This window comes from Okeania sp. SIO2C9 (assembly GCF_010672455.1).
GTDB lineage: Bacteria > Cyanobacteriota > Cyanobacteriia > Cyanobacteriales > Microcoleaceae > Okeania.
The window spans coordinates 1-57,671 of the sequence record NZ_JAAHGO010000021.1 but is presented as its reverse complement, the minus strand read 5'-3'; the positions used below and the strand labels follow the sequence as shown (position 1 = coordinate 57,671).

The 57,671-nt window shown below is 37.5% G+C and carries 36 protein-coding genes (1 of these 36 running past the window's edge); 18 read left to right on the top strand and 18 right to left on the bottom strand.

Annotated features, from left to right (window positions below; genetic code table 11):
- Nucleotides 1–614 carry the 3' portion of a methyltransferase gene (locus tag F6K23_RS18095; protein WP_293158411.1) on the top strand. 424 nt of this gene lie to the left of the window's left edge, so 614 of the gene's 1,038 nt are visible here — the last part of the coding sequence; the start codon falls outside the window, past its left edge; its stop codon occupies nt 612–614.
- 379 nt (nt 615–993) lie between these two features.
- On the opposite strand, the gene F6K23_RS18090 is transcribed toward F6K23_RS18095, so the two are convergent.
- Nucleotides 994–1,875, bottom strand: a complete 882-nt coding sequence (locus F6K23_RS18090) for a shikimate dehydrogenase (RefSeq protein ID WP_293158408.1) — start codon at nt 1,873–1,875, stop codon at nt 994–996.
- A 77-nt stretch (nt 1,876–1,952) separates the two neighbouring features.
- On the opposite strand from F6K23_RS18090, the gene F6K23_RS18085 reads away from it, so the two are divergent.
- A complete protein-coding gene (locus F6K23_RS18085) occupies nt 1,953–2,447 on the top strand; it encodes a hypothetical protein (protein WP_293158405.1) in 495 nt (164 codons plus the stop codon).
- A 922-nt stretch (nt 2,448–3,369) separates the two neighbouring features.
- Here F6K23_RS18085 and F6K23_RS18080 read toward each other — a convergent pair.
- The 9 genes from F6K23_RS18080 to F6K23_RS18040 form a co-directional block, all read right to left on the bottom strand.
- Nucleotides 3,370–4,317: a F0F1 ATP synthase subunit gamma gene (locus F6K23_RS18080; protein WP_293158403.1), complete on the bottom strand. Its 948-nt coding sequence runs from the start codon at nt 4,315–4,317 to the stop codon at nt 3,370–3,372.
- A 602-nt stretch (nt 4,318–4,919) separates the two neighbouring features.
- Nucleotides 4,920–6,437, bottom strand: coding sequence for a F0F1 ATP synthase subunit alpha (gene atpA / locus F6K23_RS18075; RefSeq protein WP_293158401.1), 1,518 nt, complete (start codon nt 6,435–6,437; stop codon nt 4,920–4,922).
- Nucleotides 6,438–6,485: 48 nt separating this feature from the next.
- On the bottom strand, nt 6,486–7,031 hold the full coding sequence (gene atpH / locus F6K23_RS18070; RefSeq protein ID WP_293158399.1) for an ATP synthase F1 subunit delta: 546 nt from the start codon (nt 7,029–7,031) through the stop codon (nt 6,486–6,488).
- Nucleotides 7,028–7,561, bottom strand: a complete 534-nt coding sequence (locus F6K23_RS18065; RefSeq protein ID WP_287522620.1) for a F0F1 ATP synthase subunit B — start codon at nt 7,559–7,561, stop codon at nt 7,028–7,030. Before F6K23_RS18065 ends, atpH begins: the two co-directional genes overlap by 4 nt.
- 91 nt (nt 7,562–7,652) lie before the next feature.
- Nucleotides 7,653–8,138 carry a F0F1 ATP synthase subunit B' gene (locus tag F6K23_RS18060; RefSeq protein ID WP_293158397.1) on the bottom strand — a complete coding sequence of 162 codons (486 nt, stop codon included), beginning with the start codon at nt 8,136–8,138 and terminating at the stop codon, nt 7,653–7,655.
- Nucleotides 8,139–8,447: 309 nt separating this feature from the next.
- Entirely contained in the window at nt 8,448–8,693 is a 246-nt protein-coding gene (gene atpE / locus F6K23_RS18055; RefSeq protein WP_011611801.1) for an ATP synthase F0 subunit C, read from the bottom strand.
- Nucleotides 8,694–9,221: 528 nt separating this feature from the next.
- Complete coding sequence (gene atpB, locus F6K23_RS18050; protein ID WP_375339679.1) at nt 9,222–9,971, bottom strand: F0F1 ATP synthase subunit A; 750 nt, start codon at nt 9,969–9,971, stop codon at nt 9,222–9,224.
- Nucleotides 9,972–10,037: 66 nt separating this feature from the next.
- The gene (locus F6K23_RS18045; protein ID WP_293158395.1) at nt 10,038–10,481 is read right to left on the bottom strand and encodes an ATP synthase subunit I; all 444 of its coding nucleotides are present in this window, start codon (nt 10,479–10,481) and stop codon (nt 10,038–10,040) included.
- Nucleotides 10,482–11,142: 661 nt separating this feature from the next.
- Nucleotides 11,143–12,348 carry a bifunctional 2-polyprenyl-6-hydroxyphenol methylase/3-demethylubiquinol 3-O-methyltransferase UbiG gene (locus F6K23_RS18040; protein WP_293158393.1) on the bottom strand — a complete coding sequence of 402 codons (1,206 nt, stop codon included), beginning with the start codon at nt 12,346–12,348 and terminating at the stop codon, nt 11,143–11,145.
- 986 nt (nt 12,349–13,334) lie between these two features.
- On the opposite strand from F6K23_RS18040, the gene F6K23_RS18035 reads away from it, so the two are divergent.
- Complete coding sequence (locus F6K23_RS18035; RefSeq protein WP_293158391.1) at nt 13,335–13,559, top strand: hypothetical protein; 225 nt, start codon at nt 13,335–13,337, stop codon at nt 13,557–13,559.
- 1,953 nt (nt 13,560–15,512) lie between these two features.
- Nucleotides 15,513–18,254 (top strand): phycobilisome rod-core linker polypeptide, encoded by a 2,742-nt coding sequence (locus F6K23_RS18030; RefSeq protein ID WP_293158389.1) that lies wholly within the window; start codon nt 15,513–15,515, stop codon nt 18,252–18,254.
- 1,821 nt (nt 18,255–20,075) lie between these two features.
- Here the strand turns inward: F6K23_RS18030 and F6K23_RS18025 are convergent.
- On the bottom strand, nt 20,076–20,450 hold the full coding sequence (locus tag F6K23_RS18025) for a hypothetical protein (RefSeq protein WP_293158387.1): 375 nt from the start codon (nt 20,448–20,450) through the stop codon (nt 20,076–20,078).
- Nucleotides 20,451–21,279: 829 nt separating this feature from the next.
- Between F6K23_RS18025 and F6K23_RS18020 the strand changes: the two genes are divergently transcribed.
- From F6K23_RS18020 to F6K23_RS18000, 5 genes are all read left to right on the top strand, one after another.
- The gene (locus tag F6K23_RS18020; protein ID WP_293158385.1) at nt 21,280–21,600 is read left to right on the top strand and encodes a 2Fe-2S iron-sulfur cluster-binding protein; all 321 of its coding nucleotides are present in this window, start codon (nt 21,280–21,282) and stop codon (nt 21,598–21,600) included.
- A 439-nt stretch (nt 21,601–22,039) separates the two neighbouring features.
- Entirely contained in the window at nt 22,040–22,234 is a 195-nt protein-coding gene (locus F6K23_RS18015) for a hypothetical protein (protein ID WP_293158382.1), read from the top strand.
- 393 nt (nt 22,235–22,627) lie between these two features.
- Entirely contained in the window at nt 22,628–23,695 is a 1,068-nt protein-coding gene (locus tag F6K23_RS18010) for a DUF3326 domain-containing protein (protein ID WP_293158379.1), read from the top strand.
- 1,236 nt (nt 23,696–24,931) lie between these two features.
- Nucleotides 24,932–25,510: a CPBP family intramembrane glutamic endopeptidase gene (locus F6K23_RS18005; protein ID WP_293158376.1), complete on the top strand. Its 579-nt coding sequence runs from the start codon at nt 24,932–24,934 to the stop codon at nt 25,508–25,510.
- Nucleotides 25,511–26,123: 613 nt separating this feature from the next.
- A complete protein-coding gene (locus F6K23_RS18000) occupies nt 26,124–27,800 on the top strand; it encodes a M14 family metallopeptidase (protein WP_293158373.1) in 1,677 nt (558 codons plus the stop codon).
- Nucleotides 27,801–29,673: 1,873 nt separating this feature from the next.
- Here F6K23_RS18000 and F6K23_RS17995 read toward each other — a convergent pair.
- From F6K23_RS17995 to F6K23_RS17985, 3 genes are all read right to left on the bottom strand, one after another.
- Nucleotides 29,674–29,916, bottom strand: a complete 243-nt coding sequence (locus F6K23_RS17995; protein ID WP_293158370.1) for a hypothetical protein — start codon at nt 29,914–29,916, stop codon at nt 29,674–29,676.
- A 1,627-nt stretch (nt 29,917–31,543) separates the two neighbouring features.
- On the bottom strand, nt 31,544–31,906 hold the full coding sequence (locus F6K23_RS17990) for a Lin0512 family protein (RefSeq protein WP_293158367.1): 363 nt from the start codon (nt 31,904–31,906) through the stop codon (nt 31,544–31,546).
- 876 nt (nt 31,907–32,782) lie between these two features.
- Entirely contained in the window at nt 32,783–39,598 is a 6,816-nt protein-coding gene (locus F6K23_RS17985; RefSeq protein ID WP_293158364.1) for a calcium-binding protein, read from the bottom strand.
- A gap of 1,347 nt (nt 39,599–40,945) precedes the next feature.
- Here F6K23_RS17985 and F6K23_RS17980 point away from each other — a divergent pair.
- Together F6K23_RS17980 and F6K23_RS17975 are read left to right on the top strand one after the other, a co-directional pair.
- Nucleotides 40,946–41,617 (top strand): type IV pilin-like G/H family protein, encoded by a 672-nt coding sequence (locus tag F6K23_RS17980; RefSeq protein WP_293158361.1) that lies wholly within the window; start codon nt 40,946–40,948, stop codon nt 41,615–41,617.
- A gap of 129 nt (nt 41,618–41,746) precedes the next feature.
- Complete coding sequence (locus F6K23_RS17975; protein WP_293158358.1) at nt 41,747–42,631, top strand: UTP--glucose-1-phosphate uridylyltransferase; 885 nt, start codon at nt 41,747–41,749, stop codon at nt 42,629–42,631.
- 1,300 nt (nt 42,632–43,931) lie between these two features.
- Here the strand turns inward: F6K23_RS17975 and F6K23_RS17970 are convergent.
- The 3 genes from F6K23_RS17970 to F6K23_RS17960 all read right to left on the bottom strand — a co-directional run bounded on the left by F6K23_RS17970 (nt 43,932) and on the right by F6K23_RS17960 (nt 45,612).
- Entirely contained in the window at nt 43,932–44,945 is a 1,014-nt protein-coding gene (locus tag F6K23_RS17970; protein ID WP_293158524.1) for a cytochrome P450, read from the bottom strand.
- Nucleotides 44,946–45,143, bottom strand: coding sequence for a hypothetical protein (locus F6K23_RS17965; RefSeq protein WP_293158355.1), 198 nt, complete (start codon nt 45,141–45,143; stop codon nt 44,946–44,948).
- Between the two features lie 148 nt (nt 45,144–45,291).
- A complete protein-coding gene (locus F6K23_RS17960) occupies nt 45,292–45,612 on the bottom strand; it encodes a hypothetical protein (RefSeq protein ID WP_293158352.1) in 321 nt (106 codons plus the stop codon).
- A 265-nt stretch (nt 45,613–45,877) separates the two neighbouring features.
- Here F6K23_RS17960 and F6K23_RS17955 point away from each other — a divergent pair, with 265 nt between their 5' ends.
- The 5 genes from F6K23_RS17955 to F6K23_RS17935 all read left to right on the top strand — a co-directional run bounded on the left by F6K23_RS17955 (nt 45,878) and on the right by F6K23_RS17935 (nt 52,389).
- Nucleotides 45,878–46,051: a hypothetical protein gene (locus F6K23_RS17955; RefSeq protein WP_293158349.1), complete on the top strand. Its 174-nt coding sequence runs from the start codon at nt 45,878–45,880 to the stop codon at nt 46,049–46,051.
- A gap of 220 nt (nt 46,052–46,271) precedes the next feature.
- A complete protein-coding gene (locus tag F6K23_RS17950; RefSeq protein WP_293158346.1) occupies nt 46,272–46,961 on the top strand; it encodes a hypothetical protein in 690 nt (229 codons plus the stop codon).
- Nucleotides 46,915–47,391, top strand: a complete 477-nt coding sequence (locus F6K23_RS17945; protein ID WP_293158343.1) for an IS200/IS605 family accessory protein TnpB-related protein — start codon at nt 46,915–46,917, stop codon at nt 47,389–47,391. Before F6K23_RS17950 ends, F6K23_RS17945 begins: the two co-directional genes overlap by 47 nt.
- A gap of 160 nt (nt 47,392–47,551) precedes the next feature.
- The gene (locus F6K23_RS17940; protein ID WP_293158340.1) at nt 47,552–48,835 is read left to right on the top strand and encodes a glycosyltransferase; all 1,284 of its coding nucleotides are present in this window, start codon (nt 47,552–47,554) and stop codon (nt 48,833–48,835) included.
- A 593-nt stretch (nt 48,836–49,428) separates the two neighbouring features.
- Entirely contained in the window at nt 49,429–52,389 is a 2,961-nt protein-coding gene (locus F6K23_RS17935; RefSeq protein ID WP_293158337.1) for an alpha/beta fold hydrolase, read from the top strand.
- A 1,008-nt stretch (nt 52,390–53,397) separates the two neighbouring features.
- On the opposite strand, the gene F6K23_RS17930 is transcribed toward F6K23_RS17935, so the two are convergent.
- Nucleotides 53,398–53,946, bottom strand: coding sequence for a TetR/AcrR family transcriptional regulator (locus F6K23_RS17930; RefSeq protein ID WP_293158335.1), 549 nt, complete (start codon nt 53,944–53,946; stop codon nt 53,398–53,400).
- A 617-nt stretch (nt 53,947–54,563) separates the two neighbouring features.
- Here F6K23_RS17930 and F6K23_RS17925 point away from each other — a divergent pair.
- Nucleotides 54,564–55,187 (top strand): glutathione S-transferase family protein, encoded by a 624-nt coding sequence (locus tag F6K23_RS17925; RefSeq protein ID WP_293158332.1) that lies wholly within the window; start codon nt 54,564–54,566, stop codon nt 55,185–55,187.
- Between the two features lie 131 nt (nt 55,188–55,318).
- Nucleotides 55,319–56,389 (top strand): pyridoxamine 5'-phosphate oxidase family protein, encoded by a 1,071-nt coding sequence (locus tag F6K23_RS17920; RefSeq protein WP_293158329.1) that lies wholly within the window; start codon nt 55,319–55,321, stop codon nt 56,387–56,389.
- Nucleotides 56,390–57,671: the final 1,282 nt, after the last annotated feature.

Genomic DNA, 57,671 nt, shown 5'->3' with positions numbered 1-57,671 from the left:
ATCCCAAGAGTAAAAACCTGTTCAACAATGCCATGAGTTATTTAACTGCTGAAGTTGTTGACCCGTTGTTTGCAGTTTATGATTTTGGTCGTTTTCAGACAATAATGGATGTGGGAGGAAATCAAGGTACATTAATTGCCAATATTGTGAAAAGATTCGGCTGTAAAGGTATTTTGTTTGACTTACCCCATGAAGTAGAAACTGCTCCTAATAATCTGGCAAAACATGGAGTTAATGATGCAGTAACAGTTATTGGTGGGAGTGCTTTGGAATCTTTACCAAAAGGTGCCGATGCAATTGTAATGAAATATTTTCTATCAGTATTTAGTAAAGAGGATTCAATCAAGGTACTGACTAACTGTCGAGAAGCTCTCTCGAAAGATGGTCGGGTTATACTTTTACAAACTTTAGTTCCTTCTGTAGGAGCGCCTGTAGAATATCCCGATGGCACAATACCAGCTTTAGCTGCAGTGCAAATGATGATTACTAATCCTGGAGGTTATTGGCGCACCGAACAAGAATACAAAGATTTGTTTGCAGCAAGTGGTTTTCAACTCGAACAAATCGTTCATACTGGCACAAGTGTGACACTTATGGAGTTTAGTTCTCTTTAAGCGATAGGCGCATCATATTACAGTAAATTTGGTGCGCTGTTTCCCAGATCGATCTTCATATTATCTTTTCTGTGATGGGTTTAACACCCACACGCGTCACTAGCGCTATCAATGCAGTTGGTGAGGGAGCAATCCCCATCAAGTGCATTCTCGGTGACTTGTAGGAACGTTGTATGCAACGTCTATATTTCAACAATCTGACGGGTACTCTAGCTGACTACTGATTACTTCTTCAAGTTGGGATGATTTAGTTTGAAAGAAGAAATAAGGAAAAAAGGAAAAGATACAGCTTGGTTCAACTAAACCATAGAGACACAAATATTCAAATAACATTGATAAAATTCCCCACTATATCTTTGATGAGCGTGTCGAGAGTATGTCAATCATTCAAGCCTAAATGTTGGCGTAGAGAATGGCGCATAATATCAACTGGTACAGACTTTTGTAACCATAATTCCAAAGCTGCAGCCCCTTGTTGAACCAACATTTCTAATCCATCAATAGCGATCGCTCCCCTAACCAAGGCTTGCTGAAGAAATTTAGTAGGGTTGGGAATATAGATTAAATCATAGACTATTGCTCCTGGTGATAATAGATCGAACACTTTCTCATCTATTGGAGACTGCTCAATATTAGGATACATTCCAATCGGAGTAGTATTCACTAGCAAATCTGCCTGTGAAACTAATCTTGACATTTCATCCCACTTATGTATTTTTACATTTACTGGTAAAGGAGAATTAATCCAACTTTGCTTAAAAGCAGCTAACTTTTCTTGAGACCGACCAATAACATGAATTTCTGCACAACCCAATTGTGCACAACCAGCCACTACTGCGCGAGATGCACCACCATTACCTAAAATCAACGCTACTTTTTGATGCCAATCCCAATTATAAGTTTTGAGTGGAGAAAGAAATCCTTCCACATCTGTATTTGTTCCCTCCCATCCTTTGTCTGTTTGATAAACAGTATTAACTGCCCCCACTGCTTGAGCAAGATCTGAAACTTTTGACAAAAGTGGTAATATAGTTTGTTTGTGGGGAATAGTAATATTAAAACCCTGAATGCCAATAGCAGAAAACCCAGCAATAGCTGTTTTTAAATTTTCTGGTTTAATTGGAAAAGGCAGATAAACATAATCTATTAAGTTTTGTTGATTATTTATTGCTTTAATTGCAGCATTGTGCATTACTGGAGACAAAGAATGTTCAACCGGATAGCCAATGACTCCTAATAATTTTGTTTTACCTGTAATCATTTGGGAAATATAAGTAAAAATTGCTATAATTTATTTTATAGAAATTAAACAACAAAAACTATAGTGCTATAGTAAAAATGACTATTATCGGAACTAGAGAAGCAGCTTTTTTATTAGGTATCTGTTGTCAACGCGTCAGAGTTTTACTTTCTCAAGGTAGAATCAAAGGCGCTTATAAACACAAGGGATTTTGGCGAATTCCTCTTTATGGCCAAATGCCTGTTGTCATACCAGGGACTAGAGGTCCTAAAGGTATGTGGTATCATCGACAGCGACAGAAGCCAACGATGATCCATGTTAATCAGCAAAAAATTCAAGCAAATCGCAAAAAAATAAATAAAAATCCTCAAATAGCGCTAGACCAATTGAAACCAGTAATCGCTTTGAAGCATGGAAAAGGTAACTATTTAGGTTTTCAGTTAGAAATTCAGGGTCCTTGTCGTATAGTTTATCGACCACTAAATCCAGCAAGTTGTGGCGCTCATTTGTGGATAGATACCTTTGAGCCAGTGCAGTTTGTAGATACTCAATTTAAACCTGTGATGGCAAAACGAGCTTATAAATATGTGTAATAAGTTTTTTCAACATTTAAACTAGATATATTAGACATATCCTTTGATTGGTTAAGTGAAAACATAGACGTATTTGCCCGTCACAAAGAGAGTTTAGGCTATATTAAAGCTCTAAAAATTGTGTAATATTATGTTCAGTTGAATATTTACACTTTGTAGGAAGGAAGGCAGCTATGCTGAGGGCACTTATGCTGAAGGGAATATTGGTTCAAGGCCAGAAGTTTTTTTATAACTGATTATCCGAACATGATATAAATCCCACTAAATAATTGTGTTTTGACAAACAGCCATTTCTACATTTGCTTCCTGTTGCCTGAGCAAATCTCTTCACAGTTTTATACTTATTCTACTGCCACTATCTTTTTTAAAATTGGTATAAGACAGGGAAATATTTTTTCCACTGTTGCTTCAAATCTAATAGTAGGCTACCAGTTCAATAATTAATAATTAATAATTAATAATTAACAATTACCTCTCCTTCAAAAGAGGAGGATTGACTCAAAAGAAAATTTTTTCTTGTTTCTCCTTTAAACAAGAGGCTTTCAACCTTAATTATTCGGTAAATTTGTCGTACCCTGCGGAGTCGCACCGCTGCGGCCTTTTCCCTACTCTCAATAAATAGGGTTTGCGCTTCACTAGTCTTTTAGCAGGGGGAGAAGTCAGGAGTCAGGAGAAATGGCTTGGGAGCGAGGAGGTAGGAGTAAGAATTATCCCTTGATTTTTCTGCCATAGTCAGCCCAAAATACTAGCTTTTTGAGCGTTTTCAACTGAAACACGAGCACTGCAATTCAACCCTCAAAGTGTTCAAACCTTTATATATCAATACTTTTATAATTAATCAGCAAGCCCTAAATAAGAAAAAAAATACGCCTGAGTCATCCCAGACGTATTAACAACATAAATAATTTTCCAAAGTAGCCTATTATTCTAAAGCACTAGCACCACCCACAACTTCCAGAATTTCTTGAGTAATAGCAGCTTGCCGAGCTTTGTTATAGGAAAGAGTTAATGTACCAACTAATTCACTAGCATTATCACTAGCATTACTCATTGCTGTCATCCGAGATGCTAACTCACTAGCAGATGATTCTTGCCACGCCCTCAATAACTGGTTAGTTAAAAATAATGGCAAGAGAGCTTCTAAAATTTGAGTTGGGTCTTGCTCAAAAATCATATCGCGGGGAAAGCTTTTAGTAGGTGATGTTACTTTGTCCCGTGATACTTCTAAGTGACCACCTTGAGTTGTTAAACGAAAAATTTCATCATCTTGAACTTCTAAACCTTGAGGGTCTAGAGGCAAAAGAGTTTGAATAACTGGTTTAGAGCTAATTAGGGAAATAAATTTAGTATAGATTAACTCTACTCTATCTATTGTTCCTGAGAGAAAAGCAGATAGTACTTCATCAGTAACTGCAGAAGCGTCATCAGCTGTAGGAATTTTTTCAGGATTATCGTAAGTGCTTAAAATCGGAGCTTCCCGACGCTGGAAATATTGAATTGCTTTACGTCCGACCAACAAATATTTATAATCTATTCCTTGCTGTGTTAGTTCACTAGCTCTAATTTCTGCACGTTTAATGATACTGCTGTTATAGCTACCACACAGACCACGATTTCCAGAAATCACTAATAACCCTACTGTTTTAACTTCCCTTTGTTTTAGTAGGGGTAAATCTACACTTTCAAATTGTAAACGTTCGGCAAGTCCATATAAAACTTGAGCAAGGCGGTCGGCAAAAGGCCGAGTATTAATAACTTGTTCTTGGGCACGACGTACTTTAGCAGCGGCCACTAAGCGCATTGCTTCTGTAATTTTTTTAGTGTTTTTGACCGAGTTGATGCGATCGCGAATAGCTTTTAAATTAGGCATGATTTTGTGTAGGAAGGAGTAAGAAGTAACAAGGAAGAAAGAAGAAGGGAACTCTCAACCCTTTTTTTCAATAAATCTATAGAGGTTGGCCTATAAATTAAGTGCGAATTAGTCTTAATTACTAAATCTAATTAACTAGCTATCAGCTATCAGCCGAAAAATTTGTGATATAGTTAGGCACCAGTTTGCGGAGCATTCCGGAACGTCCAAGCTTGGGTAAAATATGCCCGAATTCTGGCTTGTCGCTTAATTTTAGGAGGGGTTTAAATTCCCTTCTAAAAAGCTGACCGCTGATTGCTGAACTGCTGTTTGCGGAGCATTCCGTTAGGAAATGCTTTTTAATAATTAGTGGCTAGTTGCTTTTGAGCATTAACAAGTGACATACTCCCACACTAACCATTCGGTATAGTGTAGGCTTCTCGCTTCGCAGTCCTGCTATTGCATCGGACTCCACGAGCTTTAAGAACGGGATGCCCCACCGCCCTTTTTGCAGATCGAAAAACTACGCGCCTAGCTCCGCAATCAGATTTTACGCTTACCGCCGATTCATCTCACACCAAATTGAAAATTATGGTGTGAGGTTTCTCGACAGTTTAACTAATTTAAGCAGATACCAAGAATGTTTGCTTATACTCAGTAATACCTTCTTTTAAGACAGTTTGAGCTTCATCAGTCAGTACTTTTTCAGTACCGATAATTTCACCGAACTTGGGCTTACTGTTGTTCAAGTAATCCAGTAAACCAGAAATAAATTTAGTCACCTTCTCAAGAGGGATATCATCCAAGTAACCATTAATACCAGAATAAATCACTGCTACTTGCTCGGGAAGAGAGCGAGGCGAGTTTTGAGATTGTTTCAAAATCTCCCGCAAGCGCTGACCTCTTGCCAGTTGGTTTTGGGTAGCTTTATCCAAGTCTGAAGCAAATTGAGAGAACGCTTCTAATTCAGCAAACTGTGCTAGCTCTAACTTAATTTTACCAGCAACTTTTTTCATTGCCTTGGTCTGAGCGGCCGAACCCACCCTAGACACAGAAACACCTGCGTTTACTGCTGGGCGGAAACCTGCGTTGAATAAGTCACTGGAGAGGAAGATTTGACCATCCGTAATGGAGATAACGTTGGTAGGAATATAGGCAGAAACGTCACCAGCTTGAGTTTCAATAATTGGTAGAGCAGTCATACTACCTCCACCCAAATTATCATTGAGTTTAGCAGCTCTTTCTAAGAGACGGGAGTGGAGATAGAATACATCTCCTGGATATGCTTCACGACCTGGTGGACGACGCAGTAGCAAAGATACCTGGCGATAAGCTTGAGCTTGCTTGGAAAGGTCATCATAGATTACCAGAGTTGCTTTGCCTTTATACATAAAGTATTCAGCAATAGTAGCACCAGTATAAGGAGCCAAGTATTGGAGAGTTGCAGGGTCACTGGCATTAGCAGCTACTACAACGGTGTAATCCATTGCACCTTTTTCTTCAAGGGTACTTACTACCTGAACTACAGTAGAAGCTTTTTGACCAATAGCCACATATACACAGATAACATCTTCACCTTTTTGGTTAATGATAGTATCGATGGCGATCGCTGTTTTACCTGTTTGTCTGTCACCGATAATCAATTCCCGTTGACCTCTACCTATGGGAATCATCGAGTCTATAGCGGTGATACCTGTTTGCATAGGTTCACAAACAGAACGGCGTTCGATAATTCCTGGAGCAGGAGATTCAATCAGACGACTGTCATCGGTTTGAATATCTCCCTTACCATCAACAGCTCGACCGAGACCATCTACCACCCGGCCAACCATGGCCTCTCCTACTGGCACTTGAGCAATTCTACCTGTGGCAGTTACGGCAGATCCTTCTTGAATTTCCCGGCCTTCACCCATCAATACTGCCGCTACGTTATCTTCTTCTAGGTTTTGGGCAATACCTACTGTGCCATCTGAGAACTCTACCAGTTCTCCTGCCATTACCTTGTCTAGGCCATAAATCCTGGCAATACCGTCACCCACTTGTAGAACAGTACCAACGTTAGATACTTTGACATCTTGGTCGTACTGTTCTATTTGGTCGCGAATAATTTGGCTAATTTCGTCAGGTCTGATTGATACCATTTTCCTTTTTTATTGTCCAGTCTTTTTTATTTACAAAAAATGAGCGAATTATGCTTTGAGGCTGATGCCAATTCGGCGTAGTTGTCCTTGCAGACTAGAGTCAATTATCTGAGAGCCTATTTTGATAATGACACCACCGAGTAAACTTGAATCGATTTTGGTTTCAATATCTACATCTCTTGCATCAGTCATTGATTTGACTCGTTCGCGGACTGTATTTTTTTGGTCTTCGTTTAATTCTACTGCGGAGGTCACTTCTGCTAGAACAGTTTGATTTAGTTCTCGCAATAGTGCTAGGTATTTTTTCCCTATCTCTTCTAGAAAAATAATCCGACCTCTATCAACTAGCAGCATTAAAAAATTACGCATATAGGGATTTACTTCATCGCCCATCATGCGTTGCAGCACTGTTTTTTTGTCTTCTGGTTTAATAATTGGATTTCCCATAAATTGCTTCAATTCTGGGGATTCATCCATAATATTAATCAGGGAACGTATATCTTCCCCAAACCTCTCAGCAAGGTCTTTTGATTTAGCCAAGGACATTAGAGCTGCTGCGTAGGGTTCTACAATTTCACCAGCAATTACAGTCATGATTGACCTCCTAATAACCCCAGACTACGATCTATTAATTGTTGCTGGGCATTCTCATCTAAAGTTTCTTTGAGGCGAGATTCTACTTGTGCCAATGCTTTAGATGCTACAATTGAGCGCAGTTGGGCAATTGCTTTATCTCTTTCCGAGTCCATCTCTTGGCTAGCAGTAGCTTTCATCCGCTCAATATCTTGTTCTGCCTGTTGCTCAATTTTTTGCTTGACTTCCTGTGCTCTTGTTTCAGCAGTGGCTAGAATTTTTTCGGCCTCTACTTGAGCTTGGGTCAACTTTTGTTGTTGAGCTGCTAGAGCTGATGCTGCTTCTTGTTGACGTTTTTCTGCTTCTTTGATTGCTTGTTCAATAGTGGCGCGTCTTTCACTAAGAATTTTCCCAATAAAACCTCGCCCAAAATAAATTAAAACTACAATCAAAATTCCTAAATTAATTAGGTTAGTGTCTAAAAGATCCAGGTTTAAACCGAAACCTTCTTCTGCGCTAGCTTCTGTGGCTAGCCATAAAACATTTACCATGATATCCTGTGATAGTTAGCCTTAAATTATCTTGTTGTATGCTGAGTTTTACGATCAATAGCTCAACTTTTCAACCTGGAATTTTCTTTGGCTATCTGACCAATTCTGGTCCTAATAGTTTTTCTAGAATTTGGCGGCTCAAAGAGTCTACCTGTTCTTCTAACTGTTGCAAAGCTGCTTGCTTTTGCTCTTCTATTTCTTTAGCTGCTTGTTCTCTTTTGGCTTGTGCTTCTTGTTGAGCTTGAGCCACTTTTTCGGCTACTATTTTCTGAGCTGTTGCTTGAGCTTCAGTAATAATTGCTTGAGATTTTTTACGAGTTTCTGCTAGGTCTTGCTCGTATTGTTCAGCTAATTTTTTTGTCTTTGCCAAACCCTCTTGTGCTTTGATTTGATTGTCGCGGATATAATCTGCACGAGAATCTATAGCTTTACCCAGTGGTTTGTAAAAAATTTTATCCAACACAAAAGCCAGAATCAGAAACTGAATTGCCATTAAGGGTAGAGTTGCATTAATGTCAAACAAACCACCCTTTTCTGCTACTTCTTCAACGGCTAGTAATATTGTCCAATTTATCATTTTCTCTAATCTTTAGGTGGTTCCCATAGTTTAAGTAGGGTTTAACTAGCTATCAGCTATTAGCGCTTCAGCTATCAGCCTAAAAATTTGCTTGGGTATCTTAAAGCTTGGGTAAAACATCCCCGACACGCGAGCTTGTCGCTTAATTTTAGGAGGGGTTGATCATCCTCTTTCCGGAACGGAATGATCCGCTTTCCGCACCAAGCTGACTGCTGAACTGCTGAACTGCTGAACGCTTTTTAAAGATTTTAGATTTTCGATCTCCAAAATCAAAAATCTAAAATCCCTATTTTCTATAATTAGGGTTGTTTATGCAAAGGGGTTGGCAAATAGCAACACCAGTGATACCACCAAACCATAAATTGTTAAAGCTTCCATAAATGCCAAACTCAACAATAATGTGCCTCGAATTTTTCCTTCTGCTTCTGGTTGACGGGCAATACCTTCTACAGCTTGACCTGCTGCATTTCCTTGACCAATTCCAGGACCAATCGCACCTAAACCTACAGCTAAGGCAGCAGCAACGACGGAAGCAGCAGCAATCAATGGATCCATAATAATTTTCTTTCCTTTTTTAACCTAAAGTACAAACTTGACGATTAACTAGAACTATATTGATTACACTTTTGCGTAATCAACTACAACATACACAATAGTCACTTTTTTCGATGAACTGATGTGTTGACATCCTCCCGACGCTGCTCTACTAGACAGCGCGGGATTCCTTAACATTACTGTTAGGGGCTTTCTGTTTCCTCCTCCGGAGGAGATCCGCTAACATAGCACCTGCCTTCCGAGATTTACTCCCTTCGGGTCTTACGGTCGCTCTACAGACTGAAACTGCGAGTCCCGCAGCCTAAATAATGAATGCAGTGGAGTCTGAAACTTGAACTTGTTCAAGTTTCATGCTTTTACCTCACATCACTCATCCATTCTAAATTTTACTTGTTTTTTGGTGGGGACTTATTGCTCTACCATTTCCAGTTTCCGTGAATCTGGCGATAATTCATCCCACTAACAGCTTAGAATACCAGACTTTGAGTTATTTTTGAGCAACTTTTTTTTCTACTACTCACCTAACTCTTAATCGTGATGTTCTGCGCCGTGTTCTTCTAACGCTTCTCCGATGTAGTTAGCAGCTAGGGTTGCAAAAATTAGTGCTTGAATAGCACTTAAAAATAGACCCAAAACCATTAGTGGTAGAGGAATAAACAGAGGTACTAACAGAACTAGCACTCCCACAACCAATTCATCGGCAAGAATATTACCAAATAAACGGAAGCTTAGGGACAAAGGCTTGGTAAAATCTTCTATGATCTTAAAGGGGACCATAAATGGTACTGGTTCAGCATAACCCGCAAAATATCCTAAGCCTTTTTTGCTGATACCTGCATAAAAATATGCTATGGAAGTCAGTAGTGCCAATGCCACTGTTGTATTAATGTCACTTGTGGGGGCAGCAAGTTCTCCCGCAGGTAGTTCTATTACCTTCCATGGTACTAGCGCTCCTGACCAATTTGACACAAATATAAATAGGAACAAGGTACCAACAAATGGCACCCAAGGGCGATAATCTTTTTCACCAATCTGGTCTTTTGTTAGGCTGCGTATAAATTCCAGGATGTACTCCATGAAATTTTGCATCCCACTAGGAATTCGCTGCACATTGAGTGTTGCTGTTAAGGCAGCCAAGACTATCAAGGCAATTACAAACCAGGATGTGAGTAAAATTTGCCCATGTATTTTGAGGCTGCCTAGCTCCCAGTAAAAATGCTGGCCAACTTCTAGTTCAGCCAGAGGTAAATAGTTAATAGTATGCAAAATATCTAGCATTTTGATTCTCAGGCTTCCCGATTTATATCAAGTGGATTTTTCAACAATTAGAATTAGCTTGAATTGCTATGAGTTTGGCATCAAGGTGGTTCGCAGTACATGTATTATTAGTGCTGCTTTGTAAGTCAGAAACCCTAGGAAAATCGGCAAAATTTTGAGCTGATTTAACTGAGTTGCTAATATTATTAGCCCGACAAATATTGCTAACCTTGTTTTACCTACACTTCTTTTATCCCCGCCAATACTCTCAACTTCTTTAGCTAACATCCTTAAGTAAACCACACTTGTCGTTGCTCCTATCAAATAATTAAGAGCAATGTTTAGGGAGTAAAAAACCCAGACAAAGATAAATATTATACCTGTAATTGTCAAGGTGATTACATATAATTCCTGCTGCAGTTTGTAATACTCTTGCATTGAAGTATTTGGTTCTGCCCCTGCAGTGCCAACTTCTGGAGTATTACTATCGTCAACAGTTATTGGTTCTGGTGATGTATCAGATAAATTCACAAAATTTAGATACCGATCGCAAGTTGCAGGCTTCTTTTTATAGCAAGCAAAGCATAACGGCTGGACATAATAATAAAAGTTAGCTTTCTTTTTTGTCTTGTGCCCTCTGCCTCCTGCTTTCTAGATATACCAAAAGTAATCATACCATGCTGAAGTTCCCATACCATAAGATATATCAGAAGGAAGAAAGAAGAAGAAAGAAGGAAGAAGGAAAAGTCTTACGTTGTCTGAGTTTTAAACTTTTGAACTGCCTTAACCTTATCCTTCGACTGCTATGTATTTAGTTTTTTGGGCTAAGGTGTTTTTATCTAAAGAATTAAAAATGAAAAATTAATTTATAAAAGAGATTAGAAGGCAAATCTTTAAATAGACTTCTCCGGAAAAAAGGGAGTAGGGAGTAGTAGGAACGTTGCATGCAACGTCCCTACAGAGTAGAGGGAAATAATTGATGATTTATCTACGATAATTGATTTTATTTTTTATTATTGGAGATGTTTAATGTCTTGAATAAAATCATAGGTTATCCTGCTCGCTAACGTGTGAAGATATATATTTTTTAATTTCTGACCACACTCCCGACATTCCCCTCCTGGGAGGGGGAGGGGCGAGGGGTGGGTTACCAAGCTCTCTCTACCATTACTATGCACCACCACCAAATCATTTAACTTGAACCAGGAGTTAGTAGAATCAAAAGTTTGGACTGAAGTGATCGCACAATTTCTAATCCCACTGGTACATTAGCTAATATTTCTCCTACTGTTGATGGAGATTGGCTGTTAGACTCTGTATCACAAGCTTGTAGAAATTCATATTCTTCCCTTGACAAATTTACTAATTTATAGTCACCATCAAATATATTCTCGCTAGGCCATCCCTGAATACAAGGGCTTAATTCAGGTATTGCTGCTAATAGAAGGCGATCGTCAGACCAATCAATTTTTGCTAAAGGTGGCCTACCTAAGAAAAACTCGTAATGACTAATCTGAGAGTCTAATAATTCAATCAAACGATAACGTTCCCGATAGTCCAAATCAACAACTCTTTCCACTAACTCGGAAGATTTTCCGATAAGTCGCTCTATATTCCAGTATTCACGATTAGAAAATCCCAGAAACTTTAAACCAGATGCTTCTATCAACTCAAACAGAGTATCGATATTATAATCAATCTCTTGGGGATGGACATACATATCTGCAAAACACTCATCTCTTTTATTTTCAAAAGCCCATCTTTCCTGTTCATATTTGACAAGACGGTTATTCTCTGGTAGCGAAGCAAAAAGTTGACGTCCGATTTTTACTCCATCTTTGTAATTTCTAGGTTGATTACCTTGAAGGATAGCGATCGCCTGTTGCATGAGTTTAATTTCCCAGCGACCCAACTCTGCATAAACAAAGATGTGCATAATTCCACCAGGAGCTAACTTCAAAGCCAGATTTTGAATACCTCTAATTGGATCGGGTAAATGATGCAGAACTCCTACACAATTAATAAAGTCAAACTCTCCTTCTATTTGGCTTACATCATATATGCTCAGATGATGAAATTCTACTCGTGAAGCTCCCGAACGACTACACCGTTCCTTGGCCACTCGTAAAGCACCACTACTCAAATCAATTCCAACTACAGATGCTTGAGGATTAAGATGAACCAAATAATCTGTACTAGAACCAGTACCACAACCTGCATCTAAAATTCTAATATTTTGTTTTTGGGGTGTTTGACCAGTGCAAAAACTGTAAGCTACTGGCCAACTCCAGCGCCAGTTATATCCAGGTGGTGCTTCATCTACTAAAGGGTCTGGGGGAAATGGAAAAGTATCGTAGAGTCCCTCAACAGCAGAACTAATATCTAATTTATTCTTCATCTTGTGTTAGGTTTAATAGTCACTAAATATATTTGCTAAAAATTATAGTGCTATATATAGCAATCCCAAATGATTTGTCAAAAAATCTAAGGATAGATCAAAATTCTGAGACTTTTACCAGCATTCCCAGATCCGGTATTTCCTATTCTTTAAATTAAAAGATATTTTTACCCGCAACTGAAATAGGATTGCTATATATAATTTCTTAAATTTATAAATTTGCAAATTATTTTTAGCTTTGCCGTTTTCATCTTGAAAGAAGGTTATTACAAAGGGTGCATCTCATAGCAAGCAAAAATACTTTTTTCCTATATATTCCCTTCCGGAGCTGTTGCCTTTCGGAGCTGTTGCCTAAAAGCGATAAGTTTTTGGCTTTATTCACGCATTGAGATGCACCCATTACAAAGATACAATAATTGCGTCAATTCCTAATATAAACTTATAAATAATATGACAAATTATTTCTCGCCTCTAGTACAATACACGACAAAAGCAAAATGAAAGTATAAGAACTATTGTGGGCAAAAATGATATTCAAAATCGCTACTTTCCAGAGTTTGTTAAATGGATGGAGATAATTTTAAGTAGAAAATTACCGAAAAATTGTGGTTTAAAGCCTCTCCTTTTAAGGGGATAATAAAGAAAAAATTTTCTTTGAGTCAATCCTCTTCTTTTCAAGGAGTGGTAATTATTAATTAGGTTTTGCTGAATAAATATCACGCGTATTGACTGATATTGGTTTGAGCAATTTTAGGTATGGGAAAATTACCAGCTTTTCGATGGAAATAGCTGCAAAAAGCTAGTATTTTGGAATAATTATGACATAAAAATTGAGGGACAATTCTTACTTCTACCTCATCGCTCATTCCCCATTTCTCCTGTCTCCTGTCTCCTGTCTCCTACCCTCACCCATGAGACTTTTTCAGCAAACCCTAATTATTCATTGTTGAACAGGGATTAGTGTTAATAGATATAAACAGTTAGCTTTGTTTATTGCTGGAGCAGTTGAGTTAGGCATATTACTAGAAGAATTATCTGAGGAACAATGGAATTTAACTGGGGAGTTTATCAGAAGTTATAGAAAATTTTTTAAAGAATTATTGGGTGGTGATAATTATCCAGAACAAAAGGGGCTATGGGGTCGAAAAAGTTGGCAATTTAAACAGTGCGATACAACGGTTGAAATTGTCATAAATATTTTCAAAAAGTAGAATTTTTATGAGATAAATTCCTGAAGGTCTACGACTATGTAATCTCAAGGTAAGAAATTTTTCTATTAGTTGGAAAGAAGTTTATTTCAGATTATATTTTAATTCAGAGTTAGAAGCATACGTTGACCCGATTGGCAAAAGGTTATTTAGAGGTTCTAAAGGTTTCAAAGAACTTAAGGTTTACCATATTTATCATTTCAGTTAAAATAGTTTAACAACTTTGGATAATCTGCAACTTATTTTGCTTTATTGTAATAGTAAAAAAATAATAATTTAAAGTAGCAAAAATTATTCTTATTTTAATTGTAAGCATCATATAATATCGTGTTTACTGGGGCACGTTTGTGTAAACCCAGACGTGAATATCGACAGGAAATTTAATTTTTTTCAAGTTTTTAAGCCTTTTTTTATCTTCCTTTTTCCTTATTCTTACCTGACAATACTGCGGACTTGATATAACAAGATGAAATGACTCGCGAAAAATATAAAAATACATAAAAACCCTGAAAGTATTACCCCTATTACCTGCTACTTATTAGTTTTTTCACAACCATGCTGAAAACTGCTATATATGTGTAGCGCTATAGTTTTAATAACAAATTCATTTCTAAGTTGCATACTATACAGTGCAAAGTTCTTGGAATAACTATTGCTAGCTAAGGCTTTCAGGGACTCAAGGTAAAAAACTCTCCATTCAGAAAAGTAGGTGCTGTAAGCCTTTTCCAGTAAGACTTTCAGTCTAGAGAGCACACTGTTTTTCAGAAGAACTTTGTATTTTCCAGTTGCATAGAATAATATTTTTATCAGAATTGACTGTAGATCTAGATAGATAAGTTAATAAATTTCATAATTCTGTGGCACTTAACACCTAATACCATTTCTCAAAAACTTTTCTACACTTTCTTAAGTAGGGAAGTAAGGGAGTGGGAGAGTGGGGGAGATATAAAACTTAGAATAATTAGCATTAACTGGCTAATAACTAGGAAATAAGTTATTAAACCTGTGTTAATTACTTAATAACTGAAGTTCATGTCAAGTATAGCATTAATGCATGGGAATTGGTATAAGACCTAAAACCTAAAACCTTATTCTGTGCAGCCTTACATGAAACTGGCATAAAATAGAGCTTTTGTCTAAATCCGATTAAAAAAGAGCGATATAACTTTTGACTGTTAAATATTGACTTTTGACTTAAACCGAGAAGAGTAACAGTTACTTAACAAAAATTATTATTTTTTCTAAGATAAATGACCATAAATCTATAAAATAAAATTCTGTAAGGTTTTTAACAAACGCGGGTGAATTAGCCCAAAATATTTTACCTTGAAACAAAGTAAGGAAAAGCCAGAACATAAAAATAGCAAAAATACCTACTTTCTTTTACCTCAATATTTCTATCCGGTTAGTGTTACACAACTTAAGGTTAAATAACTAAGCCAAGATTAGAAATAAAGCAGGAACATTGGGCCAGGCAATACTTAATATAAATTCAGCCTAGTTTTTAAGGATATTCTGTTAGAATATCTGCAAAAATAAGGTATAAGTTTCTAATGCTGATATGAGAAACATCGGAACGAAAAGTTTTGATGTACAGCTATAGTAGTTTAACTGTAGAAATTCAGCAAATATGGTGTTAATAAAAAGGGAATGTGCTTTCAATAATAATCCAGATGAAACCAGAGAAAGTAGCCTAAATAAGCCATAAACTTTGAGGTGAGGCATCTCCTCAAGTATCAATTAAGTTGCTGATGAAAGTAAACAAACACAGAGAGTAAAAAATATTTTCTACTGTGTGGAAACCAGCTTTTACAGTAGGAAAAATTTTCATTGCAACTTCAGAAAAACCCATACTAACTAACTAAAGTAAAGTATCTGGGGAATGTCATAAAAATTCAAGCTAACAGTCTGAATAGAAGCTGTAAAAACTTCAAAATAGGGAGCAATAATAATCGAATGACTGTCAAAGCAAGTGGTGGAAGCTCAGTTGCACGTCCGCAACTATATCAAACTGTACCAGTATCAACTATTTCTCAAGCGGAACAACAAGACCGCTTTTTAGGAAAAGGTGAACTAAATGAACTGGCAATTTTTTTTAGTTCAGGAGCAAAGCGTTTAGAAATTGCTCAGATACTGACTAATAATTCAGAAAGAATTGTTTCTGTTGCTGCCAATACTATTTTTACTGGTGGTTCGCCTTTAGCTTTTTTAGAAAAGCCAGATGACAAAGAAATGGCCATGAGTGCTGTTCCGGCTGCAACAACAGCAGTTTCTGAAGGCATGAAGCTAGGTACTGTTACTTATGTTGAGAACAAGAGTGGAAACAACCCACTTCAAGGGCTACGCTCGTTGTTCACTAATTTAGGAGCTAGTAGTGCCGGCCCTGTACCTGCTGGTTTTAGGCCAATTAACGTGGCTAGGTATGGTCCATCTAATATGACCAAATCCTTGCGGGATTTATCCTGGTTCTTACGTTATATTACTTACGCTATTGTGGCGGGAGACCCTAATATTATCTCAGTCAACGTTCGTGGTTTAAGAGAAATAATTGAGAATGCCTGTTCCTCTGCAGCTACAATTGTAGCTATCCAACAGATGCGACAAGCTTCGATTAGATATTTTCAAGACCAGGAAGCAAAGGAAATTGTTGCCCAATACTTTGATGTCCTTTTGACTGAGTTCCGTGGCTCAACACCCTCTAATAAGCAACGCCGGGGCCAAAGTTCAGACCAACAAGGTCTAGAACTACCACAAATTTACTTTAATGCTGCTGAAAAGCGACAAAAATTTGTGATGAAGCCTGGTTTGTCTAACTTTGAGAAACAGGATGTCATTAAAGCTGCTTATCGCCAGGTATTTGAGAGGGATATTTTCCGAGCTTATAGTCTGAATATTTCCTACCTGGAATCTCAAGTCAAGAATTGCGAAATCTCCATGAAAGAGTTTATCCGTCGTTTGGGTAAATCTCCTTTGTACCGGAAACAGTTTTATGAAGGTTTTGTCAATAGTCGTGTTGTAGAATTGGCAGCTCGTCACTTTCTGGGTAGGGGTTTGAGTTCGCCCCAAGAGTTCAGCAAATACTTTGACATTGTTACTAAAGGTGGTTTGTCTGCTTTAGTAGATGCTATGGTGGACTCTCAAGAATACTCCGATTATTTTGGCGAAGAGACAGTACCATATCTCCGTGGTTTAGGTCAAGAGGCTCAGGAATGTCGTAACTGGGGACCACAAATCGATCTGTTTAACTACAGTGCCCCTTTCCGAAAAGTACCTCAATTTGTTACCTTATTTGCTGACTACAATCAGCCCTTGCCAGACCAACACGTTTATGGTATGGGTAATGACTCATTAGAAATCCAGTTTGGGGCAATCTTCCCGAAAGAAACCCGTAGTCCGAAAAATCGTCCTGCACCTTTTGGCAAAGATACTCGTCGGATTCTAATTCGTCGGGGTGCTGGTATTGATAATCAGATTAGTAACCCTGCTGCGAGACCAAAAGATCCTGGTTCTCTAGGTCCGAAGGTCTTCAAACTCGATCAACTGCCTGGAGGTTACGTTAGTAGTGGTTTTAGTAACTCTGGTGGCAGCAATGGTGCTAGCATTAAGTTTTCTGAAAGTTCTACTCAAAAAATTATTACAGCTGCTTATCGTCAGGTATTCGGTCGTGATGTTTACGATGGTCAGCGTCTAAAGAGTGCTGAGAACAAACTAGAAAATGGTGATATCACTATTCGCGAGTTCATTCGTGCTTTAGCAAAGTCTGATACTTTCCGTAATATGTACTGGAGTTCTTTGTATGTGTGCAAAGCTATTGAGTACATTCATCGGCGGTTGTTAGGTCGTCCGACTTATGGACGTAAGGAAATTAATTCTTACTTCGATATTTGTGCCAAGAAAGGTTTCTATGCTCTAGTAGATGCAATTATTGATAGCCAAGAGTATAACGAAGCTTTTGGAGAAGATACTATTCCTTATGAACGTTATCTAACTCCTGCTGGTTTGTCATTAAGAAATACAAGAGTTGGCAGTATTGGTGACAAAAATCTACAAGTTGAGAAAGAAGTTACGCCAAGATTTGTGGAGTTGGGCACTCCTGAGGAAGTTCGTAGCGAACCTGATATTGAGTTCCGAGTTCTTCAAGGTGTTAACAAGCAACGGGAGCAGTCTAAGGTATTTAAGTTGACAAGTACCCAAGATAAGCAACAGGTGAAATTGATTATTGCTGCAGCTTATCGTCAGATTTTTGAACGCGATATCGATCCTTACATTGTTAAGAGTGAGTTCTCTTCCTTAGAAAGTAAGTTAGGGAATGATGAAATCAACCTCAAGGAATTTATTGAAGGCTTAGGTTGTTCTAAACTTTATGTTAAGGAGTTTTATACACCCTATCCTAATACTAAGGTAATTGAACTTGGTACTAAACATTTCTTAGGACGTGCTCCTCGCAATCAAGTTGAGATTCGTAAGTATAATCAGATTCTGGCAACTTTGGGTATTAAGGGTTTTATCAACGCTATGGTGAATAGTGCTGAGTATATTGAGATGTTTGGCGAGGATACTGTTCCTTATCGTCGCTTCCCGACTCTTCCTGCTGCTAATTTCCCGAATACTGAAAGACTGTATAACCAGTTAACTAAGCAAAATGATGATTTGGTTATACCGAGTTTTGAACCTGTAGCTATAGCTGACCGCAGTTAAATCAATTATTTTTCTGAGGTTTTAAATTGCGTTTATCCCTTGCTATAGATTTTTATAGCAGGGGATTTTTGATAGCAGAAGGAAGAGGGAAGAGGGAAGAAGGAAGAGGAAAGGGGGAAGGAAAAAAGGGAAATAATACGATTTATCAAAAACTTTTCTACATTTTGTTGAGCAGGAGACCCACCCCTCGCCCCTCCCCCTCCCAGGAGGGGAAGTAGGGGAGTGGGGGAGTGGGGGAGAAGTAAACATAAGAATAATTACAGCAGTTTCGGAGTTAGTGGGTACAAAATTTTAGGACTTTAGGCAACAGCTCCGGAAGGCAACAGGCAACAGAGAATTAATGAACTGTACCTCACGCTTCCTAAAAAGTGCTGTAACATTAACGCGAGCTAAAATTAGCATGCAAAGTGATTTAGCTTGTGCTGATTAGTTGACAACTGAAGTATTGCCAAAGTATAGCACTAATGCGTGGGAATTGGTATAATATTAGACAGGCAGTTCAACAATGAATAATGAATAATGAATAATGAATAATGAATAATGAATAATGAATAATTACCTCTTCTTGAAAAGAAGAGGATTGACACATTCATGAAAATTTTTTTTTCTCTTGGTCGATTGGATATGGCGAGGAGACCTCCCCATCCCATCCTAACGGACTGCTGCGCAAACGACCGCTTATTATCCCCTTAAAAGGGGAGGCGTATACCCACAATTTTTCGGTAATAATGTATAGCAATGAGCACTCAGGTATTGACAACTTAGTAGCTCAAAGTGCTGTAAGGGAAAAGGTTTACAAAAAATAATGTGTAAATGTGCCAGAGCACATTGCTATACTAAGTCAGATAAGTCAGATTTGGTAATACGTTAAATTATTCTCTGCTGCCTACTACTAGCAAGTGCTAAAGTAGGGTATTTATCTCAACGTTGGTTGAAGACTCGCGCTCTCCCGAAGGGGAGCGTCGCATGGGAAAACCAATCAATTTTGCGGTTTTTTCAATAGTGTGTTAAACTTAAAATATGGCTGCTGGGCTAGCAGTGTCAGTCTGTGGAGCGCGCTTTTAGACCGAAAAGAGGCTCGATCGACCTTGGAGGCTGGTGCATTGAAGCAGAAAAGCCTAATAGCGCGATGGTTAGGAATCCCGCGCTGTCACGCAAGTGCAGCGTCGGGAGGATGTCAAATCAAATCCGATTATATAATATCAGGACTTAGGCCAAATATTAAATTATATTCTATCTGTAGGAGCGAATGGCCATTCTCCCCTACAAGTTACGGTGGTTCTGCGTAATATCATGTCCGGTAGCATCGGTCTTGTATAGTAAATAGGCAACAGCTCCGGAAGGCAACAGGCAACAGACAAGAAAAAAACTTAAATTTCCTGCAAATATCCACGCCAACTTTTACACAAACGATTGCCTTCGGACATGATATAAGTCCTGTTGCTTGCTAAGGCTGAAAAACATGGACTATCCAAGACTTATATCTACAAAATGTCTATGTTTTGACACCATTAATCTGTGTTATTATTACATCTGTCTGCTAAGAGCAGAGGATTTTAGCAACAATTATGGAGTGTTTGGCACTCGATTTTCATGTCTAACGAAAACCCCAGAGGGAATCCTAAACTCAATGTGTTTGAGCAGAACATTAACCTTGGCCTGCCAGTAGACTTATGGAAGGGTGAGTCGGAAAATAGCTTAACCTCACCTATGAAGAGCGTGTCTAGAATTGTCTAGATTTTTAGAAGGTCATAATATATGTTGATAATTCTATAATTACTTCAATCTCCCCTACTCCCCCACTCCACAGATTTGATCTTACTAGGTATTAAAAAAACCTGCAATAATACCTACAACAAGTGCGATCGCCATAAAAATTAGAGCAATAATTAATAACCAATATTGTAGTCTATATAGTTTGCGGAGTTCACCTAAAGCACCCATCAGGTTAACAATATCATTACCTTCTGTATCAACAATAAGTTTAAAAGAAGAAGCAGCATTTAGAGTCCAAATACCAATGAGTGTCTGAACAACTCCCTGAATAATAGCACCTGGATTTACACTAAACAACCCAATGATTCCAGCAAGAACTCCAATAGTAATTAAAAAGTAGCTAACAAAGCGCATTTTGTTGGATAAGTCCAAAATCAACTCATTTTGAGACTGCTCGAATTCGTACTGTTGACCTTCCATTTTTTCCCTGAGATTATGAAAATTTAATTGAAGTCAATTATATCAATTGGAGACAATAATTTAAAAAAACTGTGATGCTTGTCACACAGATAACAGACAATAAATATGTCAAAAAAAAGGGGGGGAATTTAAATTTGAACAATTACTATGATGTCTAGTCTCATATAATTGAAACTTTATTTGTAGTAAATGGGCACGAAAATTGTTATTGTTTATATGGTTAACAGTGGTTTAATATTACTTGAAAATTAATTTCAAGAAGGAGATTATAGGTAGATAAGTTGACGGTTTTATAAGCTACATAATAGTTTTTATGAAATTATTTTATGTAGCTTATTTTGTACTGAACGTTTTTTTATAGTATAGCAGAAGGAAGAATGAAGAATGAAGAAGAAAAAATTTTGCTTTGTCTGAGTTTTAACCTTTTAATATGTTCGCGCCCTTTCCTTCCACTGCTGTATATTTCTAGCATGGCTATTTAAGTTTGTCTTGAAGTAAAGCTAAAAAACAAAAAATTATAATAAATAAAATAAAATTTTTAACGTTATTTTCTAGATAAAATTACTTTGATATTTTCTGTAATTAGTAATACCTACTGTTAATAAACATGTCATTTGAATAAAAAATAATTAAAAGAGAAAAATTATTTTGATCTCAGATAAATGATTTTTGAATATTGAAAAATTTTGTAAGTATCAGAATTGTAAAATTTTGTTTCATTTCGTAGAATTAGCGTTGCCCTCAATCTCTAAAAGGGTTAGCATACATAAGATTTCATAAAATCAAGGAGTCTAAATTCCTCTCTGGAATTAAATCTACAAACTAAAATATGTCAAAGACTTATACTATTGAAATTCAGCACCAAGGACAAACTCATACTATTGAGGTGCCAGAGGATAAAAAAATATTAGAGGTTGCTGAGGAGGCTAAACTGGATTTGCCTAATTCTTGTAATGCAGGGGTTTGTACAACCTGTGCGGCAAAAATTATTGGAGAGGGTACTGTAGATCAAGCCGATGGTATGGGAGTTGGTCCAGAACTCCAAGCAGAGGGTTATGTTTTATTATGTGTTGCCTATCCTCGGTCTAATTTAAAGATAGAAACTGGAAAGGAAGATGAGGTTTACGATCGCCAATTTGGTGCTTCATAAATAGCTTCAAAATGAATGAAAAGGAAGACTTCAACAATTAATAATTAATAATTAATAATTACCTCTCCTTGAAAAGAAGAGGATTGACAAAGAGATGAAAATTTTTTCTCTCTTGGTCGATTGGATATGGCGAAGAGACCCGTTCTTGCAGACCCGCTCCGAATTGCGCCATCCCTCGACCGCTTGTTTCTCCTTTAAAGGAGAGGTTGAAAACCTTAATTATTCGGTAAATAAAGTTTATTTTGTATAGTTGCTATCGTCAAAAAAAAATTAAGTAGATAGGAGCAAATAAATCTAACTATGTAACAAAATAGAAATCATACAAAAACATTGAGATTGCTTCCTTCCACTCCGTTTCAGTCGCAATGACATAGTAAAATTTAATTGTGCCAAGCTACTTATTTAAGTTTTCACTCAAACTAAATAACTTAAGATTGTTATGACTACTCATTTTATTAATGCTGAAATTGACTTGCAAGAATCACCAAATAAACTCAATCAAGAAATTGAAAAAGAGTTAGAAAAACGTGGTGAACCTCTACGTTGGGCAGTGACTAAAGTAGATACGGAAAAACAAACAGCTCATGTAGAAGCTGTTGTAATTGAATCAGAAAGTTTAAGCACTAATTCTTAATTAGTTATTCATGCTTTTTGATTGATAATTGGTAAGCATTTCCTGACGGAATGCTGCGCAAACAGCTATCAGCAGTCAGCTATTCCTACGGAATGCTACGCAAACAGCAATTAGTAATGAATGATTACTTCTTAGGTTTTGTCCAGGGACCCATGGCAGTAACTTTTTATTCTTTTTAAATCTCAAAGGTTACTTTTACACAGACCCAAAATTAATAGCTGATAGCTAATAGCTGACGGCTGAATGCTTACGATAATTGTTGAGTGTAGGTTTGGTTTATCTACGATAATACCTAACCTAAAGTTATTTTTGATAGAGTTTAAAAATTAGCTTTCCTGCTGAAATTATTGAATCAAAAACTTGTTAAAACTTTTGAACTTATCTTTTTGACTTTTGACCTTCGACTCAAAACCTTATACAGTAGTCTTAATTATTCCAACTGGTATCGGTGCATCTATTGGTGGTTATGCTGGTGATGCTTTACCAGTGGCACGAGCGATCGCACAAACTTGCGACCTCCTCATTACTCACCCTAATGTTCTGAATGGGGCACAACTTTATTGGCCATTATCTAATGCTCTCTATGTAGAAGGCTATGCTCTTGACAAATTTGCTCAGGGATGGTATGGATTACAACCTGTACATCAAAACCGAGTGGGTTTAATTCTTGACCAAGGCATTGAGCCAGAATTGCAACTGCGCCATTTACAAGCTGCGGATGCGACTAGAGCAACTTTAGGGCTAAATCTGACAGATTATATAATTACAGATGCTCCACTAGAAGTACAATTACAACAATCTGATTCTGGGGCATCCTGGGGCACAATAGCTAATTCTGATAGTTTACTAAGAGCAGCAGAAACTCTAATTCACAAAGCTAAGGCAGAAGCGATCGCTGTTGTTGCCAGATTTCCCGATGATGAAGGTAGTACAGAATTACAATTATATCGCCACGGACAAGGAGTTGACCCTTTAGCTGGTGCAGAAGCAGTTATTAGTCATTTGATTGTCAAAACTTTTCAGGTTCCCTGCGCTCATGCTCCTGCTTTATTACCTCTACCCTTAGACCCTAACTTATCGCCTCGGTCTGCTGCGGAAGAAATTGGTTACACATTTTTGCCTTCTGTATTAGTGGGGTTGAGTCGAGCGCCTCAATTAGTAAATACAAAAGATAGTCCCCTACTCCCTAATACTATTTTGGCAAAACAAGTAGATGCTGTGGTTGTACCTGCTACTGCTTGTGGTGGTAGTGCAGTAATGAGTTTCAGTCAAACTCCAGCGCAAATTATTGCTGTCAGAGAAAATCAAACTCAAATGCAAGTTTCACCAGAAAGTTTGGGGATAAAAGCATTAGAGGTGAATTCATATTTGGAGGCGTTGGGGGTATTGGTTGCTCATCAAGCTGGCATTAATCCAGAAGCTTTGAGGCCAGAAATATTACCAATTGCCAAAATTCAGTAGTATAGCAGTCGAAGCAAAGGTTAGGAAATTTAACGAAGTCAGAAGTCAGAAGTCAGAAGCGGTGCGACCCCGCGACGACGCCAGCTCGCTTGCGCAATGCGCACTCCTGTGAGTCAGAAGTGATTTTTGTACCGGGGATGCGTGAGCAACTCTCCAAAAATATTTCCCCTTAAAAGGCGGGGTTTTAGACCCATATTATTTTGATAAACCCACATTCTGCACCACAAAATGTAGTATAGAAGAAGGAGTCAGGAGTCAGAATTTAGGAGAAAATCATAGCTATCGTGATTGAGTAAATAATCAAGCAAATATTTAGGGTTTGCGCTTCACTAGTGCAGGATGGCGGAAATAACTGACCAGTTACAAAATCCCAAAACAATTACAAATCAAAAATGATTGACTGTCAGATGTGCGTCTTACATTCTGGAGGGGCTGTGTGCGGAATTACTTCCGCACAGTAGGCGCCCCGTAGGACACCTCGCCAATTAGCACTCGATGCATGAATTTTGACTTTTAACTTCCGCGTAGCGGCACTAGTCTTTTAGTAGGGGTAGTAGACAGGAGACAGGAGAAATGGGAGTTTATAGGAGGTAGGAGCAAGAATTGTCAATTTGGGATTTTTCTGCTATGCGCCTAAAATACTAACTTTTTGAGCATGAAGAGCAGAAAAATTTGCACTTTTTTCGAGCAAAAAAATGCTAAAGTCTTTATCTGTCAATGCTTTTAGATTTAATCAGCAAGCCCTATTTATGCTTAATTGTTTACTCGGAATTTGATGAACGAAAAAAGTAATTGAGATTATTTGCATAGTATAAATACTTACCAAGCCACGTTTTTTATACTACTTTTAACGTTACAAATTGAAGTGCGGAATTTGGGATAAAAAGCTTACAGCAGTTTTCTAGTGGATGAGGCACATCTTGAGAGTAGCGGTGCGACCCCGCGGGGTGCGATAGACGCAAGCGGTCGGACGGGGGAGAGGTCTCCTCGCCATGGGAATGCCGACCAAGAGAAGGAATGCTGACCAAGAGAGGGAACGCGCACTCCTGTGAGGGAGTAGGAAAGAGGGGATAGAGATTAATATTGAACTGTACCTCACCATCTTAAAAAGTGCTGTCAAACTCAGACAACGCAAGCTTTTTCCTTCTTCCTTCTTTCTTCTTCCTTCTTTCTTGTGCTATACCATCCTGTACAATAGTTAAATATAAAATCCAAACTTAATTTGATGGCGGACAAGTGACAGAGCAAATTCCTGAAAATCCAGAAATCGAACCTCTAACTCGTACTCAAGTATTAGTGGCAATGGGAGTAACAGCATTGGTATTACTAGCAATCTCTAAAACCTGTTTGCTACTTGGTGTTGATTTATTACCTGTGAGTTGGAATCCAAGAGCATTATTGTGGGGAGTAGCGATCGCTTTAGGTATTACTATTGCTAGTTCTTTAATTTATCGCATTTGGCCTACCTATCGTCGTAGTGCAGATCAATATCTTAAATTAGTTGTGACTCCTTTGTTATGGCCAGATTTAATCTGGTTGGGGTTACTGCCAGGATTGAGTGAAGAATTATTATTTCGAGGTGTAATTTTGTCTGCCTTGGGATTGGATACAGTGGCATTAATTGCTTCAAGTATTTTCTTTGGTGTTTTACATTTGAGTGGTAAGCAACAATGGCCTTATATGGTTTGGGCAACAATAGTTGGAATGGTGTTGGGATATAGTGCTTTAGCAACAGGTAATTTATTAATACCAATTATTGCCCACATTTTGACAAATTTGATTTCTAGTAGTATGTGGAAGTGGGAACATAATTAGGGTTTGCTTATGGAAAGTCTTTTTGCTCTTTGTAGGAGACAGGAGACAGGAGACAGGAGACAGGAGAAATGGGTCGGGAGCGAGGAGGTAGGAGTAAGAATTGTCAGAGTGATTTTTCGGCTTTTGCTTCGGTGAAAATCCTCACTTTTTTAACCTAAGCTACCAAAAAGCTCATACTTTTTCAAGACATAAAAAGCCTAAAACCAATATCAGTCAATGGTTTGATATTTAATCAGCAAGCCCTAATTACAAATAGACATCTTCACAAAAGAGGGAGTAGGGATTCAAGAATTAAGAATTAAGAATTAAGAATTAAGAATTAAGAGTTTAGAATTACCTCTTCTTATAAATAAGAGGATTGAATAAAAAGATTTTTTTTCTTTTTTATCCATGAATGGAGAGGCTTTATACCTGAAATTTTCGGTAAGGGAAAATAATTGATAATTTATGTGCGATAATTGATTTTATTTTTTATTATTGGACATTTCTAAAGTCACAAAGAGATGAATAATTATGGTTAAAACTAATAATGTTAGTCTCCAGTTTGGCTTGATAATTCCAACAAATACTAATTCTAATTTAGTTATATACATACGAGACTTAATAATTTAAAATGACAGAATCAGGTTTTGACTTTAGCCACTACTATACATATCAAGAAGTGGTAAGTTTTTTGCATCAGATGAGTGAAAGTAATCCCCATTTGATTGAGTTAAAAGTTATTGGTAAAAGCTACGGCGGATTAGATATTTTCTTAGCTACTGTTACTAATCAAAATACGGGAAAAGCAAAAGAAAAACCTGGATATTGGATTGATGCTAATATTCATGCTGGAGAAGTTACAGGTTCTGCTGTTGCTCTATATATTATTTATCATCTACTAAATAATTACTCTAGGGAACCTCAAATTACTCGTTTATTAGACAACTACACGGTTTATGTATTGCCTCGTATTGCTGTTGATGGAGCAGAACAATATTTAACAACTCCTCAAAGATTGCGATCAAGTATTCGTCATTATCCTTATCCCGAAGAACGTGATGGACTCCACTGGGAAGATGTAAATGGGGATGGGTTAATTTTGCAGATGCGACTCAAGGATGATTGTGGAGCGTGGAAAATTTCGCCAGAAGATCCTAGAATAATGGTGCGTCGCGAACCTGATGAATTTGGAGGCACTTACTACACTATTCTGCAAGAGGGAATTATCAAAAACTATAATGGTTATGATATTAAAATTGCTCCTGCACTGGAAGGAATGGATTTTAATCGCAACTATCCTTATGAATGGCAACCGGAGGGAAAACAAAAAGGTGCTGGAGATTTTCCTTTTTCTGAACCGGAAACTCGTGCTGTAGCAGAATTTTGGCGGGAGCATTCTAATATTAATGGTTTCATTAGTTATCATACCTTTTCTGCGGTAATTTTACGTCCTTATAGTATTTATCCAGACGACCGCTTACCCGTGGAGGATTTGGAAATTTACAATTTGATTGGGGAAAAGGGTACTGAAATTACTGGTTATGAATGTGTTTCGGTTTATCATAACTTTTGCTATCCTGCTAATCGGAAGACTTATGGTGCAATGGATGATTATTGTTATGAGCGCTTTGGTTGGTTTGGTTTTGTTATAGAGCTTTGGGATGCACCTACGGCAGCAGGAGTTCAGAAGGAAGATTATGTTAAGTGGTTACAACGCCATCCTGTTTCAGATGATTTGAAATTGATGCAGTGGAATGATGAAAAGTTGGGTGGGAAGGGTTTTATTGACTGGCAACCGTTTGAACATCCACAACTGGGTACTGTAGAAATTGGTGGATGGAATCATAAAGAGGTTTGGCAAAATGCTCCTGTGGAATATTTACCAAAGTTGTGCGAGCAACATTGTCAGTTTGCTATTTATCATGCTTTGATGTCACCTCGTTTGGCAGTGAGTCAGACGGTAGTTGAGCATCAGGGTGGGGATATTTATTTGGTAGTGGTGCAGTTGGAAAATCAGGGATTTTTGCCTACTTATACCAGTGAAAAAGCTAGGGAAGGAAAAAGTGTTCGACCTATAGAGGTGATGTTGACTTTGCCTGAAAATGTAATTTTGCTTAGTGGGAAGCAGTTACAGGAAATAGGTCATTTAGAGGGGCGATCGAATAAAGCTTTTGCTAATTCTGCTCGAGGTAATGATTATCGTTGTCATGTCCAGTGGGTGATTAAAGGTTTTGCTGGTTGTGAAATTGAAATTACGGCGCGGGGAGAACGTTCAGGTGTGGTGAAAACTGTGATTACTTTAAAATAATGGCGTTGTTGAATTAGTGTATGGTATTAATCTTAATTTTTTAGGAGTCAGCCCACCCCTAAACCTTCCCAGGAGAGGGAGTCATATCAAATCCGGTTAAATACCCTCACAATCAATAGCTTAAAACCCTGATGATTAGGTTATTGGAACTATGTGCAATTAGGCGGATTTGATATCAGGAGTCAGGAGGGAAGAAATAAGAAGAAAGAGTAGTATAAGAGAAAGTTTTTTGTTAACTAATTAGGGCTTGCTGATTAAATCTAAAAGTATTTACAGATAAAGGTTTTAGCCTTTTTTGGGTCTTTCAAAAGTGCCTAGTTTTCAGCTATTCACGCTCAAAAAGGAGTGTATTTTAGGCGCATAGTTGGGTAGAAAAATCACTCTTACAATTCTTACTCCTACCTCCTCGCTCCCGACCCATTTCTCCTGTCTCCTGTCTCCCCCTCCACGGTCGGGGGAGGGGCGAGGGGTGGGTTGTCTCCTGTCTCCTACCCTCACCCATAAGACTTTTTGCTGCAAACCCTAATTAGGGCTTGCTGATTAAATCTAAAAGCATCTATAGATAAAGAATTTAGCCTTTTTGGGGTCGAAAAAAGTTCCTGGGAATCAGCTCTTTATGCTCAAAAAGTTAGTTAGTATTTTAGGCGCATAGTTGGGCAGAAAAATCATTCTTACAATTGTTATATCATGTTCGGATGATCACTTATAATAAAGCCAGAATCATTACAGTAGAAGTCTTCAAATTTTATAGCCCAAAAGATGGCGATCGCCAACTACCTCTATGTTCTGACGATCGCTTATAACTGAACAGCCCTAGTTTGAGGCCACCAATGGAAACAAGTTATATCATGTCCGGATCAGAGCGCTTCGCAAAAAACTTTCTCTTCATTTATAGCTTAAAATTCCCTCCTCATAACTCATTACTCATAACTCATTACTCCTCCATTTTTATTTATAACTATTCAACCGAACATGATATTACTCCTACCTCCTTTAAATTCCCATTTCTCCTGTCTCGGTCCGACTGACATCCCCTCCTGGGAGGGACGCGCGGGTGGGTTGTCTCCTATCCCTACTAAAAGACGTTTTCAGCAAACCCTAATTATCCAGGCATGATATCATGCGATCTCCGGTTGAATACTTATAAATAACGATCAAGGAGTCAGGAGTCAGGAGTTAAGAAAATTTTTCCTGAACGCTATTAAACGGAAATGATACCAAATCCGCCTTAGTAAAAGGGTGTTAAAAAAAATGGAAGTTTTATACCATACAATAGGATTGAGAGATCAGACAAGCCTTTTTTTATACCCGGATTTGGTTAGATATCACCAAAAACTTAAAACTTTCTTTTATCAACCAGTTATTTCAGTTGCCAAGGCTGATTTATTTTGTTTTTTTCTGCATAAGAACAGACAAGTGAGTTGATTTAATTTCATTTTAATGAGAGCTTTCACTCAAATTTCAAGGAATTATAATACTACGCGCTGGGAGTGGAGAGTAGGGTAGGATAACTACCAATCCGAACTTCTCCTACCTGACTCCTATCTCGTTATTTATAACTATTCAACAGGACATAATATTATTTAGTTTTTGACAAAAAAATCAGGTCTCAAGTCTCCCCTTTTAAAAGGATAAAAAGCGGTCGTTAGCGCAGCTTCCCGTAGGATGGGATTGCGCCATTCGGAGCGGCTCTGCAAGAGGAGTTTCTTTGCTATATCCAATCGACCAAGAGAAATAAAATTTTGTATTTCAAGCCTCTTTATTGGAGGAGGTACTAATAACTTATAACTGTTAAAGTAGTTCCTCCGAAGATAACTGAATTGACACTTTATTATGAAATTGCCATACAGTAGTTTTACTGTTTTTATCCCTATTAGGCAATGCCAAGTAAATTCATAACTGTTTTTTCTTCATGTAAGTGGTTTTCTAAGTTTCTGTAGGCAGTCTTGATTGGTACTTGACAAGAATGTTCGCGAAAACTGTTTAAAACAATTCGTTTTTTGAGTTTATCTACTAAATTTGGCATTTCTTGCTTGCAGTTTAAACAATACCAATAAATTTGGGAATTACGACTATGGCGTAGCATTTGATTAGAGCAACAAGGACAGTTATTCATGGCTAAATTATGATGATTTTAAAAATTCACAAACTAAAAAAACTTAGGATTGAATTGAAAATTTAGTTAATTACTCTAAAATACAAAAGTTATTTAATTAAGTCTTGTATTTAGAGAGAATGAAAAATTGATAAGAAAAACTACAGTCAGTTGACTAACTATAGTTAACTGAACTTTCTGAAATAAAGTTTATACTTTTCTGTTGAGATTGAGTCGGCTAAATTACTAAAATTGTTAATCGTAGTTCTAGTTTCAGAGAATATTGATATGAAAAAATCTAGTTATAACTAGATAATTATTAAGTTTTGATTGTTAGTAATTGTTGAATTGCAGAAGTAATTCTGCTGATTAGAAGAAAATCAGTAGTTGATTTTTAATACTTCTCTCATATTCATGATGTTTGTGCAATCAATTTGGAAAATCGATCAAATTATACAGTTATAGGTGGAACTTAATTGCTAATGATACATTAAACAAAAGTAAATTGTGTATCCAATTTAGCAATCTTCAAAAAAAATTAGTATTTCAGAGAAACAATAAATTTAAAATACATATTTTTTCAAGTAATTTCGTTACTAACTATACATTTTTTGCCATTTTTAAATAAAGTTAATATTATGGCATTAGAAGTACTATTTCCTATTGCTTAATTATTCCCATTTTCTTGAAATTGCCTAATTCGCCCTCTCCCACAAATACTTAATTTCTGTCAATACTTCCGTGTTAGGAGTTGATATAGTTTGCACCCCTGGATTTACTTTTGCACCAGGGATAATTTTTACTCCAGGGTATTTGCGTTCTGCAAATCAAAACTTCGATCTATAGTCATTCCAGTTAAGATTGAGACAAGGGTTTCTTGCCTTGAAAGAGTTTCAGCTGAAAAAGTGTTCCAGTCTTATTCAGAATGACTATATGAGGCGAAATCCATACTGTACAAATAATATTTCTATTACATTGGTTGAAAAAATATCAGAAACAAGATATATATTTTGTCTTGGCACAAAAAAAATCAACCATGATTAAACGAAGGAGAAAATATTGTCAAGTATCAGAATTAAAAGTAAATTTTGGTGAAGCTACACTATATATTAAATCAAAAAATTACCAAATTTTTCAATCAAAATGTATAATACTATGTCCGGATGATAATTTTTGTTACAAATACTTAAGGTATTTTTAGTAGTCAGTAGTCAGGGGAAATCAAATCTTTTTTTTTAGTTAATATAGATATTCAAATAATTTACTAGCATAGCTTTCAGTATTGATAACATTATTTTTTTAAATTTATTTAACATTTGAATAATTGATTTGTCAACTGTAAAAACTATTACATTTAAGAAAAAAATATCCTAAAAAAATAATAAAGATATGTTGAAATATAGCAATCTTCATCAGAACTTTAAAATACTCCATTCTTATTTAAAGATTTGATGAAGATCAGCAAAAATTGATATTTTTTCAAAAAAAAAAGTTCATAATAGTAAGTGTGAATTTCAACGAACTTAATTAACCTCAACTAAGTAACCTAGATATATCTGCTATGTATTTTGTAGTCAAGCATAGCAGATTTTTTCTTGTTTAAAAAACTATGAACTACATCATGCCCGTATAAACCCAAACCACCGATTTAAGTCTCTACTAATACAGTAACCGCTGCTACAGCAATTAACATTTCATCATTTTTATCTTCCAATTCAGCGATCGCCCTACCCTGCATTACCATACCCCCATCTTCAATAGTGATAGTTTTCTGGCCAAAAGGCAATACAACCAAAACTTCTTCTACCTTCACCTCTTCTGGGTAAGGTACAGCTACCTGTACTTCTACAATCATTTCATTGGGATGACTTAAACCTGCTACCTCCCAGACTCCGGGTAAAGCATTATGAGCGATCGCATTTCTGACAGCTCTAGCTGCAGCTACTGTTGGTTCCTGGCCATGTTGGTCTATCCCCATACCCATTTCAATAATTAAACGTTTTCTAGCCATAACTACCCAAAATTAACTACAATTTGTTCAAAATCAGGACTTACGCAGTACCGAATAATTAACTAATTAATAATTAAATAATTCGCGCCTTGAAGCCTCCCCTTGGATAGGGGAAAAAAGCGGTCGAGGGATGGCGAGGTCCCCTCGCCATATCCAATCGACCAAGACAGCGGTCGTTTGCGGAGCAGTCCGTTAGGATGGGATGGCGCAATTCGGAGCGGCTCTGTCAAGAGCTAGTCCCCTCGCCATATCCAATCGACCAAGACAGCGGTCGTTTGCGCAGCATGACCTAGGATGGGATGGCGAGGTCTCGGAGCCATATCCAATCGACCAAGAAAAGAAATAATATTTCCTTATATTCAATCAAGGACGGTTAAAACCCGAGGTAATTATCAATTATCCATTAATGGACGCTACATATAGTGTATTATTTGTCATTATTGCTGATATAAAAACTATGATTGGTGCAATTGCGTAAGTCCTGAAAATAATAGAATCACCAGGAATTTCCCAGTAATTCTATTATCCTATCAAGGTAAAACTATAAGCTCTATAGTCTTTTGTTATATCATGTCCGGATAATTAGTGATAAAAAAACTTTTTCCTTCAACTCCAGTTCTTCTTCTTCCTTCTTCCTTCTTCCTTCTTCCTTCTTCCTTCTTCCTTCTTCCTTCTTCTTTCTTCCCTCCTGACTCCTGACTCCTGACTCCTGACTCCTGACTCCTCCGTCGCTATTTATTTATAACTGTTCAACCGGACATGATATTAGTTCTAATTCAAAAGCCTTGAGCAATTTAGCACTCAGCAAACAGCTTAGATTGACCTTAGAGATTTCAACCCAAGCTGAAAGCTGAAAGCTGACAGCTGACAGCTAAATTAACGCAGGAAGAAATCTTCAGCAGTAATTGCCGCATTATTAGTTAAGGTGGCAAAATGAGCAGTACTACCATTAGCGTTATAGAACAATTTACCATTTTCACTGTTGTAAACTATAAACGCATCAGAACTTTCTGCCTCTTCGTCACTGGTAACTAATGCAAACTCTGTTTCCACACTGAAACCTTCACCTTGAACGCTGGTAAGAGCAGCAAAAGTGGTTTTATCCAGGAGAATAATATCTTGCTGTACAACAAAATCAGTTATTGTGTCTGTACCGATATCTGCTTGACTAAAAGCCTGATTTGTAGCAAAGATAAAACGATCAATACCTGCACCACCCGTAAGTTCGTCATCACCCGCACCACCATTGAGGCGATCACGGCCGATACCAGACCTCAAAGTGTCGTCACCATCACCACCTAGCATAATATCAAAACCAGTACGACCTATCAAAAGGTCGTCACCAGCACCTCCCAGGAGAAAATTGTTACCAAGACCACCGTTGAGAATGTCATTACCATCACCACCATTGAGGCGATCGTCGCCCAAATTACCTTTGAGAATGTCATTACCATCACCACCATGCAGGGTATCATTTCCACCAAGACCTTGTATGGTATCATCCCCTGCAAAACCATTGAGGATATCTGAAGCAACTCCACTAGAAAGGAAGTCGTCTGACGCGCTACCTGCGAGTATACCAGCAAAAGAAAAGTTGCTGGCGTTTAATTCTATCTCTGCATTCAAGGTAGTAACAACTTCTAAACTGCCTTCCTGGAAGAATGTGAGGAAAGTTTGATTTTGGGCATTAGTATAAGTGACAAAAACACCATTAACATCAAGTTCTTCTAATCGTGTTTCCACTTCTGTTAGAGAAGAAAATTCTTGAGTCAGCTTAACTAGACCCACATTACTGCTAACACTACTGGTTGAGTCATTCACAGTAACCTGGGTAAAGTTACTATTCTTGAAGTTTCCAAATACTCCTATTTTAAACTGAAGTATATCTGTTTCTGCCTCAAAGTCATTAATAGTGGTTTCTTCAACCAGTGACTCGAATAAAATAGTATCCACGAAACCTGCCGTAGCAGTAATTTCTGTTTCTGTTGCTGCTGTAGTTACTTGAGTAAAGTTAAAGTTGGTCTCAGTTAGTTGTACTTCAGATGTAAATTGGCTGACAACTTCTACTTGGCTACTACTTTGCGCAAAGGCGACTACGGTATTACCTGCGGAATTAGTGTATTCAATGAATACTGGACTGTCTACTTCTAAGTTGACTAGCAGTGTTTGTAGTTCTTGTATTGAGTTAATTTGTTGTTCAACAATTAGTAGACCTTGATTTTGGATGTCAATACTGGTAGTTGAGTTAGTGACAACTAAACTGGTGAAGCTGGAATTACTGAAATTACCGAACAGTGATGAGTTGAATGATAATGAGTCTGACTGACTAAAACCAAAAATGATACCGCCAATTTCTTCTAAGGAATTGAACTGAACTACGTTTGTAGTTTCACTGCTGACGACAATTGTATTTGAGTTACTGATAACAACGTTGACTTCCGGAGTATCCTCGTCATCCATGTCGTCATCATCGTCCATATCGTCGTCATCATCCATGTCATCATCATCGTCCATGTCATCATCATCCATATCGTCGTCATCATCCATGTCGTCATCATCGTCCATATCGTCGTCATCCATGTCGTCATCATCGTCCATATCGTCGTCATCATCCATGTCATCATCATCGTCCATGTCATCATCATCGTCCATGTCATCGTCATCCATGTCGTCATCATCGTCCATATCGTCGTCATCCATGTCGTCATCATCGTCCATATCGTCGTCATCATCCATGTCGTCATCATCGTCCATATCGTCGTCACCAAAGAAGAAAAAGTTTTCCGACGAGATATTTACTTCAACCTCCAAGTTAGCCAAAATTTCTATTTCAGTACCTGTGTAGAAAGCTACTACTTTTTGTTGCATTTCATTTTCGTATACAAGTAACCTGGGAGTATCTCCCACCTGCAATGTCTGCAACCGCACTAGTAGTTGCGCTTGTGTCAAACTACCCTCGAATATTAGTAAATTTGCCGTTCCCACTGAAGTTGTTGTTTGGGTTACGGTCAACTCCTGTAGAGTTTCAGTGGTTATCTCCCCAAATATTTGTGAGTCAAGTTGAAAAATATCTTCCTCACTATAGTTTGTAACTGTTACTCCAGTTTCAACGAAAGCATTGAATACTAATTTATCCACAACACCAACAGTAGCAGTTACTTCTGTTTCATTCGTAATGTTGACAGTGTTGGTAAATTGTAAATTGGAAACGCTGAATTGATTGATATTTTCTATTTCGACTTCAAAGTCTTGGAGTAGTGCAAAATTTGTACCATCGAATAAGACTAACTGTGTACTACCCGCAATATTAGCTAAGACTACAACTGAACTCTCAACAACAAGAGATTCTAGTCGTGTCAGCAGAATATCTAGATTGGCAAAACTTTCTGTCTCGAAAATTAAGAAGTTTTCTTGAACTTGTTGGGTAGACTCAGCGGTGATAATGACGCTTGTGATATTATCTACTGTGACATTAAGTGATGTTAGTACCTCAGCATTAATTTCTACTATATCTACTGTCACATCAAAGTCATCGTCGTCGTCCATATCGTCGTCATCATCCATGTCGTCATCCATGTCGTCATCATCCATGTCATCGTCGTCCATATCGTCGTCGTCCATGTCATCGTCGTCGTCCATGTCGTCGTCATCATCCATATCATCGTCGTCCATATCATCATCGTCCATATCATCATCGTCGTCCATGTCGTCGTCATCATCGTCGTCCATGTCATCATCGTCGTCATCATCCATGTCGTCATCATCCATGTCGTCATCATCGTCCATATCGTCGTCACCAAAGAAGAAAAAGTTTTCCGACGAGATATTTACTTCAACCTCCAAGTTAGCCAAAATTTCTATTTCAGTACCTGTGTAGAAAGCTACTACTTTTTGTTGCATTTCATTTTCGTATACAAGTAACCTGGGAGTATCTCCCACCTGCAATGTCTGCAACCGCACTAGTAGTTGCGCTTGTGTCAAACTACCCTCGAATATTAGTAAATTTGCCGTTCCCACTGAAGTTGTTGTTTGGGTTACGGTCAACTCCTGTAGAGTTTCAGTGGTTATCTCCCCAAATATTTGTGAGTCAAGTTGAAAAATATCTTCCTCACTATAGTTTGTAACTGTTACTCCAGTTTCAACGAAAGCATTGAATACTAATTTATCCACAACACCAACAGTAGCAGTTACTTCTGTTTCATTCGTAATGTTGACAGTGTTGGTAAATTGTAAATTGGAAACGCTGAATTGATTGATATTTTCTATTTCGACTTCAAAGTCTTGGAGTAGTGCAAAATTTGTACCATCGAATAAGACTAACTGTGTACTACCCGCAATATTAGCTAAGACTACAACTGAACTCTCAACAACAAGAGATTCTAGTCGTGTCAGCAGAATATCTAGATTGGCAAAACTTTCTGTCTCGAAAATTAAGAAGTTTTCTTGAACTTGTTGGGTAGACTCAGCGGTGATAATGACGCTTGTGATATTATCTACTGTGACATTAAGTGATGTTAGTACCTCAGCATTAATTTCTACTATATCTACTGTCACATCAAAGTCATCGTCGTCGTCCATATCGTCGTCATCATCCATGTCGTCATCCATGTCGTCATCATCCATGTCGTCATCATCCATGTCATCGTCGTCCATATCGTCGTCGTCCATGTCATCGTCGTCGTCCATGTCGTCGTCCATATCATCATCGTCCATGTCATCATCATCGTCCATGTCATCATCATCGTCCATGTCATCATCGTCGTCCATGTCATCATCGTCGTCCATGTCGTCATCATCATCGTCCATGTCGTCATCATCATCGTCCATGTCGTTATCAAGGAAGACAAAGTTTTCCGACGTGATAGTTGCTTCTACCTCCAAGTTAGCCAAAATTTCTATTTCGGTACCTGTGTAGAAAGCTACTACTTTTTGTTGCATTTCATTTTCATATACAAGCAACTTGGGAGTATCTCCAACCTGCAATGTCTGCAACTGCACAAGTAATTGTTCTTGTGTAAAAGTTCCCTCGAAATTCAGTAAAGTTGCATCTCCTACTGTAGTCGTTGTTTGGCTTACAATCAACTCTTGTAAGGTTTCAGTTGTTATCCCTGCGAATATTTCAGAGTTCAGTACAAAAGCGTCTTCTGCGCTAAAGTTGGTAATTGTCACATCATTTTCGATGAAGCTGTTGAAGGTAAACTTATTGACCACACCGACAATAGCATTTACCTCTGTCTGGTTGATAATTTCAATGTTGCTAGTAAACTGTAGGTTGTTAGCAGTAAACTGATTGATATTTTCTAGCTCAACTTCAAAGTCTTCAATAATCTCAAACTCACTGCCATTATATAAGAGTAACTGGGTAGTACCTTCGATGGTTGCTAATATTAGAACTGAGTTTTGCACAACAAGGGTTGAGAGTCGTTGTTGGAGAATTTCTAAACTAGCAAAACTTTCTTCTTCAAAAACTAAGCAGTTTGCTTCAATTTCTCCCATAGACTCGGCAGTGATATTGACGGTCGTGAAGTCTTCTACTGATACATCAAGTGATATTAGTAGATCAGCATTAATTTCTACTATATCTACTGTCACATCAAAGTCATCATCGTCATCGTCGTCCATATCATCGTCGTCCATATCATCATCATCGTCCATGTCATCGTCGTCCATGTCGTCATCATCATCCATGTCATCGTCGTTGTCCATATCGTCACTATTTTCGAGAATAAAGATGTTATCTGTATCAATTTCTATATCAGTAGAGAAGTTTGCAATGACCTGAACTGAACCTCCTTCTGAAAAAGCAAAAACAGTTTGGTCTAATTCATTTGTATAGCTCAATAAAACTGAACCAGTTATACCTAATTCAGTTAATCGTGTTTCTACTTCTGTTATCGAAGTAAATACTTGGTCTATGACTAGAAAGTTGGCATTTCCTATTTGTTCGCTAGTGGTAAAGACTGATACTACTGCTCTGGTTAAACTCTCATTTGTCAGATTACCAAAAACTTCTGACTGTAATTTAATAATGTCTGTATTGGTGTCAAAGTTTTCAATCAGAACACCACCTTCAACTATACCAATAATAGAGAATTCATCTGAATTCTCGGTACCAATAACCGTTTCAGACTCTGCCGTAATATCAATTTCATTGAAGAGACTAAGGTTAAAACTATCGAAAGATTCTATGTTAGCTATTACCTCATCAAATTCTTCGAGAATAATAACTTCTTCAGAGTTACCATTTGAGAAAACTAGAACTGTTTGTCCCTCAACATTAGCAAGAGCTAAAACAGCACTATTACCAACAAGAATATCTAATCGTTGTTTAACTTCTTGTGTAGTCTCAAATTCTTCTGTTTGGAAAATTAGTAAATTTCCTTCTACTGCTTCAATATCATCAGCAGATTCTATAACAACACTGGTTAGAGTTTCTAAAGTAACTCCTAATTCTTGTAGTATAGAGACACTAATTGCTACTTGATTCCCTTCAACAATTGAGAAGTTATTTGTACTAATACTAAGGTTATTTTCAATGCTAAATTCTGTTAAATTCGTAATTGTTTCATACTCAGCAATTGTTGTAATTTCTGTTCCATTAAATGATGCTAATATGGTATTTTCTTCTGTGTTGAATAAAAATATAGCTGCGCTGTTAAAATTAATACCTACTAACAATTGTTGCAGCAATGTAATATCAATTTCTTCTGAAATAACGAAAAAATTACCATTGATTTCTGTAGAACTTTGATTAATTATTGAAACCTGAAGTTCTGTAAGCTGACTAATTCCTAGTAATTCAAGTAAGGAAACATCAATATTAATTACTGCACCATTTTCACCAAAATTAATGTCACTATCATTATCTTCAATTTCAGGAAAGTTAATACCATCTTCTAATAAGTATTCAAAGTTTTCTGTACTTAATTCCCCTTTCTTCACTGATACTCTGGCAATAATATCAGTTACATCATCTTGGAAGTAAGCTAATGTACCTTTTTTCCCATTATCATCTTCATCAAAAAAGATAAAGCTTGGGAGATTTTCATTTAAACCATCAATATCATCTAATAAACTTGAATTACTCAGTAAGTTTGGTACATCATCATTGTCAACATCAGTAAATGTGACAAAATTTAACCCTCCAGTGGCAGCAGGGTCAAATACTCCGGCCAGGAAACCAAATGTATCTTCGTCAGCTTCAAAGTCAGTAATTTCATCTATTCCTTCACCAATAGCTGTATAAGCAAAGATATCTTCATCCGAACCACCACGGAGTTGGTCGCTACCTAAGCCTCCAACCAGGATATCCTCTCCTTTCTTACCTTCGATATCGTCATCATCATCACCACCAAAAATTACATCGTCGCCATCATCCCCTTTAATCTTGTCTTCTCCAGCACCTCCAGAAATAATATCATCATCCTTCCCGCCTTTAATATCATCATCACCTTCTTGGCCAAAAATTAAGTCATCGCCATCATTCCCTTTAATCTTGTCATCATCAAGGCCACCAGTAATAGTATCATTACCATCACCACCTTCTAGATCGTCTTCTCCATCTCCACCATCAATCAAATCATTACCATCTTTACCTTTAATTTTATCGTCACCCAGGCGACCAAGGATGATATCATTATCTGGTGTACCATTGATATTATCGTTTCCAAGTAATCCAATAATTTGAGCCATTTTTTTTCCTTACTGATTAGGTTTTGTTGAGGCCTTAGCCGTATTGAGCAATCTAGATTTTTCTTTATTTTTACAGCGCTCCAAGTCTTGACAAATAAATTATTAGTTAAGAATAGAGCAATGTTATGAGAAAAAACCAGTATTTTCTCCTAATAGAATAGGCATAATTTTTCCTAGATATTATTGATTGTTTTTTAAATTGTTTTAACCATAGATATAACTAGAAAAAATTAGAAAATTTTACATTTTTTCTTGGCTTCAATGCACCCATAAGTTTATTTTATTTCATATATACTAGCTGTTGTTCTCAATAATGCCAACTTTTTTTTTAAAATTTAATACTTTTATACTATATAGCAATCAGGAATCAGTTGTGAGAATTCAAGTGTTCCTTAAAAGTATAGAATATAGCAATTATTACATTCATATGATACGTTTTTTTCTTCTTCTCTGTTGCCTGTTGCCTGTTGCCTGTTGCCTAAAAGTTTCCAATATCTCACAACTCAAATCATATTGCTATAGCTATGTTTTAATTGAAGATTAAAAACCCTTAAAATTTTTAACTTAGTCTTATGCAATAATTTTTCTGGTTTCAATTTATCTGTTGGTTTAAATCCTTCTCCAGAGGGTTTTTAGACGCTATTTCTAAATTTTTGTTCCCATAACAACAATTAATTGGATATTTTTGGGAAACTATATCAAAAAAAATATTGATTTGGTTAATGGTTAATCATATTTTTTTATATAGCAGTCGAAGGAAAAGACGCGGAAATATCAAAAGCTTAAAATTTAGGCAAAAAACATTTTTCCTTTTTTTCTAGATAACTAAAACCTTCTTCCTTTTGCTATAAAAAAACTGATAGCTTTCAGCAATGACATACAACTCTAAACAAAATTTGTTAAAAATTAAATCGATACAACTGTAAAAACTACCAAAAAATTCATTATCATTTAATCGTCAAACTACATACTCAAAAGGTGTTTTTTCTCAAAGCTGATTTTTATTTCAAAATTTTTAGCATAAAAGAGCTTATTTTAACAATCAACTAACTATTTGAAGAAATATTATGCAGTGATGGAAATCTCTCCTCAAAAGGGAACACTGAGGGAAAATGGCTGTGGGGATTGCAATAATAAATTTGAAAAACCGTATTTCTTTTGGTAGAACTAGGGGCAGATATTTCTGTATGTATTTAACAGCAATTACTTTTTATTTGGCTATATTATTGCTACCTTTACAGGAAAAAGACAAACAATACATGAGATGATAGCAGGTTGCTTATACCGTTTCACTAAAGTCAACAGTTAGAAGTGAGATTTTAGTAATTTTGGTGGTGGTGCATAGTAATGGTAAAGGAAGTGTGGGGAGATGGGGACCCACCCGCGCACCCCTCCGGTGGAGGGGAATGTGGGGAGATGGGGAGTGTGGGAAAAATTAAAAAATATATATCCTCACCATTACCATGCAGGACTACCGTAATTTTAATCCTCTGTTTTACAGTGAATTTAGCTGATTTTTTCGTGTTCAAAGAGGTCAAAATGTCAACAACAAAATATGGTAATTTTTGGAATAAATTTGTAGCCTTAGTCAGTTTGATCGGGTTGATATTTGTACTAATTCAAATCTCTGTACCCACGCATCCAAATCAGACAATTAAAGCCAAAAAATCAGAAGCAAAACAATATATTGCTTCAATTAATAAAGGACAACAAGCTTATTATGCAGAAAATCAAGAACTTTCAGATAATATCTCTGATTTAGGATTAGGCATTAGGTTAGAAACTGAAAGTTACTCATACGATATTAGCAGGATAAATTCTAGTCGTTATGCTATTTCTACTGCTACTGCCAAAAACGAACAATTAAAAAGTTATTCTGGTATAGTTTATATTGATATAGTTCATGTTGATTACAATAGTACTAAATCAATGATTTGTGAAACTGACGAACCTTCATTAACAGCACCTGACAATTTTGAATATGTTAAGGAATGTCCGTCAGGGTCTTCTGAATTATGATATTAGATATCTCCAATAATAAAAAATCAAATCAATTATCGTACAGAAATTATCAATTATTTCTCCCTACTCCCTACTCCCTACTCCCTTTCATTATCATTTATTGGTTAGCCAAAAAACTCAAAATATATGACAGAATCAAAAGCCAAAGTTAGAAAAGCAGTAATTCCAGCAGCAGGTTTTGGTACGCGGATGTTTCCAGCTACTAAAGTTGTCAAAAAAGAACTATTTCCAATTATTGACAAAGATGGTAAAGCAAAACCGATAATTCAAATAATTGTGGAAGAGGCCATAAGTGCCGGAATAGAAAATGTGGGAATAGTAATACAAAAAAGCGATCGCCAAGTTTTTACAGATTTTTTCCAAGCTATCCCTAGTTATTATCAGAAACTTTCACCAGAAAAACAAGAATATTGTCAATATTTACAAAATTTAGGCAGTAAAATTACTCTATTAACTCAGTCAGAACAAGCTGGTTATGGTCATGCAGTTTTCTGTGCTAAAGAGTGGGTTGAAGATGAACCTTTTTTATTATTACTAGGAGATCATATATATGCTTCTGAGGTAAAAAAATCTTGTGCAAGTCAAATTTTGCAAATCTACGAACAGACCAATAAAAGTGTAATTGGAGTGAGAATAATACCAGGAACAGAAATACATCATTATGGTTGTATTAGTGGGAGTTTAGTTGCCGATGGCATAATTAATATAGATACAATCTTTGAAAAACCAGAACTAAATTATGCCAGACAAAAACTTCATGTGCCAGGAATGAAAGAAGATGAATTTCTAGGAGTTTTTGGCATATATTTATTGACAGCCAAAATATTTGATTACCTAGAAGAAAATATCAAACAAAATGCTAGAGAAAAAGGCGAGTTTCAACTAACATCTTGTTTGGATAAGTTGCAAAAAACAGAAGGAATGAATGGGTATTTAGTAAAAGGGAGATGCTTTGACACCGGAATGCCAGATGTGTATTGGCAGACAATGATTGATTTTCGTAATGCTTGAGATGATCATTAGACATCTCCAAAAATAAAATAGAAAATCAATTATCGTAGATAAATTATCAATTATTTCACCCTATTCCCTATTCCCTATTCCCTCTTTTCTGGAGATGTCTATTGCATAGAAAAATTGGCGTTGGTAATTGGTAATATCATGTCCGGATAATTAGTTATAAAAAAACTTTATCCTTCAGCTACAGTTCTTCCTCTTCCTTCTTCTTTCTTGCCTCCTGACTCGGTCGTTCCCCTCCTGGGAGGGGGAGGGGCGAGGGGTGGGTTGACTCCTGAGGACTCCGTAGTTATTTATTTATAATTGTTCAACCGGACATGATATAAGATGATTTTTTGGTAACAGTAAAACTTATTGGCAGCTCTGATTTGGTATTCAAAGTGGCTTTGTTGCACAAAAGACGATCTGGCAAGCTATTTTTTTGCTAGTCCCTTACTCAAGCGATCACTCAGTTGAAGGAAATTAATGTTTGATTGATCTATTGTCCAATAGTTATTTTTATTTATATACAATTAGATGAAGCGATCGCTCAGTTGAAGGAAATTAATGTTTGATTGATCTATTGTCCAATAGTTATTTTTATTTATATACAATTAGATGAAGCGATCGCTCAGTTGAAGGAAATTAATGTTTGATTGATCTATTGTCCAATAGTTATTTTTATTTATATACAATTAGATGAAGCGATCGCTCAGTTGAAGGAAATTAATGTTTGATTGATCTATTGTCCAATAGTTATTTTTATTTATATACAATTAGATGAAGCGATCGCTCAGTTGAAGGAAATTAATGTTTGATTGATCTATTGTCCAATAGTTATTTTTATTTATATACAATTAGATGAAGCGATCGCTCAGTTGAAGGAAATTAATGTTTGATTGATCTATTGTCCAATAGTTATGTTTTATTTATATACAATTAGATGAAGCGATCGCTCAGTTGAAGGAGATTGATGTTTGATTTATCTATTGTCCAATAGTTATCTTGAGTTTAGATATAGTCAGATAGTTATAAAAAAACTTTCTCCTTCAACTCCAGTTCTTCCTATTCCTTCTTCTTTCTTGCCTCCTGACTCGGTCGTTCCCCTCCTGGGAGGAGGAGGGGCGAGGGGTGGGTTGACTCCTGAGGACTCCGTAGTTATTTATTGATCACTGTTCAACCGGACATGATATATAGCAATGTGCGCTGGGATATTTACAAATTGCAGGAGGTGTTCAATAGCTAAAAGTCTTATCTGATAACCTTTTATTCCCCCCTGTTGCCTGTTGCCTGTTGCCTGCGTGCAGCGCTATAACTACGGTAATTTAACTGTTTCTCGAATATTACCTTCCACGTTACCAACACCGTTACTAAACTCACGATCCTGGGAACGAACCATCATTGAGAGTCCATACTTGGGTTTAATAGAAATCACACCAACGCGATCGATGGTTTGGCCAGGAACGTATTCCCATCGAAAATGCTGTAATAGCATGGCTAATACAATTTTAATTTCCATCATAGCAAAAGTAGCACCAAGACAAAGGCGCGGACCAGCACTAAAGGGATTATATTCATAAATAGACGGATTAATAGTCTCCCATCGTTCAGGTTTAAAAGCTTCAGGATCTTGATAAATTTCCGACATATGATGGGTATGGTAAATACTAACAACTACTTCAGTTCCTTTAGGAATTTCATAACCTCCTAATTCAGTAGTTTCGGAAGTCACCCGACCATTCCAGGGAACAGAGGTTAAGATTCGCATACTCTCTTTAATCACTCGCTCTAGTAACGGAAGTTGATGTAACTGTTCGAGGGTGGGAGCTTCTCCATGAAGTACACTGTCGAGTTCATTCACTAGGTCTCCAGTGATTTGAGGATGTTGTGAAAGCAAAAATATTGTCCAAGTTAGGGCATTTGCTGTGGTTTCATGACCCGCTAAAAAAATTACTCCAGTATGGGCAATTAATTCTTCTTCACTTAAGGGATGACCACTTTCTTCATCGCGGGCTTGAATTAACATAGATAAGACATCGTTATCATTAATCCCTTTAGCTCTTTTATCCGCAATAATTTTTTTGATTTTTGTTTCATACTGAGCCAAAAGATTGAGATAACGATGAAAAACTAGCCCAGGGATATCAAAAGGAAATAACTGAATTGATGAAGATTTTTGACACTTGAGAATTTCTTGAAGGACTTCTCCTGCGGTACTATCTACAGTATTTATATCCTCACCAAACAGAGTTTTAGTTGCTATTCGTAAGGTTAGTCTGTGCATAAATTGGCTAATTTCACAAGGTCGATCAGTTGAGAGTCGCTCAATTTAAAATTGAGTCATAGCAACCATCTCATCACGATAGGACTCAACTTTAGTTTTGTGAAAAGCTGGCATCATTAATTTACGCTGTTGTAGATGCTCTTCCCCATTAACAAGGAATAATCCTGCTCCAAAATTATTTAAAGATTGGGTTCTTTTTGATTTATCTTTTTGACGTTGACATCCTCTCCGGCGGTCAGGCACGGAGATTCCTACTGAGCCGTAGCTCTTCGGCGGGTTGACGCTTCTTAGGCTGCTGCTACTTTGACAGTAGTCTTACGCTTGCCTCCACGTCCGTTTAGAGTTTCCGAGTGCCCCCCGGCAACTTTTAGTACTATAGCATATATTCAATTTACTTGCTTTTAAAAAGTCGCCCGCTTATGGGCGAGGCTTTAAACCCAATTTTTCGGTAAATATGATGTTGACTAGTAACTTGACGGACAATTTCTGGACCAAAAGCTAGAATCGTCCCTGGACAATCAGTATCTGGTGAGTAAATATTGGTTCCACCTGATTCAGCTAAAGAGACTACATTTCCATAGGTTTGAAAAAGTTTATTACTATAACCAATACAATCTTTTCCAAAACGAATTACATTAAGAGTGCGACCAATTAGAGGTAAAGTTGGTGGGCCAGGAATTTTCCATTCAGGTTGATTAGTTAATGAAATCATCTTAGATATCTTTCCTCATAAAAATGAATATTGTTTGTCAAAATTAACATATAATATTACTGTTGTTTGCTAACACCAAAAAATATAGACTATCCTAGACAAACATCTACAAAGTCTCTAGGATATGACACAATCGCGAATTAAAAAAATTAGGAACCTATGTCAAAACTTGAAAAAAGGTCAAAGCTATCACAAATATGATTGACATCCCTAGAAAAGGGATGCTAAATTTGATTTTAGTAATTGAATGTAAGTCCTAACACTCATGGCTAAATCTCACGGTTCCTTAACAGGGATAGAAGGCAAAATTGAATATCATCCTGCATTTGAGGAACTAGGAGCATTGTATGAATCCTGGAAACGCTCTGCTATTAACTGGATGCAAACAGAAAAATTGTCAGAATCGGAAGTAGAAAAGCGAAGTAATGAAAAAGTTTAACATTAAATAGGCTTATGCTGATTCAATCGCTACTGAAGCACGAACATGTTTAAACCAATTAAAAACAGCTAAAAAAAACCATTATTCTAAATTAGAGTTACAAATCCAAGCTAAAACAACTGCTACAAAAAAACTCATCACTAAACTAGAAAAAACTTTAAAATTAGCAAAAAAAAAAGGTTTTCCACATATACAGGCTCGAAATAAATTTTGTCATCAATTGCTAGGTTTAAAGAGTAAAATTCAGAAAATAGCTAGTCTGAAACGAAAATTAAATAAGTTAAAAAATACAGAACGTCTACATATTTGTTTTGGCTCACAGAAATTATTTAACGCTCAACATAATTTAGCAGAAAATGGATATAAAACCCAAGAGGAATGGAGTGTATATTGGAGAAAAAAACGGTCAGGCAGGTTTTTTTGTGTAGGAAAATCTCAGCCAGGCGGTGGAACTATGCTCAAAGTTTTTCCATTACAAGAGGATGGTAAATATCAACTACAAGTTCAATTACCTAGACCATTACAAGGCAAATATGGTCAGAAAATACAGCTAGAATTTAGTGTATCAAATAGGAATGGTCGATATAGAGCAACAAATTTAGATTATGCCATAAACAATTTCAAACCAATCACAGTTTCTATCTTTCGTAGGGAACATAAACAGGATAATTGGTATATACATCTTTCTACTTATGTACCAGAAATACCAGTAGTTCATACTAGAAAAAATGGTTGTCTTGGTATTGATTTTAATGCTGATTCAATTTCAGTTACTTATGTGAAGTGGGATGGGAATATTGAGTATTTAGAAGACATATCTAGAGAGTGGAAAAATCAAACGACAGGACAATCGCCTTGCATCCATGAGAAATATTGTTTGTCAAGTTGTAAAATTAGCAGAGTTTTTTGAATGTGCTATTGCTATTGAGTCTCTAAACTTTAGTAATAAAAAGGCCAAGATGAGTGGATATTGTAAAGTTTACAATGAGATGCTTGTCTTATTGTCTACTCGAATGTTTAGAGAAACTTTAGAGTCACGTTGCAGAAGGTTTGGGGTGGAATTAATTAAAGTTAATCCAGCTTTTACCAGTGTAATTGGAATGATTAATTATATGTCTAAATACGGCCTTAATAGTGGCACTGCTGCTGCTTTAGTAATTGGCCGTAGAGCCTTAAAGCTATCAGAAAAAATACCACAGTGTTTGTTGAGACCAGAGGATGTCAACAAACATGATTGGAGTCATTGGCGACGAGTTGCTAGTTTTATTAAACTACATCGTATCCGAAGGACTCAACTTTTTCAATGGAGGAAAGCTCTTGAGGGTATCCGCTGCCCATAAACTATGGGCAGAACATCATGTCGGCGAAGACAAAACTTTCTTTGCGAGTACACATTGAAACAGGTGAGTAATGAAATCATTTGCACCTCACCGATGGCAAATGTCTAGCGCGTGTCTAGTTTTCAAGAAGGTGGAACTATAAACTAGGGAAAAACTTACTATGACTCATTTTGGTATTATCAGTCCAGGTTCTACAGGTCCCCTGAATACAATGCTCCCTTTAGGACAAGAACTTCAAAGGCGCGGTCATCGCGTCACCTTATTCGGCGTTCTTGATACTCAACGTAAAGCAATGCAAGCAGGATTAGAATTTCAAGCTATTGGTGAGCAAGACTTTCCTATCGGAGCAACAAAAAAAATGTTTGCTGAACTTGGGAAACTGAATGGATTATCTGCATTAAAATGTACTATTGATTTTCTCCAGCAGGGAGCTACTGTTACACTCCGAGATGCACCGGAATTAATGAAGGCAGCAGGTGTCGAAGCAGTGCTAGTTAATCAAGGTTCGGTAGAAGGAGGAACAGTCGCAGACTTTTTGCGTATTCCGTTTGTAACTGTATGTAGCGCAGTAGTATTAAATCCAGAAACAACTGTTCCTCCATTTAACACTACTTGGAATTATAGCACTGCTTGGTGGGCACTTTTACGCAACAAAATAGGCTATAAAATACTAAATACTGTTGCTAGTCCAATAAGAAAAGTGATAGCTGAGTACCGCCAACAGTGGAAATTGCCTTTACATACTCAACCTAATGATGCCTATTCTAAATTGGCTCAACTGAGTCAGGCACCTATAGAATTTGAATTTCCTAGACAGAATTTGCCTCAGTGGTTTCATTTTACAGGATCTTATCATTCTTCAGCTAGTAGAGAATCTGTTGCTTTTCCTTGGGAAAGATTAACAGACAAACCATTAATTTACGCTTCAATGGGAACGTTACAAAATCGTTTATTAGGTGTATTTGAGATGATTGCAGCGGCCTGTGCAGAATTGGATACTCAATTAGTAATCTCTCTGGGAGGTGCTACAACACCAGAATCATTGCCTTCGTTGCAGGGAAATCCTCTGGTAGTTGGTTATGCACCTCAATTAGAATTACTGGAAAAAGCAACTATGATGATTACTCATGCGGGAATGAATACTACAATGGAATGCTTGAAAAATGGAGTGCCAATGGTGGCAATACCAGTTACCAATGACCAACCAGGAGTAGCAGCACGAATTGCTTGGACTGGAGCAGGAGAAGTTGTACCTCTGAAACGTTTGACTGTGTCTCGGTTACAAAAAGCTATTTCCCAGGTATTGACACAACCTTCATATAAACAAAATGCTTTGAGACTACAGAAAGCTATCAACACAGCAGGTGGAGTAACTCGTGCTGCTAATATTATTGAACAAGCCGTATCTACAGGGAAACCTGTTTTGGCAGGAACCATTAACTAGGATTGGCCATTTTTTAATCTTGCTCTATGGATAAATTTACAAAATTACCGAATAATTAATAATTATTAATTAAATAATTATGGTTAAAAGCCTCCCCTTTCAAGGGGAAAAAAGCGGTCGAGGGATGGCGCCATTCGGAGCGGCTCTGATAAGAGCGGGTCTCGGAGCCATATCCAATCGACCAAGAGAAGAAATAATATAGAATCCGGGTAATTAGTTATCGTATTACTGAGGATTAATGAGTAATGAGTAATGAGTAATGAGTAATGAGTAATGAGTGATATCAAATCCGGTTAAATACTTACAGCACTTTTGAGGATAGTGAGGTACACTTGTAGAGCTATTCTCATATTCCCTGTTCCCTGTTCCCTGTTCCCTGTTCCCTAGAGCAATAAAACTTTGTACCTCATAAACTAGAAAACTGCTGTAATTGTATTGTTGGGGGAGATGGGGAGATGGGGAGATTGAATAATGAACATATACTATATAACCGGATTCTATATAATATTTCCTTATATTCAATTCCGTAGCGGTTAAAACCAGAGGTAATTATCCATTATCCATTATCCATTATCCATTAATAAACAGATAATATGCAATTTAACACTCTCATAGACCTCCTACACCATAGAACCCTAAATCAACCTGAGCAAAAAACCTATACTTTTCTCCAAGATGGTGAAACAGAAACCGATAGTCTTACCTATCAAAGACTAGAACAACAAGCTAAGGCCATAGCAGCAAATCTTCAATCCCTAGATGCTAAAGGTGAAAGAGTCTTGCTGTTGTACCCCCCTGGACTAGAATTTATGGCGGGATTTTTTGGCTGTTTGTATGCAGGAGCGATCGCTATACCTGCTAATCCACCTCGTCCTAACCAGTCTCTTTCAAGAATTGAGGCAATTGCAGCGGATGCTCAAGCAAAGTTTGCTCTTACTACTACACCTGTCTTAGCTTACTTAAAAGGTCGCTTTGCTGAAAATTCCATATTGGCAAAAATGCAGTTGCTAGATTCCAACAATATTATTGCTCAAAACCTGGAGTCGGACTGGCAAGAACCTGCTATCAATAGCGATACCCTGGCTTTTCTGCAGTACACTTCTGGTTCGACTGGAAAACCGAAGGGGGTAATGATCAGTCACAAGAATATTCTGCACAATTTAGCTATGGGTTATGAGCAGTCTGAGACTACACCTGAAAGTCATACAGTGACTTGGTTGCCCTTTAGTCATAATACAGGGTTAGTAGTGGGAGTTATACAACCTCTCTACGGTAATTTTCCTGTGAAAATTATGTCACCGTTGGATTTTCTGCAAAAACCTTTGCGTTGGTTAATGGCTATTTCTCATTACAAAGCTACTCAAAGTCTTGCTCCTAACTTTGCTTATGACTTGGTTTGTTTCCAAACAACTCCTGAAGAACGGGAAATGCTTGACCTAAGTAGTTGGGATTTAGCTGTTAGCGGTGCTGAACCTGTGCGTGCGGAGACCTTTGAGCGGTTTATCAAAACTTTTCAACCTTGTGGTTTTCGCCCAGAAGCTTTCACCGCAGGTTATGGGATGGCAGAGAGTGTTATGGGTATTAGTTTAGGGTTAAAAACAGAACCTACAGTTATTCTGAATATTGACAAAACTGAGTTTACTAAAAACCGGGTTTTGCTAGTAGTTGACGAGAGCGATAGTACACAAAAAATTGTTGGTTGTGGTCGCACTGGTTCAGAGCAGAAAATTGTCATTGTTAACCCGGACACTTTAACCGAATGTTCGAGCAAGGAAGTAGGAGAAATTTGGCTTTCTAGTCCTAGTGTTGCTCAAGGTTATTGGAATAGACCGGATGCAACCGCAGAAACTTTCCAAAATTACTTAAAAGATACAGAGCAAGGTCCGTTTCTCAGAACTGGCGACTTAGGATTTTTGTTCAATGATGAATTGTTTGTGACTGGTCGTCTCAAAGATTTAATTATTATCCGAGGTAGTAACCATTATCCCCAGGATATTGAGTTAACGGTAGACAGAAGTCATCAAGCTTTACGACCTAGTTGTGGTGCAGCATTTTCCGTAGAGGTAGAAAGTGAGGAAAGACTGGTTATTGTTCAGGAGGTTCAGGAAAGTTACTTGGAGCAACTGGATGTAGATGAGGTTGTGAATGCTATCCGTCAAGCTGTATCTCAACAGCATCAGTTACAGGTTTATGGGGTATTATTATTGAAAACAGGAACTATCCCTAAAACTTCTAGTAATAAGATTCAGCGTCATGCTTGCAAAGCAGGTTTTCTGGAGGGAAGTCTTGATGTTGTTGGCAGTAGTGTATTCCAAGATTTTGATTTGTTAGAAAAGGAAAAGCAAGTCTTTTTGGATAGAAAAACACTCTTAGCTACCACTCCCGAAAAACGTCAGGAATTACTAATATCTCATCTTCAGATTTTAATCTCAAATATTCTCCAAGTAAATTCTTCTCAATTAGACTGGGAACAACCTTTAACTAGCATGGGATTAGATTCTCTGACGGTTGTTGAGTTGAGCGATATTCTACAAGAAAGTTTAGGAACATCTTTTCCAGCAACACTAATTTTTGAGTATCCTACAGTTGGAGCTTTAGCTAATTATTTGACCGAAAAAGTGCTTTCCCCGGAACCTTCTACAAATTATGATATTGGGTTAGTTACCGATGAAAATTTAGATTCGGGTTTTGCTTCCCCTGTGATAGCAATTCAACCGAAGGGTTCTAAACCTCCTTTCTTTTGTATTCCTGGGGGTGTGGGAACTGCATTTTATCTGCACTCTCTAGCTTTTCATCTCGGTCAAGACCAACCATTTTACGGACTACAAGCACGGGGAATGGATGATCGAGCAGAACCTCAAACAAATGTAGAGGCGATCGCTGCTGACTATATCGAGGCATTAAAAAATATTCAACCTACAGGTCCTTATTTCTTGGGAGGTCATTCTTTCGGCGGTCAAGTAGCTTTTGAAATATCCCAACAGTTACAAAAACAGGGAGATAAAATTGGTTTACTTGCTGTTTTTGATATTCCTGCTCCTTTATTTAGTAGTATCGTAATTGCTGGTTGGGATGATACTAAATATATGAGTGAGGTCGTGAGGTTATTTGAATACTTTTTAAAGGAAAATTTAGAGATATCCTACAATGATCTGAAAGTTTTCTCTCCTGATGAGCAATTAGATTATGTGACCGAGCGATTAGTGAAAAAGCTTCATGTCCGTCCTTCTAAGGCAGCTAAAAGACAAGTTCATGGTTTTGTCAAGGTTTTAAAAGCTAGTGTTTATGCGATGGGTCATTATCACCCAGAGAAACTTTATCCGACTCCTATTGCTCTTTTCCGCAGTAGTGATGTTCGTGTTTGGAGTACTGCTATTGGCGTGACTGATGCTATGCGTAACCAACTCCAAAAGAACTCATCTTTAGGTTGGGAGCAACTGTCTAAAGGTTCTGTGGAACTTGAGACTGTTCCAGGAGATCATATTACTATGATGCTTGAACCCCATGTTCAGGTTTTAGCAGAGAGACTCAAAATTCATCTTGATCGGGCATGAAAATTTGCTATTTATGCAACTGGTTAGGACTTATATCATGTCCGGTTGAACAGTGATAAATAAATAACTACCGAGGAGTCAGGAGTCAGGAGTCAGGAGTCAGGAGGAAAGAGGGAAGAAAGAAGAAGAACTGGAGTTGAAGGAGAAAGTTTTTTTATAACTAATTATCCGGACATGATATTATATTCTGTCCGGTTGAATAGTTATATCATGTTCGTTGAATACTTACACTTTGGAGGAAGGAAGGCAGAAGGCACTTATGCTGGAGACAGAAGGGAAGAAAAGGTTAAAAGGGATAAAGTTTTTTTATAGAACCCATTTGAGAGCTATATACAGCGCTTTTCAAATTGATGAACCACATCTTCACAAGCAAAACTTTGTAGGGGCGATTTCCTACGGAATGCTCCGCAAACGCGAATCGCCCCTACTGTGGTCTACCCAAATGAAAACCGCTGTAGGCAAAAGTTGGGCAAAAAAATTACTTTCCTGCTCCTCTACTCCCCTACTTCCCTTTTCCCCTCCTGGGAGGGGTTAGGGGTGGGTCCCTCCTGGGAGGGGTTAGGGGTGGGTCCCTCCTGGGAGGGGTTAGGGGTGGGTCCCTACTCCAGCAAAAAGACTTTCCATACGCAAACCCTAATTAAGGCTTGCTGATTAAATCTAAAAGCATTGACAGATAAAGACTTTATCCTTACAAACATTGCTGGAAAATGCACAACCATTATAGCGCTGTGCGCAGGCAACAGCTCATCTGGCAACAGCGGTGCGACCCCGCGACGACGCCAGCTCGCTTGCGGTCAGACCCCGCGACGACGCCAGCTCGCTTGCGGAACGCTGACCAAGAGAGGGAAGGCTGACCAAGAGAAGGAATGCTGACCAAGAGAGGGAATGCGCACTCCTGTGAGGCAACAGGGGGAATAAATTGCCGATAAAATAAGACTTTTAGCTATTTGGCCTCTCCTGCAATTTGTAAATATACCAGCGCTCATTGCTATACAATGCGCCACCACCCTATAAATCATCTAACAAAACTTGAGGTAATTTGGCGATCGCTCTTTTAAAAGGTTTAGTATTTTTAGTCACCCTAACTAATACTAATGCTCCCTGTATCAGTATCATAGAATCTTCAGCTCTTTGGCGAGCCTGTTTTGGTTCAACTCCTGTTTCCTCAATAACTTCTGAGAGAGCATCAATCCATTTTTTGAGAGATTTTTCTAACTGTTGATGAAATAGATTATCAGCTTCTCCCAGAGACATCACTGCCAGAACACAAGGAATTTGACCACTGTCGTAAAATTCATCTATTTTTTGACTCATTACTTTAATACGAACGCTGGCAGGTTGATTTGACTGTAGAGGTGCAAATACATTTTCTTCAAACCAATCACCAATATATTCTAAAACTGCTCCTGCCATTTGTTCTTTACCTCCTTGAAAGTGGTGATAGAGGCTGGCTTTTTTTAATCCTGTAGCTTCAGATAATCGTGATATTGTCGCTCCTTCATAACCATAGTTGCGAAATACAGCGATTATTTTAGCAATTACTTCTTTTTTAGACATGACATTATTATCAGCTTTTAATATTTTCAGGACTTAGGCGGTACAACGTATTTCCGTCATTGCTACCGACAGGGTTTGCGGAGCAGTCCGGAACGGATAGCAATCTCAAATCCTCATTTTTCCTACCTTATGCGTAAGTCCTGATTTTGATTATATCGAATGTTCGTTAGAGTCATGGATTTTACATTCGATCGCTATAGCACTACGGGCTAGGGAATAGGGAATAGGGAACAGCAAACTTTCATTAATGGATAATTGATAATGGATAATTGATAATTACCTCGGGTTTTAACCGCTACGGAATTGAATATAAGGAAATATTATTTCTTTTCTTGGTCGATTGGATATGGCGAGGAGACCTCGCCATCCCTCGACCGCTTTTTTTCCCCTTAAAAGGGGAGGCTTCAAGGCGCGAATTATTTAATTATTAATTATTAATTATTCGGTAAAAGGATTTTAGGATTGAAAAATGTCCTAACCAATTCTTGTTCTTGTAGTGCTATACAAGTCAAAATTCACAAAAATCTAAAATCTAACACTTGACACTCTACAAAACGTTCGTTAGGATAAATTTATCAAGCAAAACAAACGTTCGGTAAAAAAAAAGGAATAAAACCATGATTAAACTTTACGGACACGAACTCTCTGGCAATGTTTATAAAATCAGATTATTACTATCTCTTCTCGGAATTGAATATCAATTCGTGCGAGTTGATGTACTTAAAGGGGAACATAAATCTCCTGAATACTTAAAATTAAATGCTTTTGGACAAATACCTTTATTAGTAGACGGCGATCAAATTATTCCTGATGCCCAAGCAATTTTAGTTTATCTAGCTCGTCAATATGGCAATGAACAATGGCTTCCCAATGATGCCGAAGCTCTCAGTAGAGTTGTTCGTTGGCTCTCTACTACCGCAGGAGAAATTCGTCAAGGTGTAGAATATGCAAGATTATTTCATCTATTCAAAGTAACCACCATAGATATTGAAGTAGCTACTCAAAAATCCGCCTTCATTCTCGAACAAATTAATCGCCATCTAGATGATCGGGAATGGTTAGAATTAGGACATCCTACCATTGCAGATATAGCAGCTTTTCCCTATATTGCTCTTGCTCCCGATGGTAAAGTATCTTTAGATGAATACCCCCATATTTTGGCATGGATTGAACGTATCAAACAATTACCTGGATTTGTGGGAATGCCTGGTATTGAACCGCCTGCTACTGCTGCGGTATAACGAAGTCAGAAGTCAGAAGTTAACCCACCCCTTGCGCCTCCCCCTCCCCTCCTGGGAGGGGAAGTAGGGGATTTGAGCTTCGCTCCAAAAATATTACGCCTTAAAAGGCGGAATTTTAGACCCATATTATTTTGATAAACAAAAAAATAGGGAAGCGATCGCATTTACTACGAATCACTTCCCTAGCAAATATCAAAATCAATTTTTATATTAAAGGAAATATCATGGTTAACTCAGGTTGGTCACGCACCGAATCACCCTTTCATTCTGGAGAGCTAGCAATTCAAGCAAGATTAGGAATTCAAAACCGTATGGATCGGCAAGGACGACGGATGATTCGAGAATACTTAACCAAAGAGCATCAAGAGTTTTTTGCCCAATTACCTTATGTTATTATAGGGACAGTGGATAAATCTGGTAATCCTTGGGCTTCTATCCTAGTAGGAAAACCAGGCTTTATTAACTCTCCAAGCGATCGCCATTTAACACTCAAAGCACAACCATTAGCTGGCGATCCTCTAGTAAGCACTTTAGGTGAAGGTATTGATATTGGTTTTTTAGGAATTGAATTTCATAGTCGCCGTCGCAACCGCATTAATGGAATTGTCACTAAGACTAATTTTGATGGTTTTGAGGTTCAGGTAGGACAAACTTTCGGAAATTGCCCTCAATATATTCAAGCTCGAAGTTGGGAGCAGGTTGAATCTAATGTCTCTCCACAGATGAATGAAATTGAAACTTTCAGCGAATGGGAACGCGATCTGATTACTAATGCAGATACTTTTTTCATTGCTACAGCTTACCAGGATAATTTTAGAGATATTACCAAAGGAGTCGATGTTTCCCATCGGGGAGGAAAACCAGGCTTTATCAAAGTTGAGGAAAACCAAGCCCTAACTATTCCAGACTTCTCTGGCAATAATCACTTCAATACTTTGGGTAATCTTGAGTTGTATCCTTACAGCGGGTTACTTTTTATTGATTTTATCCAAGGTGATATATTGTATCTGACAGGTAAAACCAAAGTAATTTGGTCTGGGGATGAAATTAGTAATTATGCTGGGGCGGAGCAGTTAATCCGTTTTCATCTAACAAAAGGTTATCGAGTTACAGCTAGTCTGCCCATACGTTGGTCATCTCCTAAATTTTCTCCGTTCTTAGAGCGCACAGGTTCCTGTTCATTAATTGATAATGGACAATAGATAATTGATAATTACCTCGGGTTTTAACCGCTACGGAATTGAATATAAGGAAATATTATTTCTTTTCTTGGTCGATTGGATATGGCGAGGAGACCTTGCCATCCCACCCTACGGGAAGCTCCGAAGAGAGAACTCCGTTCCGCTGTCGCGTTTCGCGTCAGCGTTGCGTTACGCCAGTTTTGCGAAGCAAAAGCAAACGACCGCTGTCTTGGTCGATTGGATATGGCTCCCGGACTAGCTCTTGACAGAGCCGCTCCGAATGGCGCCATCCCATCCTAACGGACTGCTCCGCAAACGACCGCTTTTTTCCCCTATCCAAGGGGAGGCTTCAAGGCGCGAATTATTTAATTATTAATTATTAATTATTAATTATTAATTATTCTGGACAGTACAAAGTTCTTAGTGGGAAAAACGGCGTTGGTGAATTAAGGTATGATTTGAGAAAGGAGCGATCGCTAATTAGGCAGAAAAATTATGGAATGTCCAAATGGGAAAATCAACTCACATGATAAAAATGGCCAAAAGAAAGGAAAGCAAAACTATAATTTGTGTAGAATGTGATGGTCAATTTATTGATTGCGATGAAACTTGTTGATGATCAGAGCGCGAACGCTCTGGGGACAACACCAGTTCTATCACAAACTTTGTATACCTTTTCCTTAGAAGATACTACTCAGGGGTTCTATAGATATTAATAGCGATCGCTCCTTTCTCAAATCATACATTAATTCACCAAGGCCGAAAAAACATTCCCCGCTCTTATGTCAGGGAATGGTGCATACTGGTTAATGATTCTTAATTTTTACCGAAAAATTGTGGGTATGCGTCTCCCCTTTTAAGGGGATAATAAGCGGTCGAGAGATGGCGAGGTCTCGGAGCCATATCCAATCGGCTCCTGTGAAGAAAAATTTTCATTATTATTCAATCCTCTTCAATTCATGGAGAGGTAATTATTCATTATATCATGTCCGTTTATATCGTTTGTGTAAACCCAAGGGTGAATATCTACAGGAAATAATGGTTTTTTTCTTGCGAGGGTAGCCTTTCTTCCTCTTCTCTCTTCCCTCTTCCTTCTTCCCTCTTCCTTCTTCCTTACCTTTGCTATACAAGACCGATGCTGCCGGACATGATATTATTCATTATTCATTATTCATTGTTGAACAGCTAATCTCTCGGGATGCACCTAATCCGTCGAATAGAGCAAATTTTGACCAACTTACGTCCAGTGTTTAGTCGCCATGCTACTTATGAGTGGTTCGTCCCATGGGATTTGGGGTATTCT

Coding starts and splice junctions, on each gene's coding strand:
- F6K23_RS17960 (WP_293158352.1), bottom strand. CDS start 45,612: ATGATTTCATTAACTAATCAACCTGAATGGAAAATTCCTGGCCCACCA.
- F6K23_RS17935 (WP_293158337.1), top strand. CDS start 49,429: ATGCAATTTAACACTCTCATAGACCTCCTACACCATAGAACCCTAAAT.
- F6K23_RS18080 (WP_293158403.1), bottom strand. CDS start 4,317: ATGCCTAATTTAAAAGCTATTCGCGATCGCATCAACTCGGTCAAAAAC.
- F6K23_RS18085 (WP_293158405.1), top strand. CDS start 1,953: ATGACTATTATCGGAACTAGAGAAGCAGCTTTTTTATTAGGTATCTGT.
- F6K23_RS18065 (WP_287522620.1), bottom strand. CDS start 7,561: ATGGTAAATGTTTTATGGCTAGCCACAGAAGCTAGCGCAGAAGAAGGT.
- F6K23_RS18020 (WP_293158385.1), top strand. CDS start 21,280: ATGTCAAAGACTTATACTATTGAAATTCAGCACCAAGGACAAACTCAT.
- F6K23_RS18015 (WP_293158382.1), top strand. CDS start 22,040: ATGACTACTCATTTTATTAATGCTGAAATTGACTTGCAAGAATCACCA.
- F6K23_RS18060 (WP_293158397.1), bottom strand. CDS start 8,138: ATGATAAATTGGACAATATTACTAGCCGTTGAAGAAGTAGCAGAAAAG.
- F6K23_RS17945 (WP_293158343.1), top strand. CDS start 46,915: ATGAGAAATATTGTTTGTCAAGTTGTAAAATTAGCAGAGTTTTTTGAA.
- atpH (WP_293158399.1), bottom strand. CDS start 7,031: ATGACTGTAATTGCTGGTGAAATTGTAGAACCCTACGCAGCAGCTCTA.
- atpE (WP_011611801.1), bottom strand. CDS start 8,693: ATGGATCCATTGATTGCTGCTGCTTCCGTCGTTGCTGCTGCCTTAGCT.
- F6K23_RS17990 (WP_293158367.1), bottom strand. CDS start 31,906: ATGGCTAGAAAACGTTTAATTATTGAAATGGGTATGGGGATAGACCAA.
- F6K23_RS17925 (WP_293158332.1), top strand. CDS start 54,564: ATGATTAAACTTTACGGACACGAACTCTCTGGCAATGTTTATAAAATC.
- F6K23_RS17940 (WP_293158340.1), top strand. CDS start 47,552: ATGACTCATTTTGGTATTATCAGTCCAGGTTCTACAGGTCCCCTGAAT.
- F6K23_RS18090 (WP_293158408.1), bottom strand. CDS start 1,875: ATGATTACAGGTAAAACAAAATTATTAGGAGTCATTGGCTATCCGGTT.
- F6K23_RS17995 (WP_293158370.1), bottom strand. CDS start 29,916: ATGAATAACTGTCCTTGTTGCTCTAATCAAATGCTACGCCATAGTCGT.
- atpA (WP_293158401.1), bottom strand. CDS start 6,437: ATGGTATCAATCAGACCTGACGAAATTAGCCAAATTATTCGCGACCAA.
- F6K23_RS17930 (WP_293158335.1), bottom strand. CDS start 53,946: ATGTCTAAAAAAGAAGTAATTGCTAAAATAATCGCTGTATTTCGCAAC.
- F6K23_RS18030 (WP_293158389.1), top strand. CDS start 15,513: ATGACTGTCAAAGCAAGTGGTGGAAGCTCAGTTGCACGTCCGCAACTA.
- F6K23_RS18040 (WP_293158393.1), bottom strand. CDS start 12,348: ATGAAGAATAAATTAGATATTAGTTCTGCTGTTGAGGGACTCTACGAT.
- atpB (WP_375339679.1), bottom strand. CDS start 9,971: ATGCTAGATATTTTGCATACTATTAACTATTTACCTCTGGCTGAACTA.
- F6K23_RS18025 (WP_293158387.1), bottom strand. CDS start 20,450: ATGGAAGGTCAACAGTACGAATTCGAGCAGTCTCAAAATGAGTTGATT.
- F6K23_RS17985 (WP_293158364.1), bottom strand. CDS start 39,598: ATGGCTCAAATTATTGGATTACTTGGAAACGATAATATCAATGGTACA.
- F6K23_RS17980 (WP_293158361.1), top strand. CDS start 40,946: ATGGTAAAGGAAGTGTGGGGAGATGGGGACCCACCCGCGCACCCCTCC.
- F6K23_RS17955 (WP_293158349.1), top strand. CDS start 45,878: ATGGCTAAATCTCACGGTTCCTTAACAGGGATAGAAGGCAAAATTGAA.
- F6K23_RS18000 (WP_293158373.1), top strand. CDS start 26,124: ATGACAGAATCAGGTTTTGACTTTAGCCACTACTATACATATCAAGAA.
- F6K23_RS17975 (WP_293158358.1), top strand. CDS start 41,747: ATGACAGAATCAAAAGCCAAAGTTAGAAAAGCAGTAATTCCAGCAGCA.